Origin of the sequence: Klebsiella sp. 7-CIP_Kleb., assembly GCF_050378655.1 — a bacterium.
GTDB lineage: Bacteria > Pseudomonadota > Gammaproteobacteria > Enterobacterales > Enterobacteriaceae > Klebsiella > Klebsiella quasipneumoniae.
On record NZ_JBNRLJ010000001.1, the window covers coordinates 335,315 to 391,660 of the forward strand.

At 58.7% G+C, this 56,346-nt stretch carries 54 protein-coding genes, 3 pseudogenes and 1 riboswitch (2 of these 58 only partly in view); of the genes and pseudogenes, 31 read left to right on the forward strand and 26 right to left on the reverse strand.

Translation table 11 applies throughout. The annotated features are described in order from the left end of the window. Both ACQUTI_RS01645 and ACQUTI_RS01650 read left to right on the forward strand, forming a co-directional pair. Positions 1-1,287, forward strand: partial view of an FAD-NAD(P)-binding protein gene (locus ACQUTI_RS01645; RefSeq protein ID WP_053810370.1) — the 3' portion only. It extends 321 nt beyond the left edge of the window; only the last 1,287 of its 1,608 coding nucleotides appear in the window; its start codon lies beyond the left edge, outside the window; it ends in the stop codon at positions 1,285-1,287. 107 nt (positions 1,288-1,394) lie between these two features. Beyond that, complete coding sequence (locus ACQUTI_RS01650) at positions 1,395-2,495, forward strand: NADH:flavin oxidoreductase/NADH oxidase (RefSeq protein ID WP_023289748.1); 1,101 nt, start codon at positions 1,395-1,397, stop codon at positions 2,493-2,495. A 229-nt stretch (positions 2,496-2,724) separates the two neighbouring features. Here the strand turns inward: ACQUTI_RS01650 and ACQUTI_RS01655 are convergent, their stop codons facing one another. After that, positions 2,725-3,213, reverse strand: coding sequence for a hypothetical protein (locus tag ACQUTI_RS01655; RefSeq protein WP_004205841.1), 489 nt, complete (start codon positions 3,211-3,213; stop codon positions 2,725-2,727). Between the two features lie 88 nt (positions 3,214-3,301). Beyond that, complete coding sequence (locus ACQUTI_RS01660) at positions 3,302-4,207, reverse strand: LysR family transcriptional regulator (protein ID WP_072206860.1); 906 nt, start codon at positions 4,205-4,207, stop codon at positions 3,302-3,304. A gap of 174 nt (positions 4,208-4,381) precedes the next feature. Between ACQUTI_RS01660 and ACQUTI_RS01665 the strand changes: the two genes are divergently transcribed. Next, positions 4,382-5,359: an NAD(P)H-dependent flavin oxidoreductase gene (locus ACQUTI_RS01665; protein WP_017900276.1), complete on the forward strand. Its 978-nt coding sequence runs from the start codon at positions 4,382-4,384 to the stop codon at positions 5,357-5,359. Between the two features lie 32 nt (positions 5,360-5,391). Here ACQUTI_RS01665 and hpxK read toward each other — a convergent pair whose 3' ends face one another. From hpxK to hpxU, 7 genes are all read right to left on the reverse strand, one after another. Then, positions 5,392-6,651: an allantoate amidohydrolase gene (gene hpxK, locus ACQUTI_RS01670; protein WP_186601979.1), complete on the reverse strand. Its 1,260-nt coding sequence runs from the start codon at positions 6,649-6,651 to the stop codon at positions 5,392-5,394. Then, a complete protein-coding gene (locus ACQUTI_RS01675; protein WP_087833316.1) occupies positions 6,648-7,889 on the reverse strand; it encodes a pyridoxal-phosphate-dependent aminotransferase family protein in 1,242 nt (413 codons plus the stop codon). The genes hpxK and ACQUTI_RS01675 overlap by 4 nt, the downstream gene beginning before the upstream one ends. A 15-nt stretch (positions 7,890-7,904) precedes the next feature. Continuing rightward, positions 7,905-8,642: an amino acid ABC transporter ATP-binding protein gene (locus tag ACQUTI_RS01680; RefSeq protein ID WP_002905293.1), complete on the reverse strand. Its 738-nt coding sequence runs from the start codon at positions 8,640-8,642 to the stop codon at positions 7,905-7,907. Then, the gene (locus ACQUTI_RS01685) at positions 8,623-9,279 is read right to left on the reverse strand and encodes an amino acid ABC transporter permease (protein WP_002905295.1); all 657 of its coding nucleotides are present in this window, start codon (positions 9,277-9,279) and stop codon (positions 8,623-8,625) included. Before ACQUTI_RS01685 ends, ACQUTI_RS01680 begins: the two co-directional genes overlap by 20 nt. After that, a complete protein-coding gene (locus ACQUTI_RS01690) occupies positions 9,279-9,944 on the reverse strand; it encodes an amino acid ABC transporter permease (RefSeq protein ID WP_002905296.1) in 666 nt (221 codons plus the stop codon). The genes ACQUTI_RS01685 and ACQUTI_RS01690 overlap by 1 nt, the downstream gene beginning before the upstream one ends. 9 nt (positions 9,945-9,953) lie before the next feature. Further along, positions 9,954-10,739, reverse strand: a complete 786-nt coding sequence (locus tag ACQUTI_RS01695) for a transporter substrate-binding domain-containing protein (protein WP_002905298.1) — start codon at positions 10,737-10,739, stop codon at positions 9,954-9,956. Positions 10,740-10,953: 214 nt separating this feature from the next. Continuing rightward, a complete protein-coding gene (gene hpxU, locus ACQUTI_RS01700) occupies positions 10,954-11,793 on the reverse strand; it encodes a MurR/RpiR family transcriptional regulator HpxU (RefSeq protein WP_002905300.1) in 840 nt (279 codons plus the stop codon). 179 nt (positions 11,794-11,972) lie between these two features. Here hpxU and hpxW point away from each other — a divergent pair, with 179 nt between their 5' ends. The 5 genes from hpxW (at position 11,973) to ACQUTI_RS01725 (ending at position 16,041) form a co-directional block, all read left to right on the forward strand. After that, a complete protein-coding gene (hpxW, locus tag ACQUTI_RS01705) occupies positions 11,973-13,559 on the forward strand; it encodes an oxamate amidohydrolase (protein ID WP_428923181.1) in 1,587 nt (528 codons plus the stop codon). A 10-nt stretch (positions 13,560-13,569) separates the two neighbouring features. Further along, positions 13,570-13,755, forward strand: a complete 186-nt coding sequence (gene hpxX / locus ACQUTI_RS01710; protein ID WP_002905357.1) for an oxalurate catabolism protein HpxX — start codon at positions 13,570-13,572, stop codon at positions 13,753-13,755. Beyond that, entirely contained in the window at positions 13,752-15,149 is a 1,398-nt protein-coding gene (locus tag ACQUTI_RS01715; RefSeq protein WP_254465530.1) for an AtzE family amidohydrolase, read from the forward strand. The genes hpxX and ACQUTI_RS01715 overlap by 4 nt, the downstream gene beginning before the upstream one ends. Beyond that, positions 15,146-15,532, forward strand: a complete 387-nt coding sequence (hpxZ, locus tag ACQUTI_RS01720; protein ID WP_002905421.1) for an oxalurate catabolism protein HpxZ — start codon at positions 15,146-15,148, stop codon at positions 15,530-15,532. Before ACQUTI_RS01715 ends, hpxZ begins: the two co-directional genes overlap by 4 nt. A gap of 86 nt (positions 15,533-15,618) precedes the next feature. Continuing rightward, positions 15,619-16,041: a GNAT family N-acetyltransferase gene (locus ACQUTI_RS01725; RefSeq protein WP_254465545.1), complete on the forward strand. Its 423-nt coding sequence runs from the start codon at positions 15,619-15,621 to the stop codon at positions 16,039-16,041. A 37-nt stretch (positions 16,042-16,078) separates the two neighbouring features. Here the strand turns inward: ACQUTI_RS01725 and asd are convergent, their stop codons facing one another. Continuing rightward, the gene (asd, locus tag ACQUTI_RS01730; RefSeq protein ID WP_163620201.1) at positions 16,079-17,197 is read right to left on the reverse strand and encodes an aspartate-semialdehyde dehydrogenase; all 1,119 of its coding nucleotides are present in this window, start codon (positions 17,195-17,197) and stop codon (positions 16,079-16,081) included. A 307-nt stretch (positions 17,198-17,504) separates the two neighbouring features. On the opposite strand from asd, the gene ACQUTI_RS01735 reads away from it, so the two are divergent. Genes ACQUTI_RS01735 through fabF form a run of 4 tightly spaced genes read left to right on the forward strand, consistent with a single transcriptional unit; the run spans position 17,505 to position 21,939 of the window. Continuing rightward, positions 17,505-18,062 (forward strand): winged helix-turn-helix transcriptional regulator, encoded by a 558-nt coding sequence (locus ACQUTI_RS01735; RefSeq protein WP_032426151.1) that lies wholly within the window; start codon positions 17,505-17,507, stop codon positions 18,060-18,062. Continuing rightward, a complete protein-coding gene (locus tag ACQUTI_RS01740; RefSeq protein ID WP_254465531.1) occupies positions 18,046-19,086 on the forward strand; it encodes an HlyD family secretion protein in 1,041 nt (346 codons plus the stop codon). Before ACQUTI_RS01735 ends, ACQUTI_RS01740 begins: the two co-directional genes overlap by 17 nt. Then, positions 19,083-20,645 (forward strand): DHA2 family efflux MFS transporter permease subunit, encoded by a 1,563-nt coding sequence (locus tag ACQUTI_RS01745; RefSeq protein ID WP_064150008.1) that lies wholly within the window; start codon positions 19,083-19,085, stop codon positions 20,643-20,645. The genes ACQUTI_RS01740 and ACQUTI_RS01745 overlap by 4 nt, the downstream gene beginning before the upstream one ends. 19 nt (positions 20,646-20,664) lie before the next feature. Further along, entirely contained in the window at positions 20,665-21,939 is a 1,275-nt protein-coding gene (gene fabF / locus ACQUTI_RS01750) for a beta-ketoacyl-ACP synthase II (RefSeq protein ID WP_064150006.1), read from the forward strand. Positions 21,940-21,942: 3 nt separating this feature from the next. On the opposite strand, the gene ACQUTI_RS01755 is transcribed toward fabF, so the two are convergent. Together ACQUTI_RS01755 and ACQUTI_RS01760 are read right to left on the reverse strand one after the other, a co-directional pair. Then, complete coding sequence (locus ACQUTI_RS01755; protein ID WP_002905492.1) at positions 21,943-22,434, reverse strand: DMT family transporter; 492 nt, start codon at positions 22,432-22,434, stop codon at positions 21,943-21,945. A 9-nt stretch (positions 22,435-22,443) separates the two neighbouring features. Next, a complete protein-coding gene (locus ACQUTI_RS01760; protein ID WP_004151877.1) occupies positions 22,444-22,878 on the reverse strand; it encodes a DMT family transporter in 435 nt (144 codons plus the stop codon). Positions 22,879-22,976: 98 nt separating this feature from the next. Between ACQUTI_RS01760 and ACQUTI_RS01765 the strand changes: the two genes are divergently transcribed. The 3 genes from ACQUTI_RS01765 to ACQUTI_RS01775 all read left to right on the forward strand — a co-directional run bounded on the left by ACQUTI_RS01765 (position 22,977) and on the right by ACQUTI_RS01775 (position 25,623). Continuing rightward, complete coding sequence (locus tag ACQUTI_RS01765; protein ID WP_254465532.1) at positions 22,977-23,912, forward strand: LysR family transcriptional regulator; 936 nt, start codon at positions 22,977-22,979, stop codon at positions 23,910-23,912. Positions 23,913-24,163: 251 nt separating this feature from the next. Next, entirely contained in the window at positions 24,164-24,520 is a 357-nt protein-coding gene (locus tag ACQUTI_RS01770) for an ASCH domain-containing protein (protein WP_162994639.1), read from the forward strand. A 203-nt stretch (positions 24,521-24,723) separates the two neighbouring features. Continuing rightward, positions 24,724-25,623, forward strand: coding sequence for a hypothetical protein (locus tag ACQUTI_RS01775; RefSeq protein WP_074186548.1), 900 nt, complete (start codon positions 24,724-24,726; stop codon positions 25,621-25,623). Positions 25,624-26,084: 461 nt separating this feature from the next. Here ACQUTI_RS01775 and ACQUTI_RS01780 read toward each other — a convergent pair whose 3' ends face one another. Then, complete coding sequence (locus ACQUTI_RS01780; RefSeq protein WP_254465533.1) at positions 26,085-26,885, reverse strand: AraC family transcriptional regulator; 801 nt, start codon at positions 26,883-26,885, stop codon at positions 26,085-26,087. A gap of 92 nt (positions 26,886-26,977) precedes the next feature. Between ACQUTI_RS01780 and ACQUTI_RS01785 the strand changes: the two are divergent. Beyond that, a pseudogene (locus ACQUTI_RS01785) lies at positions 26,978-27,711 on the forward strand (type 1 glutamine amidotransferase). Between the two features lie 214 nt (positions 27,712-27,925). On the opposite strand, the gene ACQUTI_RS01790 reads toward ACQUTI_RS01785, so the two are convergent. Continuing rightward, a complete protein-coding gene (locus ACQUTI_RS01790; protein WP_004202518.1) occupies positions 27,926-28,852 on the reverse strand; it encodes a LysR family transcriptional regulator in 927 nt (308 codons plus the stop codon). A 182-nt stretch (positions 28,853-29,034) separates the two neighbouring features. Here ACQUTI_RS01790 and ACQUTI_RS01795 point away from each other — a divergent pair, with 182 nt between their 5' ends. From ACQUTI_RS01795 to ACQUTI_RS01805, 3 genes are all read left to right on the forward strand, one after another. Beyond that, positions 29,035-30,198, forward strand: coding sequence for a mandelate racemase/muconate lactonizing enzyme family protein (locus ACQUTI_RS01795; protein ID WP_004202520.1), 1,164 nt, complete (start codon positions 29,035-29,037; stop codon positions 30,196-30,198). 76 nt (positions 30,199-30,274) lie between these two features. Beyond that, positions 30,275-31,120, forward strand: a complete 846-nt coding sequence (locus ACQUTI_RS01800) for a fumarylacetoacetate hydrolase family protein (protein ID WP_004202524.1) — start codon at positions 30,275-30,277, stop codon at positions 31,118-31,120. Between the two features lie 85 nt (positions 31,121-31,205). After that, positions 31,206-32,549, forward strand: a complete 1,344-nt coding sequence (locus tag ACQUTI_RS01805) for an MFS transporter (protein WP_004202526.1) — start codon at positions 31,206-31,208, stop codon at positions 32,547-32,549. A gap of 342 nt (positions 32,550-32,891) precedes the next feature. Here ACQUTI_RS01805 and ACQUTI_RS01810 read toward each other — a convergent pair. From ACQUTI_RS01810 to ACQUTI_RS01825, 4 genes and pseudogenes are all read right to left on the reverse strand, one after another. Further along, positions 32,892-33,175: pseudogene (locus ACQUTI_RS01810) on the reverse strand (LysE family translocator); the annotation flags it as partial. Further along, positions 33,169-33,789, reverse strand: a complete 621-nt coding sequence (locus ACQUTI_RS01815; protein WP_004151880.1) for a histidine phosphatase family protein — start codon at positions 33,787-33,789, stop codon at positions 33,169-33,171. The gene ACQUTI_RS01815 and the pseudogene ACQUTI_RS01810, both read right to left, overlap by 7 nt. A gap of 143 nt (positions 33,790-33,932) precedes the next feature. Then, entirely contained in the window at positions 33,933-34,157 is a 225-nt protein-coding gene (locus ACQUTI_RS01820; protein WP_004202530.1) for a hypothetical protein, read from the reverse strand. A 193-nt stretch (positions 34,158-34,350) separates the two neighbouring features. Further along, entirely contained in the window at positions 34,351-35,118 is a 768-nt protein-coding gene (locus tag ACQUTI_RS01825) for an AraC family transcriptional regulator (protein ID WP_002905516.1), read from the reverse strand. 109 nt (positions 35,119-35,227) lie between these two features. Between ACQUTI_RS01825 and ACQUTI_RS01830 the strand changes: the two genes are divergently transcribed. Further along, on the forward strand, positions 35,228-36,019 hold the full coding sequence (locus ACQUTI_RS01830) for a sulfite exporter TauE/SafE family protein (RefSeq protein ID WP_048294888.1): 792 nt from the start codon (positions 35,228-35,230) through the stop codon (positions 36,017-36,019). Positions 36,020-36,119: 100 nt separating this feature from the next. On the opposite strand, the gene puuE is transcribed toward ACQUTI_RS01830, so the two are convergent. The 3 genes and pseudogenes from puuE to ACQUTI_RS01845 form a co-directional block, all read right to left on the reverse strand. After that, positions 36,120-37,019 (reverse strand): allantoinase PuuE, encoded by a 900-nt coding sequence (gene puuE / locus ACQUTI_RS01835; RefSeq protein ID WP_223171644.1) that lies wholly within the window; start codon positions 37,017-37,019, stop codon positions 36,120-36,122. Next, positions 36,937-37,808, reverse strand: a pseudogene (gene hpxA, locus ACQUTI_RS01840) (allantoin racemase). Before hpxA ends, puuE begins: the two are co-directional and overlap by 83 nt. Then, on the reverse strand, positions 37,808-38,524 hold the full coding sequence (locus ACQUTI_RS01845) for a GntR family transcriptional regulator (protein WP_002905523.1): 717 nt from the start codon (positions 38,522-38,524) through the stop codon (positions 37,808-37,810). Before ACQUTI_RS01845 ends, hpxA begins: the two are co-directional and overlap by 1 nt. Positions 38,525-38,668: 144 nt before the next feature. On the opposite strand from ACQUTI_RS01845, the gene ACQUTI_RS01850 reads away from it, so the two are divergent. Continuing rightward, positions 38,669-40,165, forward strand: a complete 1,497-nt coding sequence (locus ACQUTI_RS01850; RefSeq protein ID WP_002905524.1) for an NCS1 family nucleobase:cation symporter-1 — start codon at positions 38,669-38,671, stop codon at positions 40,163-40,165. A 101-nt stretch (positions 40,166-40,266) separates the two neighbouring features. Further along, positions 40,267-41,577, forward strand: coding sequence for a guanine deaminase (gene guaD / locus ACQUTI_RS01855; RefSeq protein WP_428923182.1), 1,311 nt, complete (start codon positions 40,267-40,269; stop codon positions 41,575-41,577). Between the two features lie 63 nt (positions 41,578-41,640). On the opposite strand, the gene ACQUTI_RS01860 is transcribed toward guaD, so the two are convergent. Further along, positions 41,641-42,582 carry a hypothetical protein gene (locus ACQUTI_RS01860; protein ID WP_048294892.1) on the reverse strand — a complete coding sequence of 314 codons (942 nt, stop codon included), beginning with the start codon at positions 42,580-42,582 and terminating at the stop codon, positions 41,641-41,643. Positions 42,583-42,703: 121 nt separating this feature from the next. Continuing rightward, the gene (locus ACQUTI_RS01865; RefSeq protein ID WP_004202549.1) at positions 42,704-43,954 is read right to left on the reverse strand and encodes a sensor domain-containing diguanylate cyclase; all 1,251 of its coding nucleotides are present in this window, start codon (positions 43,952-43,954) and stop codon (positions 42,704-42,706) included. 397 nt (positions 43,955-44,351) lie between these two features. On the opposite strand from ACQUTI_RS01865, the gene ACQUTI_RS01870 reads away from it, so the two are divergent. The 3 genes from ACQUTI_RS01870 (at position 44,352) to ACQUTI_RS01880 (ending at position 47,692) form a co-directional block, all read left to right on the forward strand. Next, positions 44,352-45,392 carry a LacI family DNA-binding transcriptional regulator gene (locus tag ACQUTI_RS01870; RefSeq protein WP_043519606.1) on the forward strand — a complete coding sequence of 347 codons (1,041 nt, stop codon included), beginning with the start codon at positions 44,352-44,354 and terminating at the stop codon, positions 45,390-45,392. A gap of 190 nt (positions 45,393-45,582) precedes the next feature. Beyond that, complete coding sequence (locus ACQUTI_RS01875; RefSeq protein WP_428923183.1) at positions 45,583-46,506, forward strand: TIM barrel protein; 924 nt, start codon at positions 45,583-45,585, stop codon at positions 46,504-46,506. A gap of 13 nt (positions 46,507-46,519) precedes the next feature. Then, the gene (locus ACQUTI_RS01880) at positions 46,520-47,692 is read left to right on the forward strand and encodes a Gfo/Idh/MocA family protein (RefSeq protein ID WP_017900244.1); all 1,173 of its coding nucleotides are present in this window, start codon (positions 46,520-46,522) and stop codon (positions 47,690-47,692) included. A gap of 36 nt (positions 47,693-47,728) precedes the next feature. Here the strand turns inward: ACQUTI_RS01880 and ACQUTI_RS01885 are convergent, their stop codons facing one another. The 3 genes from ACQUTI_RS01885 to ACQUTI_RS01895 form a co-directional block, all read right to left on the reverse strand. Beyond that, entirely contained in the window at positions 47,729-48,835 is a 1,107-nt protein-coding gene (locus tag ACQUTI_RS01885) for a DUF4056 domain-containing protein (RefSeq protein WP_057215398.1), read from the reverse strand. A gap of 65 nt (positions 48,836-48,900) precedes the next feature. Further along, a complete protein-coding gene (locus ACQUTI_RS01890) occupies positions 48,901-49,845 on the reverse strand; it encodes a porin family protein (protein ID WP_226549809.1) in 945 nt (314 codons plus the stop codon). 18 nt (positions 49,846-49,863) lie between these two features. After that, a complete protein-coding gene (locus ACQUTI_RS01895; RefSeq protein ID WP_048294896.1) occupies positions 49,864-50,985 on the reverse strand; it encodes a BamA/TamA family outer membrane protein in 1,122 nt (373 codons plus the stop codon). Between the two features lie 220 nt (positions 50,986-51,205). Next, positions 51,206-51,307, forward strand: a riboswitch (TPP riboswitch). 68 nt (positions 51,308-51,375) lie between these two features. Between ACQUTI_RS01895 and tenA the strand changes: the two genes are divergently transcribed. From tenA to ACQUTI_RS01925, 6 genes are all read left to right on the forward strand, one after another. Further along, on the forward strand, positions 51,376-52,071 hold the full coding sequence (gene tenA, locus ACQUTI_RS01900) for a thiaminase II (RefSeq protein WP_032456106.1): 696 nt from the start codon (positions 51,376-51,378) through the stop codon (positions 52,069-52,071). Then, positions 52,068-52,796 carry an ABC transporter ATP-binding protein gene (locus tag ACQUTI_RS01905; protein WP_043519611.1) on the forward strand — a complete coding sequence of 243 codons (729 nt, stop codon included), beginning with the start codon at positions 52,068-52,070 and terminating at the stop codon, positions 52,794-52,796. The genes tenA and ACQUTI_RS01905 overlap by 4 nt, the downstream gene beginning before the upstream one ends. Then, positions 52,793-53,533, forward strand: a complete 741-nt coding sequence (locus ACQUTI_RS01910) for an ABC transporter permease (RefSeq protein WP_117263153.1) — start codon at positions 52,793-52,795, stop codon at positions 53,531-53,533. Before ACQUTI_RS01905 ends, ACQUTI_RS01910 begins: the two co-directional genes overlap by 4 nt. 24 nt (positions 53,534-53,557) lie before the next feature. Beyond that, positions 53,558-54,493, forward strand: a complete 936-nt coding sequence (locus ACQUTI_RS01915) for an ABC transporter substrate-binding protein (protein WP_094334508.1) — start codon at positions 53,558-53,560, stop codon at positions 54,491-54,493. Between the two features lie 306 nt (positions 54,494-54,799). Beyond that, positions 54,800-56,185 (forward strand): diaminobutyrate--2-oxoglutarate transaminase, encoded by a 1,386-nt coding sequence (locus ACQUTI_RS01920; RefSeq protein WP_004202575.1) that lies wholly within the window; start codon positions 54,800-54,802, stop codon positions 56,183-56,185. A gap of 9 nt (positions 56,186-56,194) precedes the next feature. Further along, positions 56,195-56,346: the 5' end (the start) of a pyridoxal phosphate-dependent decarboxylase family protein gene (locus ACQUTI_RS01925; protein ID WP_025999270.1), read on the forward strand. 1,330 nt of this gene lie beyond the right edge of the window; only the first 152 of its 1,482 coding nucleotides appear in the window; it begins with the start codon at positions 56,195-56,197; its stop codon lies beyond the right edge, outside the window.

Below are 56,346 nucleotides of genomic sequence, written 5' to 3' on the forward strand. Positions count from 1 at the left end.
GACCGCTTTCTATATCTTGTGCAACGGGCCAGAGACGCCGGCTTCGTGGTGAGCGTCTGCGAGTCCTGTGAGGTCACAGATATTGCGGTGCAGCCCGTCGGGATCGCCATCCACACCGACGGCGCGGCACAGCCGGTAATGGTCGATCTGGTGGTGATTGCCACCGGCCATTTGTGGCCTGAAGAAGAACGCGCCAGCCGGCAGTACTTCCCCAGTCCGTGGACCGGCCTGATGGAGGCCCGCATCGCCCCCTGTCGGGTCGGGATCCTCGGGACCTCCTTAAGCGCGATTGATGCCGCCGTGGCGGTAGTGGCCCGCCACGGCGTTTTCCATACTGAGCACGACAAAACCACCCATTTTTCCCTGCATCCCGGCAGCGACGCGCTGGAGATCACGCTGATGTCACGTAACGGCGTGCTGCCGGAGGCCGATTTTTACTGCCCGATCCCGTGGGAGCCGCTGGAGATAGCCACCCCCGCCGCCCTTGAGGCGGCCGTCGCTGAGGGCTGCGACGGCCTGCTGGATCGGGTGTTCCAGCTGATCGTCCATGAGCTGGAATATGCCGCCCCGGCCTGGTGCGAGGCGACGGGGCTGCGCCAGCTGACGCCTGACAGCATCGCCGACGCCTGGTTTGCCGACCGTCTCACCCATGACCCCTTCCAGTGGGCGCAGCACAATCTGCAGGAGGTGGAGCGCAATAAGCGCGAGCGCCACACGGTGCCCTGGCGCTATGCCATTCTCCGCCTGCACGAGGCGATTGAAACCGTGGTGCCGCAGCTCAACGACGAGGACAGCCGTCGCTTCCGCCAGGGGCTCGCCCGCGTGTTTATTGATAACTACGCTGCGATCCCGCCGGAGTCCATTCGCCGGTTGCTGGCCCTGCATCAGGCGGGCATTCTGCGAATTGTGGCGCTCGGCGAGGATTACGAGCTGCAGCGCGAGTCTGACCGGACGCTGATTGTCCATCATCAGCAGCGCTGTGAATTCGATGTCTTTATCGATGCCCGCGGACAGAAAGCATTGAAAACCCGGGATCTGCCCTTTCCTTCACTGCGCCAGCAGCTGCTGGCCTGCGGCGACGCTATTCCTGACGTTGGCGATGACTACACGCTGCAGGCGCCGGAGGCCGTGCGCGGCCGGGTCGCCTTCGGCGCTCTTCCCTGGCTGATGCACGATCGCCCCTTTGTCCAGGGGCTGACGGCCAGCGCCGAGATTGGCAGCGCAATGGCCCGCGCGGTCTCCCAGCAGGCAACTGGCCGGCGGCGTCGTCTCTGGTTTATCGAATAGCAGGACGTTTAAACGCAATATCCGAATAAAGGGGGGCCAGCAGGCGTGCTATAAACAGTGGCTGTTCGCCCCCGTGCAAGACCACGTCTAACATTTACGAGGTACTCATGAGTCATCTTTTTAGCGCGACGCGTATTGGTCAGTTGACGCTGGATAACCGTATCGTTATCGCCCCCATGTGTCAGTATTCTGCCGACGAGGGGAAGGCAACCTCCTGGCACCGGATCCACCTCGGGCAGCTGGCGTTCTCCGGCGCCGGCCTGTTAATTCTGGAAGCCACGGCAGTAGAGCCGGCGGGACGTATCTCGCCTGGGGATCTGGGGCTGTGGGATGATGAAACCGAAAACGCCCTGCGTGCCGTGGTGGAGGATATCCGGGCCTGGTCACCGATCCCTCTGGGGATCCAGCTGGGGCATGCCGGGCGCAAGGCCTCCTGCGCGGCCCCCTGGCAGGGTGGCCATCAGCTGGCGCTCAACCAGGGCGGCTGGCAGACCGTCGCCCCCTCCGCGGTGGCGTTTCACGACGGCGACCGCGCCCCGGCCGAGCTGAGCCATGCCGATCTGGCACGCATCAAAGCGGCCTTTGTCGCCAGCGCGTTGCGCGCCCAACGCCTGGGCTTTGAGCTGATTGAGCTGCACGCCGCTCACGGCTATCTGCTGCACCAGTTTCTTTCACCGCTCAGCAATCAGCGCCGTGACGAGTATGGCGGTTCGCTGGAAAACCGAATGCGCTATCCGCTGGAAGTGTTTAAGGCAATCCGCGAGGCGGTGGGCAACGCCATGGCGGTGGGCGTCAGGTTGTCGGCGACCGACTGGGTTGAAGGCGGCTGGGACGGCGAGCAGTCCATTCAGTTCAGCCAGCAGCTGGAAGCGCTGGGCAGCGACTATATCCATGTCTCCAGCGGCGGTTTGTCGCCGCAGCAGGCCATCACCGTCGGTCCGGGCTACCAGTTGCCTTTCGCCCGCGACATTCGCGAGCAGGTAGCCATCCCGGTGATTGGCGTAGGGCTGATCACCGACCCGCAGCAGGCGGAAGCGGCGCTGGAGAATGGCGATGCCGACCTGATCGCCCTCGCCCGCGCGGTGCTCTACGATCCGCACTGGCCATGGCACGCTGCCGCCAGCCTCGGCGCCCAGGTTCGCGTTCCTTCGCAATATCTGCGCTCCGAGCCACACGGCCTGAAAGGCACCCTGCTGCCAAACCGTTGAACCCGCGGCGGGCATAAAAAAGGGGTATCGTAAGATACCCCTCAGCAGGATGTTATTGCGGTCCATATGCCGGGCGGCGTCGTCTTGCCCGGCCTACAAAAGGGTGATGCCCGGTCATTGCGCAGCCAACCCGCCCCCTGCGTAGGCCCGCGCAAGCGCAGCGCCGCCGGGCAATCTATCAGGCTCCGCTCCCTATATTTCCGGGCGACGGCCCGGCAAACACCGCGAGTTACTGCTGGGCGGGCGGTGGCGTGGTGTTCTGTTTATCCTTCGCGATACTGTCCTGAATGGCTTTGGTTTTGCTCGCCGCTTCCGCCGAAAGCTGATTGGCGTCACCGATGGCGTTGTCTTTAATCTGACCCGCCTCTTTGACTATGCGGTCACTTTCCTGCTTTGCGTTCTGCTTCACCGCATCGGCCTGGGCTTTCGCCTGCTGGGCGATGGCATCCGCTTTCTTGTCCGCCTCCGCCTTGATGGCGCTGGCCTGATCCTTCAGACGATCGGCCTCGGCGTCGGCCTGGCTTTTCAGCGTATCAATTTGCTTATCCGCATCCTGCTTAATCGCCTGGGCTTTGTCCGCCGCGGCATCCTTCATCTGCTCCGCATTATCTTTGGCCTTATCCAGTTTGTTATCCACTTTCGACGCATCGTCGCAGCCAAACAGGGTCAGGCACAGGGCGGAAGCAAGCAGTGTTTTATTCCAGAGTTTCATCAGCATTCCCTTACAGGTTGAGTCATTATCCAGCCTTGTGATTTATTGCCTTAATAGCATTCACATTTTATATATAAACGCTCAGCCACCAGAGTCAAGGCGACACCGGTCGATCCAGCGTCGCCACCAGCCCCTGCAGCCACTCGGCAAACACCCGCACCTTATGCGAGAGATGCCGGTGCGGATAGAGCAGCGACAGTGGCCGACGCGGCGCCGGGAAGTCCGGCAGAATTTCTACCAGCTCCCCACTGTCGATATAGGGTTGTAGAAAGAATCGCATTCCCTGCAGCATGCCCAGCCCTGCCAGCCCGGCGGCGGTAAAAACTTCTGAGTTGTCCAGCACCAGTTTACCGGGGATGGCGATCTGCCTGATGCCCTCCGGGGTCTGGAATCGCCAGGGCATAATCTGTCGGCTGCTGCTGTTTACCCAGTTCACCGCCAGGTGCGACTGCAGTTCCTCCAGCGTGGCGGGCGCTCCATAGCGAGCCAGATACGCAGGACTCGCGCAGGTGGTTAACGCCACCTCCCCCAGCGAGCGCGCCACATAGTCGCCATCCTCCAGATCCCCCACCCGCAGCAGACAATCCAGGCCATCGCGCAGCATATCCCGGCGCACATCGGAGCTACTGAGGACAATTTCCACTTCCGGATGGGCCTGATAAAAATCCGCCAGATGCGGGATCACCAGCAGCCGCGCAAAAGCGATTGGCATATCGACGCGTAGCTGGCCGCGGATCGGCCGGTCCGGCGCGAACGACTCCAGCAGATCGTCGGCCTGGGAGAGCAGCGGTTTACTGCGCCGATAAAACTCTTCTCCTTCCGGCGTGAGATACAGGCGGCGGGTAGTGCGCTGCAGCAACCTGACACCGCTCTCCCGCTCCAGCTGCTGCAGCGCTTTGGTCACCGCCGGCCGGTGGATCTGCAAATTTTCCGCCGCCTGGGCAAAGCTACCGGCGTCGACGATTTCAATAAAGATTTTAATATTTTCAAACAGATTCATCTGCATAACGGCTCGCTCCCCGTCTCTTCGCCTGCCTCAATTATTACCAATTTAATAACAGTGATGAAAGTTTTTGCTCATTTTTTAAAACAATAAAGGCGCCTACACTGCCCTCATTGCCGCATCGCTGGGGCGAAGAAATTGATAACTCATTAACGTACAAGGAAAAATATCATGCAAACTAACCGTGTGGCCCGCATTTTGGGTATTGAAAAACCGGTAGTCCAGGGCCCGCTCTCCTGGCTGACCGATGCTCGTCTGGTGGCGGCCGTCGGCAACGCCGGTGGTCTCGGGGTGCTGGGCCCGAACGCCGGCCTGACGGCGGCAACCGCCGTCTCCACGCCGGAGGCGACGGCAGAGAAAATGCGCGAAGAGATCCGCAAAACCAAACAGCTGACTGAGAAACCCTTTGGCGTCAACCTGATCCCGACGGCGGAAAACGACATCTGGACGCCGGCGATCCTGCCGGTGATCAAAGAGGAAGGCGTTAAGGTGGTGGTCTACACCGGCTACGGAGACGGTTCGTTAAAACCGGCGCTGTTCGATGAGCTGAAAACCGCCGGGATCACCATTATCTACCGCGATATTAACCCGACGCCGGAGAACAGCCGTCGCGCGGAGCAGGCCGGAGCGGACATCATCGTCGCCACCGGCTTTGACGAAGGCGGCACGCTGCCGGCTACCGCAATGGGGACCTTCACTATCGTCCCGCTGATCGTTGACGCTGTTCAGCGGGTTCCGGTGATGGCCGCGGGGGGCATCACCGACGCCCGGGGAGCGCGCGCTGCTCACGCCCTCGGCGCGGAAGGCGTCTTCGCCGGTTCGGTATTCATCAGCACCGTCGAAAGTCGCGTTCCCGACTCGGTGAAAGCGAAAATTCTCGCCGCCAACGGCCTGGATCTGCGGCTGTTTCGCACGCTGCCGGACTACTACCGCGCCCTGCCTGGCAAACTGAGCGACAAGCTGGTGGCCATGGACCGGGCCGGAGCCTCAAAGGCCGAGCTGGCCCAGGCGATGGGCGGTCTGCGCGGAATGCGGCTGGGCATGCTGGAGGGGAATACCGATGAGGGGTATATCTCGCTGGGGGCGGGGATCGGCAACATCCATGCCATCGCCTCCGTCGCCGAGGTAGTCAACCAGCTGGCGGTGTGAAGCCGCCAGCCGGGGCACGGCAACGGGCGCGATCAGGCGTCAGCTACCTTCTCTACCGCCCGGAAGAACGCGTCGATAGCCAGCCCGACGTCGGCGGCGGTGACCGACTCCGCCGGGTGATGGCTGACGCCCCCCAGGCAGCGCACAAACAGCATGGCCGATGGCCAGCGCTCGGCGATGGCGATGGCGTCATGCCCTGCGCCGCTCGGCAGCGTCAGTGAACGCCCCTGCACCGCCGTCACCGCCTCGCTCAGCACCGCCTGCAGTTGACTGTCGCAGGCGGTGGCGGCGATACGGTAATACTCCTCGGCGGTGAAGCTCAGCTGGCGGCGCCCGGCAATGGCCTGCGCCTGCGCCAGCAGCTCTTCCAGCAGCGCCGCCAGCGGTGCATCCTGCGGGCCGCGAATATCCAGCGTCAGCTGCACCTCGCCCGGAATCACGTTCACCGCGCCCGGCGCACAGCGCAGGGTGCCGACCGTCGCCACCAGGTTGCCGCCGCGCTGCCGGGTCAGGCTTTCCACCTGCACCATCCATTCCGCCGCCGCGGCGAGCGCGTCCTTACGATGGAGCATCGGCACCGTGCCGGCATGGCCGGCTTCGCCGGTAAAGCGGCAGGTCAGGCGGCGGGCGCCGTTAATCGCCTCCACCACGCCGAGCGCCAGACCCGCCTGCTCCAGGCACGGCCCCTGCTCGATATGCAGTTCGAGATAGGCGGCGATATCCTGCGGGTTGCGGGCGGCATGGGCGATCCGCGCCGGATCGAGTCCGGCATTCACCAGCGCCTGGGCGACGCTCACCCCGTCGGCATCGCACTGTGACAGCCAGCTTTCGGGCCAGGTGCCGGTAACGCCGCGGCTACCCAGCAGGGTGATGCCGAAGCGGGTGCCCTCTTCATCGCCAAAGCCGACGATCTCGATAGCCTTCGCCAGCCGTCGCCCCTGCTGGTGCAGACGCTGGACCACCTCAATCGCCGCCAGCACGCCGAGCATGCCGTCGTAGCGCCCGGCGTTTCGAACGGTGTCGAGATGAGAGCCCAGCAGCACCGCCGGCGCGCCCTCCTGCACGCCTTCATAGCGACCGCAGATATTACCGACGCTGTCCTGCCATACCATCATGCCGGCGGCCTGCATCCACTGGCCCACCAGCTGGTTGGCCTGCAGATGCTCCGGCGACAGATAGACCCGGGTCAGGGCGTCGGCGGTTTCGCTGAGGGCGGCCAGCTGGTCGGCGCGCGCCATCACCCGGCTGGCGGCCGCCTCTCTCTCCGCCTGCTGGCGGACGGTATCACTCATAGGGTGGCCTCGGTGCGGTAGTGATCCCAGGCCGCCTGCATCGCCGCGCCCTGGGTGGTGGTGAACTTGAGGTAGTTCAGGACCGCCTCCAGCGCGCTGAGGGTCTGCATCACACAGTCTTTACGCGCGTTATAGCCCATGGTGCCAATGCGCCAGACTTTACCGTGCAGCGGGCCGAACGAGGTGCCAATCTCAATGCCGAAATCTTCCAGCATCAGCTTACGCACCTGATCGCCGTTGATCCCGTTGGGGATCACCACCCCCAGCACGTTATTCATTTTGTGCCGCAGGTCGCCAAAGGTCTCGAGCCCCATCGCCTGGATCCCTTTCAGCAGCGCATCGCCGTGCAGCTTGTGACGGGCGATGCCGTTGTCGAGTCCCTCCTGGAGGATCAGGCGCGCGCACTCCCGGGCGGCGAACAGCGCCGAGGTCGCTTCGGTATGGTGGTTCAGGCGCTCCGGCCCCCAGTAATCCATCACCATGCCGAGATCGAAATAGTTGGAGTAGATCATCTCGTCGACGCCATCGTGGTGGGCATCGGTGCGGATCCCCTGCTCAATGCAGCGGCGGCGGCGGATGACCTCTTCCATCTGTGGGCTGAGGGTGATGGGCGAGGTGCCGGAGGGGCCGCCCAGGCACTTCTGCATCCCGGCGGACACCGCGTCCAGCTGCCAGGCGTCGGTTTCCAGCGGGTTGCCGCCGAGCGACGCGGTGGCGTCGGTATAGAACAGCACATCGTGGCGACGACAAATCTCTCCCAGCTCCGCCAGCGGCTGCAGCATGGTGGTCGAGGTATCGCCCTGCACGGTGAGCAGCAGGCGCGGGCGCACGCGCTTGATCGCGTCTTCAACCTGGTCCGGGGTAAAGACTTCCCCCCACGGCACCTCGATGGTGTGTACTTCTGCCCGGCAGCGGCGCGCAATCTCGCACAGCAGATGACCAAACCGGCCGAACACCGGCACCAGCACCTTGTCGCCCGGCCGGATCGCCGACACCAGAATCGCTTCGATACCGGCGCGGGAGGTGCCGTCCACCAGCATCGTCCAGCGGTTTTCGGTGCGAAATACGCCGCGGTAGAGCGCCATGACTTCATTCATGTAGTGGGTCATCGCCGGATCGTACTGACCCACCAGCTGGCTCGCCATGGCGCGCAGCACGCGCGGGTCGGCGTTGATCGGCCCCGGTCCCATCAGCAGGCGCTGCGGCGGGTTAATTTGCGAAAACTGAGTGATATCCATCTGCCATTCCTTACGTTAGTTAAGACCGCGCACCGAGGAGATAAACTGTTTCAGTTCGGTTGTCTGCGGACTGGCGAACAGCGTTTTGCTGTCGCCCTGCTCCCAGACGCGCCCCTGATGCATAAACACCACGCGGTCGCCCACTTCGCGGGCAAAATTCATTTCATGGGTGACGAGGATCAGCGTCATGCCTTCCGCCGCCAGCTGCTCCAGTACTTTCAGCACTTCGCCCACCAGTTCCGGGTCAAGCGCCGAAGTGATTTCGTCACAGAGTAAAACTTTTGGCGACATCGCCAGCGCCCGGGCGATGGCCACGCGCTGCTGCTGGCCGCCGGAGAGGTTGGCCGGATAGTAATCCAGACGATCGCCAAGACCGACCTTCTCCAGCATCCGCTGCGCCAGCTCGCGACATTCGGCCTGAGACTTCTTCAGCACCCGCCGCGGGGCCAGCATGACGTTCTCCAGCGCCGTCATGTGCGGAAAGAGATTGAAGTTCTGAAACACCATGCCGATGGAGCGGCTGATCTCCCGGGCCTGGGAATCGCGGTCGGTGATGGTCATGCCCCCGAGCTTGATGCTCCCCTCCTGGTACCCCTCCAGACCATTGATGCAGCGCAGCAGGGTGCTTTTGCCCGAGCCGCTGCGGCCGATGATCGAGATGACTTCCCCCATGTCGATATCCAGATCGACGCCCTTCAGCACATGGTTGTCGCCGTAGTACTTCTGCATCTGATTAATGGTGATGAGAGGCATTGAATTTGTTCTCCAGATAACGGCTGTAGCGGGACAGCGGATAGCACAGAATGAAATAGCCCAGCGCCACCAGGGCAAACACTTTAAACGGCTGGTAAGTGACGTTGGTCAGCATGGTTCCTGCCTTGGTCAGCTCCACAAAGCCGATAATCGATGCCAGCGCCGTGCCTTTGATCACCTGCACGGCGAACCCCACCGTCGGCGCGATGGCGATGCGCAGCGCCTGCGGCGCTACCACCCGGTACAGGGTCTGGCCGAAGCTCAGCCCGAGACAGCGCGAGGCTTCCCACTGGCCTTTCGGCAGCGCGCGAATGCTGCCGAACCAGATATCCAGCAGAAAGGCGCTGGTATAAAGCGTCAGAGCCACCGACGCCGCGGTCCATGCCGAGACGTCGATGCCGAACAGCGCTACGCCGAAAAATGCCAGAAACAGCTGCATCAGCAGCGGCGTCCCCTGAAATAGTTCGACGTAGCCGCGGATCAGCCGTTTCACCTGCCGTCCGCCGGTCAGGCGCAGCAGCAGCAGCGGTAAGGTCACCAGCGCCCCGCCGGTGAACGCGACCAGCGACAGCAGCACCGTCCAGCGACCGGCCAGCAGCAGGTTGCGGATAATGTCCCAGTCGGTAAAGGTGGTCATCATGCCTGCACCCCCAGCCATTTACGCCCCGCCGCCATCAGCAGCTGGCGCATCGCTATCGATAACGCTAAGTAGATCCCGGTGGTCACCAGATAGACCTCAAAGCTCAAAAACGTCCGCGACTGGATCAGGTTGGCGGCGAAGGTCAGCTCCTCATAGGAGACCTGCGACACCACCGACGAGCCGAGCATCACGATGATGCACTGGCTGACCAGCGCCGGATAAATCCGCTGCAGCGCCGGGGGCAGCACCACGCGAACGAAAGTTTGCGTCCGGCTGAGCCCGAGCACGCGTCCGGCCTCCCACTGGCCTTTCGGCGTCACCTGGATGCCGGCGCGCACGATCTCGGTGCTGTAAGCCCCAAGGTTAACCACCATCGCCAGCAGCGCCGCTTCGCCGGCGGTCATCTTCAGTCCCAGGTTCGGTAAACCAAAAACGATAAAAAAGAGCTGCACCACGAACGGCGTGTTACGGATGATTTCCACATATCCGCCCCAGATCCGGCTGAGGACGCCCGGGCGGCCGCTGCGGATCGCCGCCCCGAGGATCCCAATCGCCAGTCCGCCGATCGTCGCCAGCACCGTCAGCTGCACCGTCACCCACAGACCGGCCAGCAGCTCCGGCCAGTGCGGCCAGAGTTCAGAAAAATGAAGTTGCTCCGTCATCCACAGACCTTACGCGCCGAGGCTGGCAGGCAGCGGCGCTTTCAGCCACTTCTCAGACAAACCGTTGAGGGTGCCGTCCTTAATGCCCTGCTCGATCAGGGTATCCACTTTCGCCTTCAGCGCCGGTTCGTTCTTTTTCAGCCCGATAAAGCACGGCGAGTCCTTCAGCATAAAGCTCGGCACCGGCGCTTTGTCAGCGTTCTGCCGGGAGATGGCCGCCACCACCAGGTTACCGGTGGCGACATACTGCACCTGGCCCGACAGATAGGCCGACAGCGTGGTGTTATTGTCCTCGTAGCGCTTAATCTGCGCCGCCTGCGGCGCCACGCTGGTCAGCACCATATCTTCCACCGCCCCACGGGTCACGCCGACGCTTTTACCGCTCAGCGCGGCCGCGTCCTTCAGCTCCGCCCCTTTCGGGCCAAACACCCCGAGGAAGAACGGGGCGTAGGCGCGGCTGAAATCGATCACTTTCTCTCGCTCGGCGTTTTTGCCGAGGCTGGAGATCACCAGGTCCACCTTATCGGTCTGCAGATACGGCACGCGGTTGGCGCTGGTCACCGGGACCAGCTGCAGCTTGAGCTTCATCGACTTCGCCAGATAGCGCGCCATATCGATGTCATACCCCTGCGGCTGCAGGTCAGTCCCCACCGAGCCGAACGGCGGAAAATCCTGGGGCACGGCAATGCGGATGACGCCGCGTTTTTCAATATCCTGGAGCTGGTCAGCCTGCGCGGCAGAAACAGACGAAAGGAGACAAGCGGCCCCGGCCAGTGCGATCAACAGTTTCTTCATGATGTTTACCCGTTACGTTAGCATGAAACAAAAGATTCTTTGAATCTGTTTTTGCAACTAATGTGCCAGATACGGTCGATGCGCGGGTTGGCGAGGAATTTAAGCTAAAAGTGAGAAAGGACAGGCAGTAAGGAACCGAAGAACAAAAAACGACGGCGCCAGAACGCGGAACAATATGCACCATATTGATGCACAGCACCACGCTGGCGCCCCATCACCGTTGTTCCAGCTCGTCCAGTTGCTGGTAAAGCGTAGCGATATCGTGGATGCGCGGACGACCGCTATCGAGCGTTTCGTGCAGAAAGGCATTGGCCAGCAGATTGATCAGGCTGTTGACCGAGGCATAGCTGTCGTAAGCCGAGACGCTGTCCAGCGGCGCGCAGAGCTGCCAGCGGGAGAGCGGGAACAGACTGTGGGCCTGCGGCTCGCACATTAACAGGACCGGCACACCATCGCGCTGCAGCTGCTGCAGGAGCGGGCGGACGATCCGCGGCCGCCGGCGAAATGCCATCACCACCACCAGGTCATCGGCGGTCAGATCGACCAGCTCTTCGCTGAGGCTCTGCCCAGGCTGGGGCAGCACCAGCACCTGACCGCGAGCCTGCAGCAGCTGCTGGCGCAGGTGCAGCGCCGCCGGATAGGCATTGCGCATGCCAATCACCACAATACGGCGCGCGGCCACCATCGCCGTCAGCGCCTCGGCGAACTGGCGCGCGTCAAGGGCATTGACCCATTGGGTGAGGTTCGCCATCTCCTGCTTATAATGACGCGCCAGCAGCGTGTTACCCTGCACCGCGTCGCGCTGATCAGTCAGCGGCATCCCGCTCTGGCGCAGGGTGCGCAGTTCATCACGCATGTCCTTATATTTGTCATAGCCCAGGCGCTTGAACAGCCGGCTGACGGTGGCTTTCGATACACCGCTCAGCTGCGCCAGCTCGGCGCTGTTGTAGCTTATCAGGTCATTAAAGTGGTCAAAGATGAAATCCGCCACCCGCTGTTCCTGCGGCGACAGCGAGGCGTATTGCCCTTTCAGTCGTTCATCGAGTTGTTGCATAGCGCCCCTGTAACTTTCGTTTCATCATCCATCCCTCATCATACTGTATCTGCTATGCCTTACACATAGCGTGCCAGCGGGAAAATTCCGGTCATTGTTTTTATCAATGAAACGAAACGTTCAGAGCTGGAACAGCTTTTGCAGTGTTCTGCGGGTGATTCGTTCAGAAAGGATAATTTATGCACAGTAGCAACGTTTCGACCCACGGCATGGCGGTCGCTCCCCACCACCTCGCCAGCCAGAGCGCGCTGGCCATCCTGCGCGAGGGCGGCAGCGCCATTGAAGCGATGGTGGCTGCCGCGGCGGCCATCGCCGTCGTCTACCCCCACATGAACGGCCTGGGTGGGGATGGTTTCTGGCTGATCGTGCCGCCTGAGGGAGACCCCATCGCCATTGACGCCAGCGGTGCGGCCGGGTCGCTGGCCACCCTCGCGGCCTATGCCGGGCAGCGGCATATCCCCCACCGGGGGCCGCAGGCCGCGCTGACCGTCGCCGGCACCGTCAGCGGCTGGGACGAGGCGCTGCGGATTTCACGGGACTTAACCGGCCGCGCGCTGCCGGTGGCGCGCCTGCTGGCCGATGCGATCGGTTATGCCGAAGACGGCATTCCGGTCACCGCCTCGCAGGCCCACGCCACCGCCAGCAAACTGGAAGAGCTGCGCCATCAGCCGGGCTTCAGCGAAACCTGGCTGGTCGCGGGCGAGGCCCCGCGGCCCGGCAGCCGCTTCCGCCAGCCCGCCCTCGCCGGTACCCTGCGCATGCTGGCCAGCGACGGTCTCGACAGTTTCTATCGCGGTCCGCTGGCTGAACGTCTCGCCCAGGGGATGGCCGCGCTGGGGATGCCTGTCACACTCGGCGACCTGCAGGCCCACCGCGCCCGGCGTCCGGCGCCGCTGACGCTCCAGCACCAGCAGGGAACGCTGTGGAACCTCGCCCCACCCACGCAGGGGCTGGTGTCGCTGGCGATCCTTGGCATTACCGACCGTCTGAAGATGGCGGATGCCGACGAGGCGCAAACGGTGCACCGTATCGTCGAAGCCACCAAGCGGGCGTTTGCCCTGCGCGATGCGCATATCACCGATCCGCGCCATCTGGATGTGGATGTACAGCAGTTGCTCACCCCGGAAGCCCTGCAGCCGCTGGCCGACAGCATCGACGACGCCAGCGCTTCCCCCTGGGGCGGCGGTAAAGGCCCGGGCGATACCGTCTGGATGGGCGTCGTGGATAACAGCGGACTGGCAGTGTCGTTTATTCAGAGTATCTATCACGAGTTCGGCAGCGGCGTGGTGATCCCGGACACCGGGATCGTCTGGCAAAACCGCGGGGCGGCCTTCAGCCTCGATCCGCAGCATCTCCTGGCGCTGGCCCCTGGCAAACAGCCATTCCACACCCTCAACCCTGCCGCCGCGCGCCTGAACGATGGCCGGGTGATGGTCTATGGCTCGATGGGCGGCGACGGTCAGCCACAGACCCAGGCGGCGCTGTTTACCCGCTATATCCTGCAGGGGGCGCCGCTGCAGGAGAGCATCTCACGGCCACGCTGGCTGCTGGGCCGCACCTGGGGGCAGTCCTCGGAGTCACTGAAGCTGGAGGGACGCTTTGCCCCCGCCTGCATCGCGCGTCTGCGCGAGCTGGGGCACGAGGTGGAAGTGCTGGCCGATTTCAGCGAGGCGATGGGCCACGCCGGGGCCATTGTCCGCCATCCCAATGGCCTGCTTGAAGGGGCTACCGATCCACGCAGCAACGGCGCCGCCGCCGCATACTAAGGAGCAGACCATGACCACACAGCCAGACTGGAGCGAGTATCTGACGCAGATGACCCACCTGTTACGCCTGGAGCTGGAGGCGCCGCGCCGTGAGGAGCTGGAGCGCCAGTTTTCCCGCATCGCCGCCATGGCGCAGCCGCTGATGGACTATCCCCTCGGGCCGCGCGACGACATTGCGGGGGTGTATAAAGCATGACACTTCACCATTTCACCATCGCCGAGATCCAGCGTGCGCTGCACGATGGCGAACTGAGCGCCCGGGAGATCGCCTGCCAGACGCTGGACGATATCGCCCGCGTTAATCCGCAGATCAACGCCTGGACCGAGGTCACCGCCCAGCGCATGCTGGCGGAGGCCGACAGCATCGATGCCCTGCGCCGGGAAAAACGCCCCTTGCCGCCGCTGGCGGGCATTCCCTACGCGGTGAAAAATCTGTTTGATGTCGCCGGGCACACCACCCTCGCCGGGGCGGAGCTGCTGAGCGGCCGGCCGCCGGCCGCCAGCGACAGCTGGGCGGTGCGCCAGCTGCACAGCGCCGGCGCCCTGCTCAGCGGGATGCTCAATATGGATGCCTACGCCTATGGCTTCACCACCGAAAACAGCCACTATGGCGCGACGCGCAACCCGCACGATCTGTCGCGGATCGCCGGCGGATCCTCCGGCGGTTCGGCCGCAGCGGTGGCCGCCGGGCTGGTCCATTTCAGCCTCGGCAGCGACACCAACGGCTCGATCCGCGTCCCCGCGTCGCTGTGCGGGATCTTTGGCCTGAAACCCACCTTCGGCCGCCTCTCCCGTTCCGGCAGCCATCCGTTTGTCGCCAGTCTGGATCATATTGGTCCCTTTGCCCGCCGGGTGGCCGACCTCGCCGCGGTGTATGACGCCCTGCAGGGGCGCGACCCGGCCGATGACTTTCAGGCCGATAAAGCCAGCGAGCGCACCGGCAACCTGCTGGATCGGGAGCTGGAGGGTCTGCGCTGCGCGCGGCTGGGGGGCTATTTCACCACCTGGTGCGATGATGACGCCCGGGCGGCCGTGGATCGAGTCGCCCACGCGCTGGGCGCCGACAGCGAGCTGCAGTTTGCGGATGCCGCCCTGGCTCGCTCGGCGGCCTTTATCATCAGCGCCAGCGAAGGCGGCAATCAGTATCTGCCGGATCTTCGCCATTCGCCCGAGCGCTTTGAACCCCACTCCCGCGAGCGGCTGCTGGCCGGGGCGATGATCCCCTCGGCGTGGTATCTGCAGGCCCAGCGCTTCCGCCGTCATGCCCGTCAGGCGATGAAATCCCTGTTCAGTCAGGCCGACGTGCTGATCGCCCCGGCCACCCCATGCAGCGCTACGCCGATTGGCGCCGAGGAGATGGTGATTAACGGCCAGCCGCTGCCGGTGCGCGCCAGCATGGGTATGCTGACCCAGCCGATCTCCTTCCTCGGGCTGCCGGTGGTGACCGTGCCCCTGCGTACCGCCAGCGGCAAGCCGATTGGCCTGCAGCTGATAGCCGCGCCGTTTAACGAACAAGCCTGTCTTCGCGCCGCGCGAGCGCTGGAAGCGATGGGCGTTACCGATGCCCGAGTGGCGGAGAGTGCAGCATGATCAATCTGGATAATGTAGACCGCCCGGCGATCCTCGCCGAGGTGACGGCGGCGTTTTACCAGTATGAAGAGGCGCTGGTCAGCAATAACATCGAGGCGCTGGACGCGTTGTTCTGGCACGATCCGCGCACCGTGCGGCTGGGGGCCGGCGAAAATCTGTATGGCATTGAGGCGATCCGCGCCTTTCGCGCCGCCCGCCCCGCCGCCGGTCTGGCCCGCGACCTGCGCCATACCACCATCACCACCTTTGGCGCGGACATGGCGGTATGCAGCACCGAGTTTACCCGCGAAGGCAGCGCGCGCCTTGGGCGTCAGCAGCAAACGTGGGTGCGCTTTCCCTACGGCTGGCGGATTGTCGCCGCCCAGGTCAGTCTGATGGACTGAGAGGCATACACTGACGCGGGCCGGGGGAATGTGGCTATCCACCGGCCCGCACTCGCCCGGTATCAATACGTGAGGAGACGATGGTCATGGTGTTAATCAGGGCTGCTGAATCAAAAGATATCCCCGCGCTGAAAACGCTATTTCTGCAGCTGGGCTATCAGACGGAGACGGCGATCTTAGAACAACGCGTCACTGAACCCCAAAGTATGATGCATACGCTGGTGGCTGAAGCAGAAAACACCGTGTGTGGCGTGGTCGTTATCAATTTTATCTTACCGGTACATGAAAACCGATTGTGGGCATTAATTTCCGCGCTGGTGATAGAGGAATCGTCACGGGGTTCAGGGATAGGCCAGCAGCTTCTCCATGCCGCAGAGCGCCTCGCCCGCGATAAACAATGCGCTCATATTGAGCTTTCAAGCAGTGAAAAAAGAATCAGAGCGCATCAATTTTATGAAAATAACGGCTATAAGGAAGTCCGCAAACGCTTCGTTAAACGTTTGTCTTAGCCGCCAGCGAACGAGTGCTTTCCCCGAATAATCTTAACTATATTTTGCCCAGCAGGATATTTAACATGCGGCGCAGGGGTTCCGCCGCGCCCCACAATAGCTGATCGCCAACCGTTAACACCGAGTAGACGGGTTCATTATTTAGCGACATTTTCTTGTAGCGGCCAATTCCTACCTGCAACGAACCGCTAATCGCAGCCGGGGTCAAATTACTGACACTCTCTTGCTTATTATTGGGGATATAGTTTACCCACGGATGGGAATGGGTGACTAACTCAGCAAATTCCGCTTCGCTGACCTCACGTTTCAGTTTAAGGGTAATGGCAGCGCTGTGGCAGCGGATTACACCGACCCGAATGCATAAGCCATTGACCGGGATGGTGCCGGGTGCAAGGCCAAGAATTTTATTGGTTTCCGCCTCGCCCTTCCATTCTTCGCGGCTATTTCCATCGCCAAGATCGCTGTCGATCCACGGAATGATGCTGCCCATCAGCGGGACGCCAAAATTCTCCACCGGCATGCCGGCGCTATTAATCAACTCACTCACTTTATTGACTAAAGGCAGCACGGAACCTGATGCCGTCAGTTCATCCGCAGATAAATGCTGACTGATATACGCGCTTTGCGCGATGAATTCCCGCACCTGTTTGGCGCCCGCCCCGGAGGCAGACTGATAGGTCATCACGCTCATCCATTCAATCAGGTCAGCCTTGATCAGCCCGGCCAGCCCCATCAGGCTCAGCGTGATGGAGCAGTTGCCGCCGACAAACAGTTTCATTCCCGCTTTCACCGCGCGATCGATATTATCGCGGTTGACCGGGTCGAGAATAATGCAGGCGTTGTCATCCATCCGCAGCGCCGAAGCGGCGTCAATCCAGTAGCCTTGCCAGCCAGAGTTAGTTAACGCAGGATAGATGGCTTTGGTATAATCCCCGCCCTGACAGGTTATAATAATATCCATTTCGGCGAGAGCGCTAAGGGAATTCGCATCTTTCAGTTTGTCGCTTTTACCTTTAATAACCGGACCAGCGGCACCCGCACTGGAGGTACTAAAAAAATGCGCTGAAATATCGTCGAAATCATTTTCTTCGATCATGCGCTGCAACAATACTGAGCCAACCATGCCCCGCCAGCCAACAATACCCACCTGCTTCATTTATTTAACCTTAAAAAGTTATGAGAATGTTAATTTGAGTGTCGCCATACCTTATATCGTATCCCCCAATAAAGGTCATTACCCAGCACATCGATTTTTATCATTATTAAAATGTTTCATCTGCCATCAGCGATAGTTATCTCTTATTACGGTCAGGCAGATATAAGGCGGCGGAGACTGTTCAAAGGGAGAAACGACGTAGCGGAACGGCAGTGGCTTCTCCCCTGGCTGCCATAAATAGTCACTTGCATTTTGATAGTGACTATGTCAATTTGCTGGCAAAAGCCACCTTGTTACTGGACAGCCCATGAAAAATGAACCGCTTTGCCACGCTCCCTGCCCCATCGCCCGTAGCCTGGGACGCATCGGTGACAGCTGGAGCATCATGATCCTGCGCGACGCGTTCGCGGGCTTTACCCGTTTTGACGAGTTCCAGAAGAGCAGCAACGTCGCGCCCAATATTCTGTCGCGCCGCCTGAAGGCGCTGGTCGACGACGGGCTGCTGGAGAAGGTTTGCTACAGCAGCACCCCGCCGCGCTACGAATACCACCTCACCCCGCGGGGCCGCGATTTTCGCATGGTATTGCTGGCGCTGGCGGAATGGGGTAACCGCCACTTCGCTCCCGAAGGCCGTCAGATGCAGCTGGTGGAAACCGCCACCCAGCGCCGCGTGGAGCCAGTCATGGTGGATAAAGCGACCGGGGAAGAGATTATCCCTGGTAAATACGCCATGGTGCCGGGCCCCGCAGCCTCGCCGCTGATGCAATATCGTCATGAATATCTGCTGCGCAAACGCGAAGGCGATAGCGGGCAAAAATTCCAGCCTGAACCCTACAGAGATGCCAACCATGAAGCTGGCCAGTAAGAAAAGCGTCCTCGTCCTGGCGGCCCTCTCCGCCGTTCTGGCGGCAGCGAGCTACGGCGCGTACTGGTGGCAAACCGGACGTTTTCTGCAGACCACCGATGACGCCTATGTTGGCGGCGACATTAGCGCCATCTCCAGCAAAGTCTCCGGCTATATCCAGCAGCTGGCGGTGCAGGACAATATGGCGGTGAAAAAAGGTGACCTGTTGATCCGCATTGACGACCGCGATTACCGCGCCGCCCTCGCGAAAGCCGCCGGAGAAGTGGCGGCGCAGCAGGCCGCGCTGGCCGATATTCAGGCTACCCGCCAGCTACAGCAGGCGACCATTGCCGGCTCTACGGCCTCGTTACTGGCCGCCACGGCGGCAACCGAAAAACTGGCTAACGACAAACGACGCTATAACGCCCTGGCCGCGTCGAGCGCGATTTCCGCACAGATCCGCGATAACGCCTCCGCCGATTATCGCCGGGCGCATGCCGAGCAGGAGAAAGCCAAAGCGGATAAAACCGTGGCCGAACGTCAGCTGACGGTGCTGGATGCTCGCCAGCAGCAAACCCTGGCTGCCCTGGCGCAGGCCCAGGCTAACCTCGAGATGGCCAGGCTGAACCTCAGCTATACCGACATTCGCGCGCCGTTCGATGGGGTGATTGGCAACCGCCGCGCGTGGTCCGGCTCCTTCGTCAGCAGCGGCACGCAGCTGCTCTCCCTGGTGCCCGCGCACGGCCTGTGGATTGACGCCAACTTCAAGGAAAACCAGCTGGCGCATATGCGCGCCGGCCAGGCGGTGACCATCGTCGCCGATGTGCTGCCGAACCATACCTTTAAGGGCCATGTCGCCAGCCTGGCGCCGGCGACCGGCTCACGCTTCAGCATTCTGCCGGCGGAGAACGCGACCGGGAATTTCACTAAAATCGTGCAGCGGGTGCCGGTTCGCATTGCGCTGGAAGGTGACGGGGCAAAGCTTGACGTCCTGCGCCCGGGACTGTCGGTGATCGTTACCGTGAATGAAAAGAGCCCTCGATGAGCACCGCTCAGGCGCTGTCCGCCCCGCAAAGTCTGTCGATGCCGACGGCGAAGAAAATCTTTGCCTTCGCCAGCATGTGCGTGGGGATGTTTATCGCCCTTATCGACATCCAGATCGTCTCCGCCTCGCTGCGGGATATCGGCGGTGGCCTGTCGGCAGGCGACGATGAGACCGTCTGGGTACAAACCAGCTACCTGATCGCCGAGATCATTATTATCCCGCTTTCCGGCTGGCTGGCCCGGGTCATGTCGACCCGCTGGCTGTTTGCCGCCTCTGCGGCGGGCTTCACACTGATGAGCCTGCTGTGCGGCTGGGCGTGGAACATCCAGAGTATGATCGCCTTCCGCGCCCTGCAGGGGCTGGCGGGCGGGTCGATGATCCCCCTGGTGTTCACCACCGCTTTCGCCTTTTTTCAGGGCAAACAGCGGGTCATTGCCGCGGCGACAATCGGCGGCCTGGCCTCCCTCGCCCCGACGCTGGGCCCGACGGTGGGCGGCTGGATCACCGAAAACTACAACTGGCACTGGCTGTTCTTTATCAACGTTGTTCCGGGGATTTACATCGCGGTGGCAGTGCCGCTGCTGGTGAAAGTAGACAGCGCCGACCCCACTCTGCTGCGCGGCGCCGACTATCTCAGTATTCTGCTGCTGGCCGTGTCCCTCGGCTGCCTGGAATATACCCTCGAAGAAGGTCCTCGCTGGGGCTGGTTTGATGACGCGACCCTGACGACCACCGCCTGGGTCGCCCTGCTCTGCGGCGTGGCTTTTGTTATCCGCACCCTCCGCCATCCGCAGCCGGTGATGGATCTGCGGGCCCTGCAGGACCGAACTTTCAGCCTCGGCTGCTATTTCTCGTTTATGGCCGGCGTCGGCATCTTCGCCACCATCTATTTAACTCCGCTGTATCTCGGTAGCGTGCGCGGTTTCAGCGCGCTGGAGATCGGCCTGGCGGTATTTTCCACCGGCTTGTTCCAGGTCATGTCTATTCCGTTTTATTCGTGGCTCGCCAACCGCGTTGACCTGCGCTGGCTGCTGATGGCCGGGCTGATCGGTTTTGCGGTGTCGATGTACAGCTTCGTCCCGATAACCCATGACTGGGGGGCGGACCAGTTGCTGCTCCCGCAGGCGTTTCGCGGACTGGCGCAGCAGTTTGCCGTCGCGCCAACGGTGACCCTGACGCTGGGCAGCCTGCCGCCCGCGCGCCTGAAGTTGGCCTCCGGGCTGTTTAATCTGATGCGCAACCTCGGGGGCGCCATCGGCATCGCCCTGTGCGGCACAGTGCTTAACGACAGAACCAATTTGCACTACAACCGCCTGGCGGACCATCTGAATAACGCCAACCTGGCAATGAGCGATTTTGTTCAGCGCAGCGCAGCAAACTTCGCCACGCAGGGGATCTCGCCGGATGCCGCGCAGACGGCGGCGCTGAAAAATCTTTCCGCGCTGGCGCTGCGGGAGGCGCGAACCCAGGCCTTTTCCGATGCTTTCTACCTCATCATGATGGGTTTTTTGCTTGCCGCGCTGCTGGTTCCCTTGATGAAAAAGCCGCCGGCACACTGATACTACAGGAGAGTAAACTATGGGCGTTTCCGTTAAACGCATTGTCGTCACCGGGATGGGGATTGTCAGCCCGCTGGGCTGCGGCGTACAGCACGTCTGGCAGTCGCTGCTGGCAGGAAAGTCAGGGATCACCAGAATCAGCGAGCAGCTGGTCGCGGATATTCCCTGCAAAGTGGCCGGCCAGGTGCCGTCCATTGAAAGCGATCCGCTGCACGGCTTCGACCCGCTGGCGACCATCCCGGCGAAAGAGCGCAAAAAGATGGATCGCTTTATCGAGTTTGCGCTGGTCGCCGCCCGTGAAGCGCTGACCCAGGCCGGCTGGTCGCCAGCATCTGCGGCCGAACAGGAACGTACCGCCACGGTGATCGCCACCGGGATCGGCGGCTTCAGCGAGATCGCCAATGCGGTACATACCACCGATGAACGCGGGCCGCGTCGCCTCTCGCCGTTCACTATCCCCTCTTTTCTGGCCAACCTGGCCGCCGGGCATGTGTCTATCGCTCACGGCTTCCGGGGCCCCATCGGCGCGCCGGTCACCGCCTGCGCAGCGGGTGCACAGGCCATTGGCGATGCGGCGCGGATGATCCGCAGCGGCGAGGCGGATATTGCCCTCTGCGGCGGCGCGGAAGCGGCAATTCATCGCGTTAGCCTGGCCGGGTTTGCCGCGGCAAGGGCGCTCTCCAGCGCCTCCAACGACCAGCCGGAAGCCGCTTCCCGCCCCTTTGACCGCGACCGCGATGGATTTGTGATGGGAGAAGGCGCGGGGCTTATCGTGATCGAGTCACTGGAGCACGCGCTGGCGCGCGGCGCCACGCCGCTGGCCGAGCTGGTCGGCTACGGCACCAGCGCAGATGCTTATCACCTGACCGCTGGCCCGGAAGACGGGAACGGCGCACGTCGGGCCATGGAGACCGCTATTCGCCAGGCCGGGGTGACCGTCGACGAGATTGACCATATCAACGCCCACGCCACCTCAACGCAGGTAGGTGATAAAGGTGAGCTGGCGGCGATTAAAACGCTGTTTGGCGCGCATCCGGTCGCCATTACCTCGACGAAATCCGCCACCGGCCATCTGTTAGGCGCGGCCGGCGGGATCGAGGCCATCTTCACCATTCAGGCCCTGCGCGATCAGGTGGTGCCGCCGACGCTGAACCTGCATCACCCCGATGAAGAGGCGGCAGGTCTCAATCTGGTGGCGCTGCAGGCCCGCCCGCAGAAAATGCGTTATGCGCTGTCGAACGGTTTTGGCTTTGGCGGCGTTAACGCCAGCCTGCTGCTGAAACGCTGGGAATAATCGTCAGCTCCCCCCCGGCGATGGCTGGCGGGGGATTTTCGCCGTGGCAGCTTTTGCCCTGCTGCTGGAGTAAATGAAGAACAGCGCGATACCCAGGCAGACAATGGCGCCGATTCGGCTCAGCGAGAATGGAATCGACGCATTGCCCAGCCAGCCGAAGTTATCGATCAGCATGCTCATGGTTAACTGACCAAAAATGACAGCGACCGTAGCAACTGCCGCGCCAATACGCTGGACGGCCAGTACCATAATAACGATATAAGGCACACCAAACATTGCGCCCAGCAGTTGCCATTTAGGCACGTCCATCAGCGTCAGGGTGTGTTTGGGTTCGAAGAAAAAGATCAGCAGCCCCGTCACCAGGGCGCCGACAGAAAATGTCAGGAATGCGCTTTTGAATACGCCAACCTTGCTGCCCAGCTGGCCATTGATAGCCGCCTGGATACTCAGCATGGCGCCACCGGCAACGGCGAGCAGAATCATGATAATAGTCATAATGTTACTTTACCCCTGTGCAACCATAACCAGCGCTGCAATGATGAAAATCAGCGCAATGATACGTTTACTGTCAATTTTCCTGCGTGACGTACCGAGCAGACCGAAGTGATCAATAATCAGGCTCTTGAACACCTGGCCTGCCAGGATGCCGATCATAGTCATGGCGATGCCGATTGCCGGCGTTACTACGGTCAGGATGATGACGTAAATCGGCCCAAGCACGCCGCCAAGCAGCTGCCACGCTGGTTGCGCAAAGAACGACGGACTGTTGCGCGGGCTGAAAAAAAGCATCAGCAGAAAGGTCAGCGCCGCGCCCACGCCGAATATGCTGAAGGTCGCCCAGAGGTCACCGACCTCCCCACCCAATGGTCCGAGCAATCCTGCCTCTATGGACAGTCCCATGCCTCCGGCAATGACGATAAAAATCAATATTAGCTGCATAGCAATCATCTCCAGTAGTCCAGGCGGAGGAGATTACGGCTTAATATGGATGAGAAAAATGCCATAATGAGATAAACACCTGTGCAGGATATGCATTAATGAATGAGCTTGGGAACATCAGTATTCGCGCCCTGCTGATTTTTATAGACGTCTATGAGACGCAGAATTTCTCTGTGGTGGCCCGGCGGGAAGGGATATCGGCCTCTCAGGTATCGCGGCTCATCCATCAGATGGAGGATGTGCTCGGCCAGCAGCTTTTTTACCGCAATACCCGGGCGATAATCCCGACGGAAAGCGGCCATCTTTTTATCCGCTATGCGCGAGCGATGACTGGCAGCATGGAGGAGGCGCGGCGGGAACTCAACGAGAGAACGCTTGAGCCTTCCGGAATGGTCCGCATAAACGCACCCGTATTCTTTGGACAGCGCCATGTCGCACCCGCGTTACCGGGCCTGACGGAGCGATATCCGAAGCTCAGCATTGAGCTTACGCTGACTGATGATTACATCGATCCGCACCGTGAGCCGGCTGACGTGATTTTCCGGATTGGCGTACTGACGGATTCCGCATTTCATGCGCGCGTGTTTGGCCAGCAGTGCTATCATCTTGCCGCGTCACCGGATTATATCCGCCGGCACGGCATGCTGGGATCGCCCGAAGAGCTCGCCCGGCATAAATGCCTGGTCTACCGCGGTTCGTCAGGACCAAACCAATGGCTGCTGCGCCGGCACGGTGAGGAATGGGTGCACTACCCTGTCTCACCCCTGATGTCATCGAATAATGCTGAAACCCTGCTGATTGCCGCACTCGGAGGGATGGGGATTGTGCTGTTTCCTGACTGGCTGATTGGAGACCGGCTAAAGAGCGGCGAACTTATCGAACTGCTGCCGGAGCTGGATAGGTCCATAAAAACGGAGCCACAGCATATCGCGGCAATCTATCCGAATGCCCGCCACCCTCCGCTGAACGTGCGGGCGATTATCGATTACTACATCGACGCGTTCGGTTCACCGCTTTACTGGCAGTCTGAATAAGACAGGCGACTTTATGGTTCGTCTTGAAGTTAACTGCCGTTTCTGGCGCAGAGCAAACGCGTTCAATGCCCTTAAGGTCCGTTTTGAGCGAAAAACGGACCACACTATCTAAAGAAAGATATCGCTGATAATGTTGGGACCGCTCATGTTAAAAAGGTATGCCATTTCTTTTCATTGACGATAACGAAGGGATTTTCATGGTTGAGGTTGAGGAAATAAAAAAGAAGTATCCCGGCGCAGATGCCTGGCAAATGGGTGACAGTCCTGAACTGGCTAACGAGCTTGCTGACCTGATCAAAAAAGGGATCAAAACGGCCTCTTGCGGATCTTTTGCCTCTTACCAGCAGGAAAAAACTGCCCCGAGGATAGGGAGTTATCACATTATTCTTGATGGCAAGAATGTTCCAGTTTGCGTGATCAGACTGATTTCGATGCAGCTGGTTCGTTTTTGTGATGTGACTGAAGCATTCGCCCGCAAAGAAGGTGAAGGCGATTTAAGCCTTGAATACTGGAAGAAAGAGCATCAGAGATTTTTCAGCTCCGAAGGTCATTTTTCTGAGGATATGGAGTTGATCGCAGAAGAATTTGAAGTGGTTGAGGTGCTGTGAGACAAGGTCTACGGGCTGACGTTTTATCAATCGCCACTGATAACACTGTTCGCTTCTGGCGCGGAGCGGACAAGCTATCGAGCTAAAGGTCCGCATTGAGCAAGGAGCGGACGTGCCAGCTATAATTGGTAATAAAATGAGAGTAGAGCTATTCTAATTTGTTTATAAAGAACATTTTTACATCCAAGGGCGAAATATTTTTTATGCTATCTTACATGCTATCTCAATATGCCAGGCTACCTGTGCCTCAATTTACCCTACGTTCATGGCTAAAACAATGGTTGTCAGAGCAGGAATCGAGGTGTACAGACAGAGGTTTCTCGGCGCGATTTCCCTGGAGAGAAACTGGATTATGTCAGGAATATTTTTTACAACGAAAACTCAAAATTGATGGAAAGCAATTTCTTACTGGCCCCCGTTATCAGGGCGGAAATATTAACAAACCTTTTATTGATATTGTAGGTATGGATTCTGACCTAAATCATACTGCATTAGAACTCATTAGTAAGGAATGGTCACAACTCAGAGCTCAGTATGTCCGCATTCTTGTACCCGGCCAGTCCTTCCCGCAGGGTATTCCCGACCAGTATATATACGCCACCTCTTTTTCTGAACCCCCTGAATTCAATGATAAATCTCTTACTTTGCAAGTGGCGACATACGAAGATTTTGACTGGTGTTGTCAGGCTCTGGGCGATGCCTATAAGCATACATGGCAGACAGTTCGCGAACTGTCTGCAAACAATTTGGTAGCAGTTGATGACGAAGAGTTGTGTGACCATATTTCTGAGAGAGAAGTATATATTATCTATGAAAACGACGTTCGCGCCGGGTTGCTAATATGCCAGAAAGGAAACATCGCTTTTCTGCGAGGATATCGTATTACTGACAAAGTAATACTTCCTGTTTTTCGTGGTCGATCATTGTCAGCCCGAGCGCAACGCCTGCTGTACCGATTATTAACTCATTCCGATTCTGAACTATCTTTGTATATGGGCACAATTATTCCGGAGAATATCCCCTCGATGAAAACTGCAGAAAGAGCGGGACGAACTTGCATCCTAAGTTATCAATTTCTACCCATCTGCAGAACCCACGACTAACAGCAATGCTAATTTATCTTCAGCCTACTTCCGCTTTTGGCACACAGGGGACGTCAAGGGCCCGGGTGTACTCCCCTGGACGCACTAATGGGCGGTATGTGATTGTTGTGCAGGCTATCATATGGCCTGAGGTACAGCAGAATCAGGCTTCGTAGCAATGAGTCGGTTCACAGCGTCCGGAATCCACCCGGTGCCGTAAATCACCGCAAGGTCTGTCATAAGGTAATTTCATAACGTATCGCGACACCTTTTTTCTTGACGCAGGCCTTCTCTTTCACGGTTTGTCAGAACTGTGGACCGCAGTAATCTCCACTCCGTGCTTTAATCAATGAGAGTGTGTCGGGTGCAAATTAAACTACCTTTCTCAACAGCAAAGGCGGGATACGCCTACCCTCGCAGGGTTTCTGCGTCTGGTAATATGCCCATGACAGTCTCAAAGACCGCTTTGAGGGTTTCCCGGTTTAAGGCACATAATCGCGCGGCGTTGCCCCCAAAATGCAGCGAAAAGCAGCGGTAAAGGCCGCCGGGCATGAGAAACCAAGCTGGTAAGCGACCTGTTTGATTGGAACGCCGTACGCAAGAAGATCCAACGAAGCGCAAATTCTGGCTCTCTGCTTCCATGTTCTAAAACTAAAGCCTGTATCCTTCATAAACAAGCGGGAAAAGGTCCGTTCCGACATGGCCGACATAAAAGCCAGCTCGCTCAGCGATGCTTCCCAGCGCTGAGTGACCAGTAGCGATCTGGCCGCGCTAAATAATCGCTCATCATTCGGCATGGGAAGCGCCATCGTTAAAGGTGGAGCCTCGCTGAGAATTTCCAGAAGCAACAAAGCTATCTTCCGTTGAATCGGTCTGGCGTAGTCCTCACTGAACAGCCCTGCGATAAGTTCTTTGACTAACGGCGTAGCCGTTATCACATGCACCTGCTGACTCTTTGTAAAGCTCGTACATTCTGCGATAAGGCTACTGCTGAAATAGATCGCTCTGAGATCGGTTTGTGAAAGCAGATGGTAACTATGGATATGAAGAGGCGGTAACCATAATGCCCGCTGAGGAGGGATCACCCAACGGTCGCTCTCTGTTTGCACCAGCATAACCCCTCTGGTGGCGAAGAGTAGCTGCCCCTCAACATGATGATGGGGAGGATCTGCCTCGCCGCGTTGATAGCTTATCGCAGTACTGGACCAGCCTGTGGCCTCATCATGTCTTGGCGCTTTATCTATACTACCTGGCATTTCAGATTTAGCCCCTGCCATTATCATATCGAAACTGGAACCACCCGGAGAAGAGCCTTAGGCAATGGGTGCGTGACTTATCATTCTGATCATCAAAGATATTACAGGAGCTTAACCTCATGCGCGTACACTTTATCGTACATGAAAGTTTTGAAGCCCCGGGCGCATATGCAACCTGGGCAATAAACCAGGGTCATGATGTAACTTACTCACACGTCTATGCAGGCGATCGGCTACCTGCTGACGCCGAAGGCATCGATTTTCTTATCGTTATGGGCGGTCCACAAGATCCGGACACAACGCTTGAAGCGTGCCCGCACTTTAATGCTAAAGCGGAACAGACGCTGATTGCTTCCGCGGTTAAAACCGGTAAGGCGGTGATCGGTATTTGCCTGGGTTCACAGCTAATCGGTGAAGCGCTGGGCGCACCCTTCTCTCATAGCCCGGAAAAAGAGATTGGTAAATTCCCGATCACATTGACCGAAGACGGCAGGAAGGATGAGATGTTCTCTCACTTTGGGAAAACACTGGCAGTGGGTCATTGGCATAACGATATGCCGGGTTTGACGCCAGAGGCCAAAATTATTGCTTACAGCGAAGGCTGTCCGCGGCAGATCGTTGCCTATTCTGACCGCGTCTTTGGTTTCCAGTGCCACATGGAGCTCACATTGGACGTTGTAGAGCGGCTGATCGCTCATTCTGAGAAAGACCTGAGCCGTGCAGCAGAATATCGTTTCGTTGACACGCCTGAAGCGCTCCGGGCGCACGATTATAGCGAAATGAACCAAGTACTTTTTGGCTTTTTGGCTTTTTGGATAAGCTGGAGGCACGTTACAAAGCAGCGCAAGCATAATGTCATGCTCGGTAAGTTTGTCATCGGTTTTGATTTTAGTCTCCGCTCCTGGCACAGAGCAGACAAGCTACCTGAGTTGAAGGTCCGCTATGAGCGAAAAGCGGCCATCGGATAGTGCTAGCTCTGCATGCAATGCCACGTCTTATGGGCTTCATGTTCTCTCACTTTTTTCTTATGATGGTGCAGTAAGAAATGCGTGAATATTTTCCGATTGTCAGATCTGGTCCTCTACGAAAATTTCCCACAACTCTTCTACAGCGCGGGACATCTTTGCTGCTGGGCGGAAAAGCCTGATGTCTATGGGTACCCAGAGCGCGCTCTCTTTCTTCGCCGCAACGGCAATGGAACCGGCATCAACATCCGGCGCTGCCAGCGTTTCCGGCAACCATGCGATGCCGTCACCGGCCCTGACCATGGCCAGTAATGTTGCAGCCAGATCGGCAGTGAATGCGATTTCCATTCCGCGTCTGGCACGGTTGACCTGCGAGGTGTTGGAAAGGATCCGGCCAAGGCCGGATTCAGCCGAATAGGACAGAAAAGGAAACTTTTTGCCGCCCGATGCATACCACATTGGCTCGCGGGTTGCCGGATCGCATCTGGAATAAGGCAATAATGTTTCCCGCCCGAGCCGAACACTGAAGTATTTCGACTGTTCAAGATTGATGCGCATATGAGGGTGGTAGTAACAAAGCAAAAACTGCGCGTCACCTTTGTCGATCATGCGTTCACAGGCACTCAGTGTGTCAGATAACAGGCGAAAAGAACCGAAGCGGGCGATTTTTTCGTTATTACGCATCAGTGCCGGGAAAAAAGAAAATGACAGAGAGTGCGTGGCGGAAAAAATAACATCCGGTCTGGTTTCTCCTGCGGCCTCTATAGATTCACTTCTCAAGGTATAAAGTGCGCGAATAAGTTCAGGGATCTGCGTAACGAATACTTCCCCGGCGCGCGTCAGGCTGACGCCCCGACGATTTCTTTCAAAAAGCGGCGTTCCAAGCCACTCTTCCAGCGAGACAATCCTCCGGCTGAATGCTGGCTGCGTCACATATCGTGAAGCTGCCGCACGGGAGAAATTCAGGGACTGTGCCAGCGCAACACAGTCCTCAAGCCAAGTTAACTCCAAGTGATGCCGATTTTGCATTACAGCCTGCCTCTTTGGCATTAGAACGAAATTTGTTAACTGCTTAGGATGGTATCAGACAGGACAACAAGGTCCCTGAACACTACGTTAGTGCATTATGCCGATAAATATACGGCATGACATAAAATATAGCGTAGGTAATTTAGTTAGATCGTATTTGACTGGAAACTGCCGGAGAGAACATGCGTATCCTTGACGTTGTAGAAATTACCAAGCCTATTGCTTCCCCTATCCGTAATGCTTACATCGATTTCAGCAAGATGACGGCCAGCCTGGTTGCCGTTGTGACAGACGTTGAGGTAGACGGACGTCGCGTAGTGGGATACGGCTTCAACTCTAACGGCCGTTACGGTCAGGGCGGCCTGATCCGTGAACGCTTCCGCAACCGTATCCTCGAAGCCGAACCAGAAAGCCTGCTGAATGCCAAAGGCGACAATCTGGATCCGCATAAGATCTGGGACGTCATGATGAGCAACGAAAAACCGGGCGGTCACGGCGAACGTTCAGTTGCGGTAGGTACGCTGGACATGGCCATCTGGGATGCAACCGCAAAAATTGCTAACAAGCCGCTGTTCCGCCTGCTGGCAGAAATGAAGGGCGTTGAGGCTAACCCGCGTGTTTTTGTCTACGCGGCGGGCGGTTACTATTACCCGGGTAAAGATCTGAGCGCGCTGCGTCAGGAGATGCGCGGTTATCTTAATCGCGGCTATAACGTTGTGAAGATGAAAATCGGTGGAGCGTCTCTGGAAGAGGACCGTCGCCGTATTGAGGCCGTCCTGGAGGAAATTGGCAGCGAAGCGCGTCTCGCCGTTGACGCCAATGGCCGCTTCGATCTGGAAACCGGTATTGCCTATGCGAAAATGCTGCGTGACTACCCGCTGTTCTGGTACGAAGAGGTCGGTGACCCACTGGATTACTCCCTGCAGGCCGCGCTGTCAGAGTTCTATCCCGGCTCAATGGCCACGGGTGAAAACCTTTTCTCCCATCAGGATGCGCGAAATCTGCTGCGCTATGGCGGCATGCGCCCGGATCGAGACTATCTGCAGTTTGACTGCGCACTCTCTTATGGTCTGGTTGAATATCTGCGCACGCTTGATGTGCTTGAGCAATTTGGCTGGTCACCGTCACGCTGCGTCCCTCATGGGGGTCACCAGATGTCCCTGAACATTGCCGCAGGCCTTGGCCTTGGTGGCAATGAAAGCTATCCCGATCTGTTCCAGCCTTACGGCGGTTTCCCTGACTCGGTGAAGGTGGAAGATGGCCATATCATCATGCCGGAACTGCCGGGTATCGGTTTTGAGGGTAAATCAGACCTTATCAAAGAAATGCGCGCGCTGGCTGTATAAGTCTCTGCTGACATCTCGTCTTGCTTAATTTAATAACGCCCTTCTGCGATGCGGAAGGGCGTAGCGGGAAAAATGTATGAAGCTTTTAAGTTATCTGACGCCTGATGGATATAAAAGTTACGGTATTTTACAGGGTGAGGGAGTTATTGACCTGAGAAGCCGGACAGATATTGATACTCCCGATTTGAAAAGTTTTATCAGAGAAAAAGGGATCGCAGCAGCTGACGGATATATCAGCTATGAGCCGGATTATCAGCTTTCTGATATTACCTTCCTTCCTGTTATTGATAATCCGGGCAAAATACTTTGCGTCGGCATGAATTATCAGGCCAAACGCACTGAGTTTAGTATTACTTCGGATGCGCCTACCATATTCATCCGGTTCTCAGATTCTCAGACCGCTCATCTGGGCAACATCGTGAAGCCTGCGCTGAGCGATCAGCTCGATTATGAGGGTGAGCTTGTAATCATAATCGGAAAATCCGGCATAAACATCGCTGAGCAGGACGCTGCAGAATACATAGCGGGCTATTCCTGCTATATGGATGGCTCCGTGCGTGACTGGCAGCATACCTGGTTCACTGCCGGCAAAAATTGGAGCAAAACAGGTGGGTTCGGTCCCTGGCTGGTTACGTGTGATGAGGTCCCCGATCCGCAAAAGCTTCAGCTAAAAACCTGGCTTAATGGTGAAATTGTTCAGCAGGACAGTACAGCTAATATGGTTCATCCAATAAGCAAAATTATCAGTTATATGAGTACCTTTACACAGCTATCCCCGGGTGATGTTATTTTGACGGGCTCACCAGGCGGTGTTGGTCGTTCACGTAATCCGCAGGTATTTCTTAATGACGGCGATGTTATTGAAGTCGAAATTGAGTCAGTTGGTCGCCTGACTAATTACGTCGTTGCTGCTTCAAAATAATAAAAATATTTTATCTGACTGATATTTAAAAGGACCTGAAATCAGCATTTCCTCCCCTACATCTGCTCTAAATGAGGAAGTTATCATGAGTGATAATGCTCTTAAAGGTAATGCGCTTATCGGGAAAAAACGCTGGACAATAATACTCCCTGCAGTGTTTATCATGTATACCATTTCTTTCTTCGACCGAGTGAATATAGGCATGGCGCTGCCCCATATTACGGCCGAGATGGGGCTCAGCCCGGTAGAAGCTGGCTGGCTTGGCGGTGCATTTGCATGGGGCTACGTGGCGACGCAGTTTACCGCTGGCTGGCTGGCGCTTCGCTTTGGATCGCGAAGAATAATTGGCGTCAGCCTGTTTCTTTTTGGTGCCTGCGCCATGCTCACGGGTCTGACGCGTAACTTTGGTGAACTGGTTGCCATCCGTTTCTTCTTGGGACTTGCTGAAGGGCCGATTCAGGCAGCAACGGCGATGTTTCTGGCACAATGGTTTATGAAGCCAGAAAGGGGACGCGCATTTGGTATCTGGAACCTCAGCCTGGGGGCCGGTGCGTTTCTGGCCGGTCCAATATCGGGCTGGATCCTGGCACATCATGACTGGCGCATGATGATGGTCATTGAGGGGGCACCCGCGTGGCTGTTCTGCATCATCTGGTTTTATCTGGTACCTAAAAGTATTCAGGCTGCGAGCTGGCTCAGCGCCGAGGACCGGGATCATATCCAGAAAGACCTTGCGGCTGAGCAGTCAAACTATGTGAAGGAGAAATCTGACCCCTGGTGGACCATTATCAAAATACCGGCACTCTGGCTGATGTTAATCGGCTATTCCCTGCACAGCATGCTGGCATACGGCTTTACGCTCTGGCTGCCGACGGCACTTAAGGGGTATGGAACGCTCAGTGAATTCATAGTCGGTCTAATCAGCGGAATGCCTTTCCTGATGACCATGGTGGGCATCTGGTATATCACCCGGCGGTCAGATAAATACAACCAGGAACGGCGGCTGCATGCCGCTATTCCCACCGTGTTGTGCGGTATCGCGTTGTCAGCCGCGGCTTTTGTTCCGCTGTCTTACTACTGGGTGCAGATAGCCCTGTTCATGTTTGTCGGCCTGACAATGAAGATGCTTGTGCCGTTGGTTTACGTCCGGTTGACGGAAATCCTCCCGACAAAGAAAGCGGTCCCTGCGGTGGCATTTGTAGGTGCATGCAGCAACTTTATTGGTCAGTTTGGCGGACCGCTTGTTGCCGGCTACCTGAAGCACCTGGGGGGCGGTACTGACATGACGCTCGCATGGAGCGTACTGGGTCTGTTCTCAATCGTGGGGGGAGTACTGTTTGCCCTGGCCGTGGGACGTGAGGAAAGCGTCTGGGACATCAGGCAGGCATTCCGGGTTACTTCCCGCAGGACGATTTCCGCGCGGGAATAGAATGCAGAACCTGCCCCTGCCTATGGGGCAGGCAGACATTTTTATAATCACTGACGTTTATTAATCAGGAGTGCGATGTGAGGTTATATATCAGAGAATCTCTGGCGGCATATACAGGCGCCGGGCTCGTACTCAGTCGGGAAGAGCAGATCAGAATCAATTACGCATAATGAATGAACTTTACGCAAGATTGAATCCATTCCGGTAATAGAGTGTGCCTGATACCCTGGGTATAACTGATGTTATGCAACGTCCGCTTCTGGCACAGAGCGGACGAACCAACTGAGGTTAAGTTCCAGTCTGAACGAGAAGCGGACAGCGGGTTTACAGGTTGTGTATACCTTAACGGGCTGATGTCGATACTATGCCGGCCCGCTAAACATCATGCGGATGACAACGCCTGTACACCGTTCCTGCCATTTGATATCGCCCGGGTGTTAAGAGCCGTTTCCAAACGTCCTTGATGCCATCGCGACTGAACCCAGGGAAACCATTCCAGCCCGCTTTTGAATACTCCCCAGAACAAGCAATTGCAACCAGACAGGACCCGCGACGGGAACGACAAGCTGAGGAAGAACAGCAAACATGAACAGCAGGAATCTGGGGTAAGTCAGACTGTTTAATCCAGGTGACGTAAATGCGTCGCGATCCCCCATTTTAGGGCGGTACATCTTCCATTAATCAGTTCGAACACGGAGTAACTCGCGTTGGGTTGTGCATACCGGTGAAAATCATCCACAGCACCACTTTTTAGCATCGCAAGCACACCCTGAATGACCTGTCCGTGAGACACAATACATATTGTTCGATGATGACGTTTTTTTTCCAGATTGGTTAAAAAATGCATAATTCGCTGCGAAGCATGTGAGAGAGACTCACCCTCTGGCGGACAATACTCTGCATCAAGGTTGAATAACGCTTCTGCGGCGTCTGGATTATTCTGCAGGAGCTCTATGGTTGTCATACCTTCAAACTGACCAAAAGCCTGTTCTTTCAGCGCTGGTTCAGCTATCAGTGAACAATGAAAACTCTCCGCCAGGCGCTGTCCCATTTGCCAGGCCCGGCCAAGCGGAGAAGCGTAAACACATTCTACCCGGTAATCACTCGCTACAAACGCTGCCAGCAAGGCTGCTGTTTGACGCTCCCCACGAAGCGTCAAGGCGCTATCACTGTGTCCCTGAATAATACCTTTTACATTCCACTCTGTTTCCGCGTGTCGAACCAGTATTACTTGCATCATTGAAGGGTCACATATGCTGTTGTTTAAAATGTTACAAACTAAAAACACCCCGTTTATATGCTGGCAAGTTCTCAGCTCTCAACGAAAAACAGGAACACGTGTCGCTTACACGGATTATGTTCAGTAGCCCCTGCCGGCGGCCTCTATCTCAGTAAAACCTGAATCAGCTGTACGAAGATATACACTCCCGCTACCACTTGTATGATCCGAAAACCCCATCTGAAATAACGCCATTGATAACGTTCTCTGGCATCAGCCGCTTCAATGGCAGGATCAAAACGTTTTCTTTTCCTGGTTCTGAATGTATCGAATACCCACAGGACGAGAATGAAGATGATGATGACTTTTTCAAAGATTAGATGGTTCACAAAGAGAGATTCCGGTCTTCTCATGGTTACAGGCAGAATAGATAAACCGCATCGAGGTAGCCACCACTAAATGTTGGGGTACCTGAAGACGCAAGCCAGGTGTCTGTCTTATGGCTGCGTTAATGCATAGCAACGCCATGAAAGTGACATTCATTGCCGACACATGCTGCCGGGAGCCCCCTTCCCCTGAGCATCAGGCTGGATGATAAAACGACGGCGGTTGCCCGGTCACGCGGCGGAACATGGTGGCGAAAGAGGACGCATTGTCGTATCCAAGGGATAAGGCCACTTCGTTCACCGGTTTCCCTGCTATCAACCATGCCAGGGCGCTCACCACGCAGGCTCGCTGTCGCCAGGCGGAAAATGACAGGCCCAGCTGCTTCAGGAAATGGCGACGAAAGGTACTAGGACTCATAAACAGCGCCCCGGCCCAGCGCGCCGCAGGATCATGGATAGTGGGGTTAAGCAAAAAAGCCTGACAAAGCGCCAGTAGCGCCGGATGCTGCGGCAACGGAATATCAAATTCGCGGACCGGCATGGCGGCCAGTTCCAGCAACATCAACTGTATCAGCATGCGATCGCGTGGGCTGTCGTACAACGGTGGTAAATCTACAGCCTCCAGCAGTAGCTGGCGCAACAGCGGCGAGACGCTGATCACTTCGCAACGCCGGTGTTTAATGCAAGCGGCCACACAATCTGGCTCAATATACAAGCTGCGCGTGGTCACCCCCGCAAATCTGACGGCGTGCACGGTTTCAGGGGGGATCCAGACAGCGTGTTGCGGAGGAACCACCCATTCTCCGTCCTGCGTAGTGACATACATCAGTCCGGTCGCGCCATACAGCAGCTGTGCGCGGCGATGCTGGTGCGGGGGCAGGATAAACCCTTGCGCATAGTCATTACCTAACGCCACCACTTCGCGATCGAGCCGATCGACCTCGTCAATTTTTACGTTGCGCACATCTGTCTCCCTTTGACCGATTTACAAAGGTAATTGAGCGCTGTGCAAATGGGAAGTTGTACGCGACCGGTATAAGCTGCTCGCTCATTTTCAGGGCGGGGATATTCTGTTGAATGATATCGTTATTATTGCAATGGCAGGCTTTACTACCGGTATTACCACGGTGCTGTTCGGCTTCGGGGGCGGCTTTGTGGTGGTGCCCTTTGTCTATCAACTGATGCTCCGCCAGCCGGAACTCACGGAAAACGCTATGCACGTCGCGGTGGCTACCTCAACGGCGGTGATGATATTTAACGCCGGCTGGATCAGCTATCGTAACTGGCGGGCGGGCAAGCTTGCCGCACAGACGCTGTTTCCGTTGATATGGTTTATTGCCATTGGGGCAGTAGCAGGCTCCTGTCTGGCGGGGATATTTAGCGAGAATATCGTTCGCGCGCTGTTTATTCTCTATATGCTGGCAACCATCAGCGATTGTTTGTTGCGCAAGGGATTTTTCACGGGCAGCGCTCGGCGTCGGCTGTCACTGCCAATGGTCACCGGCGGCGGTGTGGTTATCGGTACGATTGCCGCATTGCTGGGCGTGGGCGGCAGCGTCATGACGGTGCCCCTGCTACGGCGACACGGGTATGCGATGCAGGAGTGCGTTAGCGCATCCAACCCGCTTTCTTTGCCCGTGGCGCTATGCGGCGCTGTGACCTATGCCATCATTGGCTGGCACACCATTCCGTTGAGCGGATTTCTGGGTTTTATCAGCCTGAAAATTCTAGGCCTGCTCGTCCTGACCGGCTGGGCCGGGATAGCGTTTAGCCGCCGGGCTATCCCTGCGGTACCGGATGTATGGTATGCACGCATCTATGTCCTGCTACTGTTCCTGGTACTCCTCGCCATGCTGATTCAATAATCACGATTCATCACGGCGTCTTTCAGGGTTTATCGGTGCAAGAGTCGCGATCGGGTGATGCCCTCTCCCCGGGGAGAGGGCCAGGAAAAGGGGCAGCAGGCTACCCGCGATACGGATGAACCTCGCGCCAGTGGTCGGCGATCTGCTGCCGGGTGCAGACCCACACCTTGTCGTGCTGCTGGATATAGTCGAGGAATCGCTGCAGCGCGCGGAAACGCCCCGGACGCCCAAGCAGCCGGCAGTGCATCCCCACGGACATCATCTTCGGCGCGGTTTCTCCCTCGGCGTACAGTACGTCAAAGCTGTCTTTCAGATAGGTATAAAACTGCTCCGCGGTGTTGAACCCCTGGGCGGTGGCAAAGCGCATGTCGTTGGCGTCGAGGGTATAAGGCACGATCAGGTGCGGTCGGCGGCTGCCGTCGCTGCAGGCCACTTCGCTCCAGAAGGGTAAATCATCACCGTAATAATCACTGTCATAGTCAAAGCCGCCGTGCTCCACCACCAGCTGGCGGGTGTTGGGACTGTCGCGGCCGGTATACCAGCCGGTGGGCGGCTTGCCGAACAGGTCGGTCAGCACCTGCACCGCTTTGTGCAGATGCTCGCGCTCCTCGGCGATATCCATGTGCTGATAGTGGATCCAGCGCCAGCCGTGGCTGACCACATCGTAATCCGCCGCCTTGATCGCCGCCACAATCTCCGGATGACGCGCTAGCGCCATCGCCACGCCGAAAACCGTCAGCGGCAGCCCTCGCTGGCTGAATTCGCGATGGATGCGCCAGAACCCGGCCCGACTGCCGTACTCATAGAGCGAGTCCATCGACATATGACGCGCCGGATAGCTGGCGGCGCCGATGATATCTGACAGGAACTGTTCCGAACCCGCATCGCCATGCAGGACGTGATTCTCCGCGCCTTCCTCATAGTTGAGGACGAACTGCACCGCGATCCGCGCCCCGCCCGGCCAGCGCGCGTGCGGCGGCTGCCCTGCATAACCTCGCAGATCGCGAGGATAGTGTTCCTGGTTCTCAACCATCTTCTGCCCCTTTTAAAATGGATTTAACGACTGAAATTGCCCGCTTAACGCCTTTTTCTCCGGGAACGCTAAGTCCCCGTGCTTGCTGGTCGCCAGGCCCAGCGCGACCAGCGACTCCACCATCTTCACCGCCGCGCTGACGCCATCGATCACCGGCACCCGCAGCTCGCGGGTCAGCTCCTGCGCCAGGGTCGCCATCCCGCCGCAGCCAAGGACTATCGCCCCGCTGCCATCCTCTTTCAGCGCGCGAATGCAGCGCTCGCGCACTTTCTCCTGCGCCAGGCCACTGCCGTCTTCCAGCGCCAGTACCGGCAAATCAATGGCGTGCAGCGCCGCGCAGTGTTGATGAAATCCGTACTGGTGCAGTAAATGACGGGCGATGATCAGCGTGCGCGGCAGCGTGGTCACAATGGAGAAACGGGTGGCGACCATCGTCGCCATATGCATCGCCGCTTCCGCAATGCCGATCACCGGCCCCTGGGCCAGTTCGCGCGCTGCCAGCAGCCCCGGGTCGCCGAAGCAGGCGATCACATGTCCATCCACCCCCTGCTCGCGTCCGGCCTTGATCTGCTCCAGCACACCGACCGCTGCGATGGCTTCGTCAAAATGGCCCTCAATTGACGGCACGCCGGCGCGGGGAGAGACCGCAAGGATCTCGGTGCCCGGCGCGGCGACCGCGCGCGCGGCGGCGCCTATCGTTTCGGTCATCGCCAGGCTGGTGTTGGGGTTGATCACTTGTATACAAACAGAAGACATCACGACTCCTTGTGACCGGCGAACAGCCGGGAAAAATCGGGCAGGCTGACGCCATCGCGCTCGAAGCACAGGCTGGCGACAATATGATCAAAATGGTGCATCAGCGCCTCGCTGAGCGGCTGCAGGGCTTTATCCCGCAGCAAACCGACCAGCTGCTGGTGATCGTCGCAGCGACAGCCCTGGCGCCAGGGTGCGCCCCAGGCGGCAATCACTAACGAGGAGCGCTGGCTGAGGCGGGTCACCATCTCAGTGAGCACCGGGTTGCCGGAGATAGCCTGCAGCTGAATGTGAAAGTCAGCGGAGTGGCGGATGGCCGCCGGGCCGTCGTGCGCCTCATGAGCCTGCTGCTCACGCTGAATAATGTTCTCCAGCGCCGCCAGATGCGGCGGCTGACAGCGCGCGATCACATCGGGCAGATTCGCGACCTCAAGCAGCGCCCGGGTGCGAAAGATCGCCTGGGACTCTTCCACGCTCGGGCTGGTGACGTGTGCACCACGTTTGGGCGTTAATGTGACCAGTTGCACAGCGGCGAGTCGTTGCAGCACTTTTCTGATGCCGGTGCGGCTCACGGCGAACACTTCCGCCAGCGCCTCTTCCGGCAGTTTGCTGCCCGGCGGCAGCTGATGTTCGACGATAGCCGTCATCAGCGCCTGGTAAATGCTTTCGTCCTTATCCTGCAGCGCTGGCGCGGCCTGGAGACGATGTTCATTATTCATTAACCCACTCCGGTTTCACTTATCGATAGCAGATCGTATACATAAAATTTATTTTTTGTATACAAGATTCATCATTCTGGCCTGGATCCTGCAATAGCCTCAGCAATCCATATCAAAGGGTTTTCATTCAGAGGAGCAGGTTTCATGCCACATTCATCCCACACGCAGCAGACGAAGACTCACGAGGCGGCCGCCGGCTACAGTCCGCGGCTTTGTAATGACGATCTGGCGCCCACCCGCGACCAGAACTGGAGCTGGTACAATATCTTTTCGTTCTGGATGTCGGACGTGCACAGCATGGGCGGCTACGTGGTGGCGGCAAGCTTTTTTACGCTTGGGCTGGCCAGCTGGCAGGTTTTGCTCTGCCTGCTGGTGGGCATCTGTATTGTGCAGCTGTGCGCTAACCTGGTGGCGAAGCCCAGCCAGATGGCCGGGGTGCCTTACGCGGTGATCTGTCGTCAGGCGTTCGGTGTCTTCGGCGCCAATATCCCCGCGGTGATCCGCGGGCTAATCGCCTTCGCCTGGTACGGTATTCAAACCTATCTGGCGGCGAACGCCCTGATGCTGGTCCTGCTCAAGTTCTGGCCCTCCCTTTCCTCGCTGACCAGCAGCAGTTTCCTCGGGCTGTCGACCCTTGGCTGGCTGTGCTTCGCCACCATGTGGCTGCTGCAGGCGATGGTGTTCTGGCACGGCATGAACGCCATCAAGCGTTTTATCGATATCGCCGGTCCGGCGGTGTATGTGGTGATGTTGGCCCTGGCCGGCTGGATTGTATACAAGACCGGTCTGGATGGGATCTCCTTTACCCTCGCCAGCAAATCCCTCAGCGCTGGCGAGCAGACCTGGCAGATGATCACCGCCACGGCGCTGGTCGTCTCTTACTTCTCCGGGCCGCTGCTCAACTTCGGCGACTTTTCCCGCTACGGCAAAAGCATGGGCGAGATCCGCCGCGGCAACCGCTGGGGGCTGCCGTTCAACTTCCTGCTGTTCTCGGTGGTCACCGTGGTGATAGTCTCCGGCACCCAGTCGCTGTTCGGCAAAATGATCACCGACCCGATTGAAACCGTCAGCCGCGTTGGGAACGATCTGGCGGTGGCCATCGGCCTGCTGACCATGATCACCGCCACTATCGGCATCAATATCGTGGCTAACTTTGTCTCGCCGGCCTTCGATTTTTCCAACTGCGCGCCGCAGAAAATCAGCTTCCGCGCCGGCGGGATGATCGCTGCGGTGGGCTCGATACTCCTGACGCCGTGGAACCTGTTTAACTCACCGGAGCTGATCCACTATACCCTCGACGTGCTGGGCGCCTTTATTGGCCCGCTGTTTGGCATCCTGATCGCCGACTTCTATCTGATCAAACGCGGCCGGGTGTCGGTGGACGACCTGTTTGACGATACGCCGAAGGGTAAATACTGGTACCGCAACGGCTTTAACCCGAAAGCCATTGCCGCCCTGCTGCCGTCGGTGGGCCTGGGACTGATTATCAGCTTTATTCCGGCCCTGCATGAAGTGGCGAACTTCAGCTGGTTTATCGGCGTCTTCCTCGGCGCGACCACCTACCGCTGGCTGGCTCGCGACGAGCGCGAAGTGCAGGCGAAAGCCGCCTTCCGCTCCGGCGCGGTGGCGCAAAAAGAGTAACCTTCCCCTTCTGCCGCGGCGTCTGGCCGCGGCAGGCTGCAAACTGGCACCAATCTTGCTGTTTATCACTATTCCCAGAGTGTTAAGAGAAGGAAGGTTCGATGATGGATTACCAGACCGCGGTGCGCGGTGCATTTTTTGATATCGCCGGCGTGGCGGAGACCCCGGATGAGGTGGCCGCCCAGGCCCGCTATCTCGATGATGGCCTGTTGTTCTTGCAGGACGGAAAAATTGTCGCGCTGCTGCCATGGCAGGAGGGTGAAGCCTTTCTGCATCCGCTGAAGGGCTATGTCGACCTGCGGGGTAAACTGCTGTTGCCGGGGTTCGTCGATGCCCACGTCCACTATCCGCAGACCGAGATGATCGGCGCCTTTGGCGAACAGCTGCTGGAGTGGCTTACCACTTACACCTTCCCGGTGGAGAGCCAGTTTGCCGATGCGGAGTATGCCCAGGAGATAGCGCAGTTTTTTGTAAATCAATTGATAAGCCATGGAACCACCACCGCGCTGGTGTTTTGTACCCTGCATCCGGCCTCGGTGGAGGCGTTATTCAGCGAAGCGCTGCGCCTCAATATGCGCCTGATCGCCGGGAAAGTGATGATGGATCGCCATGTGCCCGACTACCTGTGCGAAACCGCCGGGGAGAGCTACGAGCAGACCCGGGGGCTGATCCGCCGCTGGCATCAGCGCGGCAGGCTGGGGTATGCCATTACCCCGCGCTTTGCTCCCACCTCGACGCCGGCGTTGCTGGAGGCGGTGCAGCGTCTGCGGGCCGAGTTTCCCGATACCTGGCTGCAGACGCATCTCAGTGAAAACCGCGAGGAGATCGCCTGGGTTAAACAGCTGTGGCCGGAGCATGCGCACTATCTGGATGTCTATCATCACTATCAGCTCACTGGCGAGCGCAGTGTATTTGCTCACGGGATCCATCTTGATGATGCCGAGTGGCAGTGCCTGCATGACACCGGTTCCGCAGTCGCCTTCTGTCCGACCTCGAATCTGTTTCTCGGCAGCGGGTTGTTTCGCCTGCCCGCCTGCTGGCAGCACCAGGTGCGGATGGGTATCGGCAGCGATGTCGGGGCCGGGACCACCTTCAGCATGCTGCGGACGCTGGGCGAGGCCTACAAGGTAGGACAACTGCTGAGCTATCGCCTGCGCGCCAGCGAGGCCTTCTATCACGCCACCCTCGGCGGCGCGCGCGCCCTGCGGCTGGAAGAGAAGATTGGCAATTTTCAGCCGGGCAAAGAGGCCGACTTTGTGGTGATTGACCCGGCGGTCACTCCGCTGCAGCGTCTGCGGATGGGCCGCTGCCATGATATTTATGAGCAGCTGTTCGTACTGATGACCCTGGGTGATGAGCGCAATATCAGCGAGACGTGGGTGAACGGCGAGCGGGTGTGGTGTCAGGATTAACCCTCACCCTGGCCTCTCCCGGAGGAAGAAGGCGCTGGCCGGCGGCAGCTGGGTTAATGGCCTTCAAAAACTCATCGCCAGTCCAACGCCATAGCCCGTGGTGTTATTGCCGAACATATAGCGCGCCACCAGCCGGGTGCGGGTGATAAAGACCGGGTATTTACTGCTGTCCAGCTCGAGGCCAATCCCCAGCGACGTTAAACCGGAGAAGCCCAGCGCCCCTCGCTGTTCGCCCAGATATGCAGTATGCGCCCCCTCCAGCACGTAGCGCAGCGGGTTGCCCAGCAGCGTCCAGTCAGCGATCGGCGCGCGGCGGCGCAGATACAGACCGAGATTCTCCGCGCTGGCCTCCCCCTGCACCACCTCAGCGCTGCTGCCGAAACTTTGCAGATGCATATAGGAGTAACGCAGCTCGGCATCAATATCCTGGGTGGCGGAGAAGCGTTCATAATCCAGCATCAGCGCCCCGCCGAGCCCCCATGCATTGAACCGACCGCCGTCGAGGAACTGCAGATCGGCGTTGGTTTTTCGCTCAATTACCCAGCTGCCGAGGCGCGCATCGCTGGCCAGGGTGCCAAGCATCACATTGACGATCGGCCGCAGCACCAGGTTGCCGCCAAAGCGATCCCGGTGCAGCGAAAAATCCCAGCCGACGCCGCCGGTGGTGGTCAGGCTGTTCCACTTGGTGGGCACATTCCGCGTCTGTTCGCCATTGCTGACCACAAAACGCGGGTCGTAACGGCTGTAGCCCATCGTTCCTTCGAGATAGAGAGGAAACGACTCGCTCAGGGTCGCCCCGCCGCCAAACTGAGTAATGGCCAGGTTGTGTTTGTCGTTGCTCCCGGAGCCGATATTGAGATCGCTGGCGGTCACGTCGGGGACCACGGTATAGCTCATCAGGGTCAGAACAGCATCGGCACGCTGCTTAATGGCGTGACCGTTCGCCGCCAGCGTCGCCGGCGCAGAAAGAGAAACTACCGACAGGACAACGAGAAAACGCACCATGAGTCGCATGCCACCTCAGCCGCAGGCTAACAAGATTACCGCCCGAATCAGCAGGCAGGACTCCCCTGAGTATAGCCGGCGAGTCTGCCTGCGCATCAGACGGCGATAAATAGCGCCACCTCTATTCTGACCGCCCGGAATGGGCCGCTACGTTTTCCGACGGCAAGCGCGTTACCCGGTTGCGTCCGTCATTTTTCGCCGCATACAGCGCTTTATCGACGCGGTAAAACAGCTGATCAATCGCTTCGCCATCATGATGCTCGGCAACGCCAATGCTGACGGTGACCGACAGCGTCTGATATTCGCTGATCGCCTGACGGATCGCCTCCGCCACCATCAGCGCGCGGGCGATCGGCGAATGAGGCAAAAAGAGCAGAAACTCCTCGCCTCCCCAGCGATATATCTTATCTTCGCGGTCCACCGAGGTTTCCAGAATGCGGGAGATCACCAACAGGACTTCATCGCCTTTTTGATGACCGTGAATATCATTAATACTTTTGAAATGATCGATATCGATTAGCAGCAGACAAAAACCATGGCCGATAAACGACGGCGCATCGACGAGCCGGTAAAATTCGCGGCGATTGAGCAGTCCGGTTAAGGGATCGTGGGCGGCGGAAAATTCCAGCTCTTTTTTCAGAAGCACTTCTTCGGTGATATCGTGAATGATGCATAACATCAGCCGAATATTATATAACACCACCGGCCCGGCATAGGTTTGAACATGGCGCAGCGAGCCGTCAGCCAGAATATGAGTAAAATTAAGCGGCTTATGCCCGCCGGGCATATTGGCAATGTTATTCATAATAGGGATCACATCCCGGCCCAGGGTATTAATTTGCCAGGTATGTTTATTGCGCATTTCCTCATCGGAATAATGATAAAAGCGCAGTGCGGCAATATTGGCATCGACAATCAGGCCCTCTTTCTGAGGATCGATCAACAGCATTGGCGCGGTATTGGTCATAAAAAAACGGGCAAAAAAACCATTGTTACGCCGCTGGTAGCGGCGGGAGCCGGTATGAATCGACTGATTTTGCGCGAGCAGCTTCACCGCTTCAAATAACAGTAAGGGGCCGCAGTCCTCGGTCTCGACCAGGGTGGTTTTACAATATACCGACTGCAACCCTTTGGCGGTCTGCAGCGTCCAGACTTCAAATATCTCAGTCATCGCGTCGAGATAGCGCAGATAATGCTGCAGCTGCGTTTCCGGGCAGGTGGAATAGATACCGTTGCGCATCTCATTCAGCGACATATCGCCGCTCAGCGTCCGGGAAGCCTGATTGGCATAGACCACACACTCTGTAAAAGGATGGACTACCCAGATCGGCGTGCTTAATACATCAAAAACAGCCAGCTCTTTTAATAACATACAGGCCCCAAACCGACCCACTCCCGGCGCGGAACGGCACATTATTCAGTGCAGCCCTGACGCTGGCATAAAGTGATAGCAAAAAGTCATCGAGTAAACGTCATTACGCGCGTGCGCGGCAAGTATAGTCGGTTACAGGCCCAGCGACGCCCATCCGGAGCGACTTTGCGCACGGTTTAACCGACAAAGACGACACTGCCTTTATTATTAATTTTATTTCAATAGCATAGCAGCAATGCCAGAACAGGTAGTCGCTTTTGATCACAGACTGTGTATACCCGTCACACTTTACGCGGCAGGAGCGCAGGCTTGTCCTGTGGCACGCAGATTGTCGCTGTTCTGCGCAGGGTTACCGTGATAGTTTCTATCATAACGCTCATTTTTAATGGTCATCACAGTGAAAAAATCCACCAGCAAAATCACGCTTTCCGACATTGCGCGTGAAGCTAACGTCGGCGTGGCCACCGTCGACCGGGTACTCAACAAGCGCGCGGCGGTGAAGGAATCGACCGCGTACCGCGTGCTGGAGGCCGCCCGGCGGCTGGGGTTTACGCTCGAACAGCCGCACTATCGCCTGGCCGCCGGCAAAGCGCCGGTTACCGTCAGAATGGGCTTTATTCTGCTGCAGGAGACCCACTCCTTCTACCTGCCGCTGGCAAGGGCGCTGGCAAGAGAGGCCGCGCCGTGGCTACCGGCAGGCGAGACACCGGCGATCCTGCATTTTGCCATTGATGCGGTGGAAGCAATGGCCCAGGCCATTCACCGGCTCAGCGATGAGGTGGAGGTGCTCGGCCTGGTGGCGCTGGATCACCCGCTGATTCGCCATGCGGTGGGCCGGGCCGCCGCCCGCGGCGTTCGCGTATTCACCCTACTTTCAGATCTGTCGGTTCCCCAGCGCAGCGGCTATATCGGCCTCGATAACCAAAAAGCCGGGCGCACCGCCGCCTGGTTTATCGACCGCCTATGCCGTGGCGAAGGCGAAATAGCCATTATCATTGGCGATAATCGTTTTACCTGTCAGGAAAGCTGTGAGATCAGCTTCCGCTCCTGCCTGCGCGAGCAGGGTAAAGGGCAGCAGATCCTCGAGCCGGTTCGCAGCCACGAACGGGCGGATGTCGCCAGAAGCGTAACGGAAAAGCTGCTCAGCCAGTACCCGGCCCTGCAGGCGATCTATGCTCCCTGCGGCGGCGTCGAAGGAATTGTCGGGGCGCTGCGCGACAGCGGCCGCCAGCAGGCCGTCACCCTGGTCTGCCATGGCCCGCTAAGCGGCAGTGAACTGGCGCTGATCGACGGCACCATCGATGTCATTCTCAACCACCGGCTGGATGACCTGGCCGCCGCCACCCTGCGCGCCATGACGGAAGCCGTTTCGCGGCCGCCCAGCGACGTGATTTCGCACCCTCAGCCTTTCGATATCATCACCAAAGAAAATATGTAAACGCTCGCCCCGTCGCCAACGGGGCTGCCTCACGCCTGAACCACGCCTCGCCTCATTTTGATAAATAACTATCAAAAACAACCTCAATATAAATCATGATGGCCATCATAAAATCATCATTCCAATATTGTTGGCTATGAAATTTTCATTCAATACTCTGCGGCATCCCCTGTGAAAAAAGGAAGCCGACATGACACATCCTATCGCCAACGCCCCCTGCAGCTGGGGTGTGGATGACCCGAAAAACCCTGACCTTCCCGCCTGGGCTACCGTGCTGAAGGAGGCGGCGCAGGCCGGGTATCGCAGCATCGAGCTCGGCCCGTGGGGCTACCTGCCCACCGACCCGTCCAGCCTGCGCGCGGCGCTGGACCAGCATCAGCTGTCGCTGGTCGCCGGGACGATCTTTGACGATCTGGTGATCGAGGCCCATTACCCCACTCTGGAGGCGCTGACCCATCAAATATGCCGCAATCTGTCTCAGGTTCCGGCCGCCGAACCTATCCCGGGGCACCCTTTCCAGCCGCCCTATCTGGTGATTATCGACTTCGGCAACCCCGAGCGGGCGCGATTTGCCGGACGCAGCGCGCTGGCTCCGCGCCTCAATGACCAGGACTGGCAGCGGATGATGGCGCACATTACCGCCCTCAGCACCCTCGCCTGGCGGGAGTACGGTGTGCGGGCGGTTATTCATCCCCACGCCGGGGGCTGCATCGAATTTGCCGATGAAATCGAGCGGCTGGCCAACGATATCCCGCACGACGTGGCGGGGTTGTGTCTGGACACCGGGCATCTCTACTACGCCGGAATGGATTCGCTCACCTGGCTGGATCGCTATTACGCGCGACTCGACTATCTGCACTTCAAGGATGTGGACCCGCAGGTTTACCAGCGCGCCATCGCCGAAGGCATCGACTTTTTCACCGCCTGCGCCGAAGGGGTGATGTGCCCGCTCGGCAGCGGCGCCATTGACTACCCGGCCATTAACGATTTCCTTGCCCGTCGCGGCTATCAGGGCTGGATAACCATTGAACAAGAGCGTGATCCGCGCCATGCCGCAGGCAGCCTGCAGGCGGTCACGGAGAGCCTGCGCTATCTGCGCGACGTTGGATTCTGACAGGAGACACCCCATGATTAACGGTTTAAGACCTCTCGATCGCACCCTGCGCTGGGGCATGGTCGGCGGCGGCGGCGGCAGCCAGATCGGCTATATTCACCGCTCTGCCGCCCTGCGCGATAACACCTTTGCGCTGCTGGCAGGCGCCTTTGATATTGATGCCGAACGCGGGCGCCAGTTCGGCCAACAGCTGGGGGTGGATCCCGATCGCTGTTACGCCGACTACCAGAGTCTGTTTCGCGGCGAGGCTGCCCGCCCGGACGGTATTCAGGCCGTGTCGATTGCCACGCCGAATAACACCCATTATGCCATCTGCCGGGCGGCGCTGGAGGCCGGGCTGCACGTGGTGTGCGAAAAGCCGCTGTGCTTCAGCAGCGAAGAGGCGGACGACCTGGTGGCCCTCAGCCAGCGGCAGCACAAAATCATCGGCGTGACCTACGGCTATGCCGGTCATCAGCTTATCCTCCAGGCCCGGCAGATGATCGCCGACGGACTGCTGGGCAACATCCGTATCGTCAATATGCAGTTTGCTCATGGCTTCCACGCCCAGCCGGTGGAGCAGGAAAACGCCAGTACTCGCTGGCGGGTCGATCCCCGCTTCGTCGGCCCCAGCTATGTGCTGGGGGATTTAGCCACCCACCCGCTGTTTCTGGTCGAAACCATGGCCCCGCAGCTGAAGATCGCCCGGCTGATGTGCGCCAGACAAAGCTTCGTTAAAAGCCGCGCTCCGCTGGAGGATAACGCGCAGGTGCTGATGGAGTATGACAACGGCGCCATCGGCTCGCTGTGGAGCTCCGCCGTTAACTGCGGCTCCATGCACGGGCAAAAGGTGCGCATCGTGGGAGAAAAGGCCAGTCTCGAATGGTGGGATGAACAGCCCAACCAGCTGCGTTACGAGGTGCAGGGCGAGCCAGCGCGCATTCTGGAGCGCGGCATGGACTATCTTGATCCGCTGGCGCGTCAGGATGATCGCATCGGCGGTGGTCACCCGGAGGGGCTGTTCGAGGCCTGGTCGAATCTCTATCGCCGCTTCGCCATCGCTATGGACGCTGCGGACCGGCGCGACGAAGCGCTGCTGGCCGACTTCTGGTATCCGGACGCCCGCGCCGGGGCGTTCGGCGTCCGCTGGGTGGAAAACTGCGTGCGCTCGGCCGACAACGGCGCCTGCTGGGTCGACTTCCGCTAACTCGCCGGCTCAGGGCCTCGCCCTGAGCCTTCCACGCTACTTTTCAATGCGCGCCAGCTGGGTTTTATCGGCCTCGCGGGCGCGCTCGGCCAGCCCCTGAAACGCTGCGGCGCCATAGTATTGCTCGGGCGCCGGTAGAGCCTGCATATCGTGCCCCGGGTAGATCTGCAGCTCGCCGAGGTCGCGCAAGCGGAATCCCGCCACCTGCGACGGCATGGTCAGGCGATATGGCGGCATGGTTTCGAAAGGGACCGGCGTCGGCAGCCGGTTTTCCTGCAGGTCGTAATTACGCTTCAGCACCAGAAACTTATCCGGCACCCGTCGGCGACTGTTCCACCAGTCGCCATCTATCCGCTGGAACATCGCTTCCGTCTCCCCTCGCGTGGCCACCATCAGCCGGGTCAGCGCCTTTTTCAGCGCCGCCTCCATGGCCTGATTATACGCTTCCACTGACCCGCCATGGCCGCTAAGGATGACGTTAATCGCCAGCCTGGCGCCCAGTAAATTGGAATAGAGATCTTCCGGCGAAAACGCGGAGATCTCCTCAGAAAACCCCGGCACCGACTGGAAGCCATACCACTGGGCGATCTCATGCCACTGGGCGATTTCGAAGGCCAGATGCCCGGCGAGCCAGGCCGCCAGCTGATAGCGCTGCCTGACGCCCGGCGGCGGCGTAAAGGCATTCAGCTGAACGCGGCGCACCCCCAGCTCTTCGCTGTAGAATATGCGCCCCGCCTGGCCCAGCGTCGGCGAAATGCGATTGAACAGATAAAAGGTGTAATCCGCCGTGTCGCGCACATGGGCAATATCGATAAACCCGCCGCGACGGGTATAAATAAGCCCGTTTTGCTCCTCGCTCAGTCCCAGCAGATTTTTCACCGCCCCGAGCGCGCTGTCGTTGTAATGGTGCTTGCCCAGAGAATCCAGAGTCAGCACGTTACCAATCTGGTACACCGGGATGGGGATGCCCACCGCCCGCACGTGCAGGTCGTAACCAAAGGCGCAGCATGGCCGCAGCGATTCCGGCGGCGACAGCTCGCCCAGGGTGGGCACCGGATGGATCGCCGTCACCGCGGGCAATACCGGGTCCTGCGCCAGCGCCGGCAGCGCCAGCGCGAATAACAGCCATAAGGCTTTACGCATCAACAGCCTCTCCACAGCAACAAAAGAACGCGCATCTTACCGGCAGACGGCGCCTGCAGGTTTAGTTAAAAGCGGTATTCACCGGAGACAAAGAAGCTATTGCGGTCGTTAAAACCGAATTCAGTCAGCACGTTAAAGTTTTTGGTGACTTCATACTGGGCGCCAATCAGCATATTCCACGGCGAGGTCAGCTTTTGCTTAACGTCGAATTTGCCCTCGCCGTCTTTATTGACCGCGGCAATTAGGGGCTGCAGCTCTGGCGGCATGTGCAGGTCGGCGAGATCGCCCTTAAACTCCTGCTGCACGTCCTGATACATGCTGCCGACCCACAGGCTGAGATGGGACGGCCCGTCGATCCCCTGAAAACTGAAGCGGTAGCCGACGCGCGGCGAGACGGTGACCGCCGAAATGCTGCCGTCGAGGATATCGAAGTCGGTGCGGGTGTAGTTAGTATCCACCAACCCAAACCAGTTGCCGTAGCCGCCGGCGAGCGTAAAGCCGGTCCCCCAGGTGGTGCCTTTAAAATCAAGTGTAAAATCAATATTCTGCAGCTTTCCGCTTTGATAAAGCTGATGAACCGCGCCGGCGATGACCCGGTCCAGACCGCGAAACTGCGACGGTTCTGAATCCACTGAGACCTGCGAGACGGACGACCCGCGGGTATGCCCCACCAGTCCGTATACGTTGAGGAACGGAAAGACCCACATATCAAGGCGCAGGTTTTCGGTTTTGCTCTTCTCGCGGGTGTGCCCGGCATCGATGGCAAACATATCGCTGGGAATGGGATGGTTGCCGAGCTTAAGCCCGGAAAAGGTAATACTGTCGACCATGATATCCTGTCGGATATTCATATAGCTCAGGTTGACGCCGTAAGGTAACGGAATGGAATATCCCCTGGCGCGAGCCTCCTCGCCCCAGATCGGAAAATAGCTGTCGCTCTCGTCCGGCTCCGCAGCCGACGTGCCCCAGGCCGCTAACAGCAGCGTTAACACCGCGCCGGATGATCTCATTTTTGTTCTCATGTGTAGTTATAAACCCGAACCGACATTGAAATAGACCGCCTGTTCATGCTCGCTGAACGCCACGTCAATCCCGGTACGTAAACCGTACTGTCGCGCGATCAGGTATCGAAAACCGGCCCCCCATGCCACCTCTGACTCTTCCCATAGCGTATCCGCCGCGTCAGCGGCGCTCCCGGCGCCAACGAATCCCTGCAGGATCCAGCGCGGAGTAACCGCCCAGGCCAGCTGGGTTTGCGCCGTGGCCACGTAGTCGCCCTGATAGCGGTAGCGCGAAATCCCGCGCAACGCGATATAAGGACGCGCCATCGGCATCAGATGCTTATCATGGTGGGTTAAGGACTGATAATTGCCCGCGACCGCCAGGGTCAGCGTCTGGCTGAGCGGAATAAACACCTTTCCGTCCAGCGAAAAAGTGTTGTAGTGATAATCGCCCCCGAGCAGCGAACGGAAAAACCGATATTCCCCCTTCAGCGCTAACCCACTCTGAGGATAGAAAATATTATCGGTAGTGTCATATTCCGCCACCACCCCCAGCGCCGAAGAGGTGCTGTTTTGCCCGAGCACCTGCTGCCACACCCGGTTGAGCCGTGGATTATCGGTAGAGACATCCGCCCGGGCATACACCTGGGAGGCTCCGAGGAACACCGGCGTGTCGCCCAGGCGAAACAGCAGCTTTTGCAGCGCGGCGACGCCTTTGGTCTGCGTCTGCACCGGTTTAGCATGGCTGAAGTCGCCAGTATCGCCGGAATAGATATCCAGATTGACGTTAGCGTAGCCGGCGCCCGCCAGGTAACGAATGCGATCATGCTGCCAGGTGTGACGATGACCGCCGCCAATAAACCAGGTGCCATTCTGCGTGGCGGCCCCGCCAAAAGCGGTGAGCGGCGGAGGAATAAACTGCCCGCCCTCCCGGCTACCTTTGCCGTGTAAAAACAGGCCAAACAGTCCGCCACCATAGCCGATGGCCGGCTCGGTTATCGCCAGCGGCACCGGCAGAAAACCGTAACGGTTTTCTGCCAGATACTGACTCATGTCGAGCATGCCATCTTCCGCATCGAACAGATCGGCGGCATCGCCAGGCGGGCACAACAGGAACAGAAGCGCCAGCGTGGACAGCGGGAATTTCATGCTCACTCCAGGGCGTTGGGGCGCGCACGACACGCGTGGCGAACAGGATTATTACAACGGAATAAGGAAAATATAACGTAACCGGAGAACCCTCACCAACGCGCAGTGGCCTGTTTTTTGGGTATTTTTGGACAAAAAAGAGCTGGCCGTCACAGAAAGCCGCCTTCGCTCCGCCGGACGGCGCGATGATTGTATTCATAAGGTGAATGTCGTATAACATAGCGCTACCGAGGGGTGTCCCGTGAGGGCTGAGATGGCGCAAGCCGAACCCTTTGAACCTGATCTGGGTCATGCCAGCGAAGGGACGGGTCGGCAATTTTGCCAGCATTACCGCCATTGCCTGTTCACACCCCTGCACGCCCGGATCTCCCCTGCACAACTGGAGGTCCTGTGATTGTTCCCGCGTTTAGCCAAGGTCTTTATGGCCGTTTACGCCAGCTGGCCGCCGCTGACTGGCAGCACTATGTGGCGCACCCTTTCGTCCGGCAGCTCGCCGAAGGCACCCTTGCTGAAAGCGCATTTCGTCGCTATCTGACCCAGGATTATCTGTTTCTGATCCATTTCGCCCGCAGCTACGCGCTGCTGGTGAGTAAACTGCGCACGCTGCCGGAGATGCGCGCCGCGGCCGCCTCCATGAACGCCATTCTTAACGAAGTGCCGCTGCACGTCGGCTACTGTGCCCAGTGGGGCATTAGCGAACCGGAGATGGCCGCCCAGCCCGAAGCGCCGGAAACCATCAATTATACCCGCTACGTGCTGGATATCGGCCATTCAGGCGACGCGCTGGATCTGCTGGTCGCTCTGATGCCCTGCGTAGCGGGTTACGCCGAAATCGGTCTGGGCCTGCTGCATCACCCCACCACCCGACTGGACGACAATCCTTACGCCTCGTGGATCCGCAACTACGGCGATGAAGGCTATCTGCAGGGCGTCAGCGCCGCGCTGGCGCTGCTGGAGACCGTGTGGCAACAGCGTGGAAGCGAGTCCCGAATCACTGAACTGAGCGACATCTTCACCACCGCCACCCGCCTTGAGGCGCAGTTCTGGCAGATGGGGCTCAACGCCGCGGCGGAGTCCCGAGCGTGACGGCGCCAGGTATCGAGGTCCGCAATCTGAGCCTCCATTTCGGCGACCGCCGCCTGTTCGACAATCTGTCGCTGACGGTCCCCGGCGGCCAGTGGGTGTCGCTGCTCGGCGCCAGCGGGGCCGGAAAAACCAGCCTGCTGCGGGTCATGGCCGGCCTGGCCCCCGCCACCTGCGGGGAAGTGGTCGCCAGCGACGGCAAGCCGATACCCGGCCGCCTGGCGTGGATGGGGCAGAAAGATCTGCTTTACCCCTGGCTGAGCGTTCGGGAGAACGTCGCCCTCGGCGCGCGGCTGCGCGGTGAGAAAGTGGATCACGCCCGGGTCGCCACCCTGCTGGAACAGGTGGAGCTCGCCTCGTGCGCCGACGCCCGGCCGGCGACGCTCTCCGGCGGGATGCGTCAGCGCGCCGCGCTGGCCCGCACCCTGTATGAGGACCGGCCCATCGTGCTAATGGATGAGCCTTTCTCGGCGCTGGACACCCTCACCCGCACGCGCATTCAGACCCTCGCGGCCACTCTGCTGGCGGGGCGGACGGTGGTGCTGATCACCCACGATCCGCTGGAAGCCTGCCGGCTGAGCCACCGTCTGCTGGTCCTCTCGGCCGCCGACGGGGAGATCGACGACAGCCATCACCTCACCGGCGCGCCGCCGCGCGCGCCGGACGCGCCCGAGCTGTTGAACGCCCAGGCGGCGCTGCTGCAGCAGTTGATGAGGGCCCACTCATGAGCGGACGTCTCTGGCGCGGCGCCATGGTGTTCTGCGGACTGATGCTTCTCTGGGGGCTGGCCAGCCGCAGCGGCATTCCGCGCTTTCTTTTACCCTCCCCGGCGGCGGTCGCCGAGGCGCTGTGGGTCAATCGCGCCTATCTCGGCTGGCACACGCTGATTACCCTCAGCGAGATCCTCAGCGGCCTGGCGCTGGGGGTGGCGCTCGGCGTCACGCTGGCGCTGGGCATGATCCTCTCCCCGCGCCTGCAGCGCTGGCTGATGCCGCTGGTGCTCACCAGCCAGGCGATCCCGGTCTTTGCCCTCGCCCCGCTGCTGGTGCTGTGGCTGGGGTTTGGCATGAGCGCCAAAGTGGCGATGGCGGTGCTGGTGATTTTCTTTCCCGTCACTTCCGCCTTCTTTGACGGCTTGCGACGGGTCAACCACGACTATCTCGATCTGGCGCGCAGCATGAACGCCTCCTTTGGCGCTCAGCTACGGCATGTCCGCCTGATGGCCGCCCTGCCGGCGCTGGGCTCGGGCCTGCGCATGGCGGCGGCGGTGGCCCCCATCGGCGCCATTATCGGCGAATGGGTCGGCTCCGCCGAGGGACTGGGCTACGTCATGCTCAATGCCAACGCGCGGCTGCAAACCGATATCTGCTTCGCCGCGCTGTTTATTTTAGTGCTGCTGACCCTCTTCCTGTGGCTGGCGGTAGACACCCTGCTGCACCGGCTGATCGACTGGTCGCCGGAATAATCATGAAGTAATAAAGGAAAACAGATGAAAACGTCGCTTTTCGCCGGGGCAACCCTGACGACGCTGCTCAGCGGTCACGCGCTGGCCAATGAACCGCTCACCCTGGTGCTGGACTGGTATATTAACCCCGACCATGCGCCGATTATGGTGGCCGAGCAGATCGGCGCCTTTAAGGCCCAGGGTCTGGACGTCAAGATTGTCCCTCCGTCGGATCCGGCGCTGCCGCCCCGTATGGTGGCCGCCCGTCAGGCAGACCTGGCCATCACCTACCAGCCGCAGGTGCACTTCTTCGCTGACGAAGGGTTACCGCTGGTGCGCGTGGGCACCCTGATCAACTCGCCGCTGAATACGGTGATCGCCCTCGATAAGCAGATCAAAACCCCGGCGGATCTGCAAGGCAGGAAGGTGGGTTACTCGGTCAGCGGCATTGAGCAGGCCACCCTGGCGACCATGGCGCAGCATTCGGGGATCGATCCGGCCAGTATCAAGCTGGTCAACGTCAATTTTCAGCTGACCAGCGCTCTGCTGGCGGGCCAGGTGGACGCGGTCATCGGCGGCTATCGTAATATAGAAGCGCAGGAGCTGAAGCTGCAGGGCAAAACGCCGGTAGTGATGAACGTCGAAGATTACGGCGTGCCGGCCTATGACGAGCTGGTGATTGTCGCCCACCGCGACGCGATTCATGAGGCGAAAATCCGTAAATTCCTCACCGCCCTGCAGGCCGGGGTCAGCTACCTGCGCGCCCATCCGCAGGAGAGCTGGGAGGCGTTCGCCGCCGCCCACCCGGAGCTGAAGACCGAGCTTAACCATCAGGCGTGGCTGCAAACCGTGCCGCTGTTCGCCACCGATCCGGCGGCGCTGGATAAAGCGCGCTATGACACTTACGAACAGTTTTTATATAACAATAAGTTGGTGAAAAAAGTTACACCTTTAACAAATTATGCGGTTGAGCTGCATTGACTCTTGCTATCGCTGACGGAAGGCTTTCCGTCAGCGCTTTAACGCAGCGGCAATAAAAATATAGAGACTTTCTCACTAATAATTACACTTTAAAGGGTTATCGTTACCTTGGGTTGTTTTATTATAATTCAGCAGGTTATGTTAATTTTTACCCCGGTAAGAATAGCGTCAAAATAACGCAATCAATAAAACGTTGAATGCGGATTTAAAAAGCCATATATTGTGCGCGCTTTATGAATGCCAATTCAATTCCTTACACCAATTATTCAACCAGCGTTCAACCGCAATGCTGGTTGTGGGAGTGATATGATGACGGATAAAGTCCGTATTGATACTTTACGTGCTGATTTATTAGACGCAAACAACGAAACCTTTTTGGCCCGTCAGGCCGAATTTGAATCGAATGTCAGGAGTTACCCGCGTAAGTTACCGCTGGCTATCACTAAAGCTGAAGGCGTGTGGCTGACGGATGCGGATAACAAACAGTACCTGGACTGCCTCGCCGGCGCCGGTACTCTCGCTCTGGGCCACAACCACCCTGATGTATTGCAGAGCATCCAAAGTGTCATTACCAGCGGCTTGCCGTTACATACTCTCGATCTGACTACCCCGTTAAAAGATCGTTTCTCCGAATACCTGCTCTCTTGCCTGCCGGGCGAAGGGAAAGAGTATTGCCTGCAGTTCACCGGTCCTTCCGGCGCTGACGCCGTGGAAGCGGCGCTGAAGCTGGCGAAAAAATACACCGGCCGTTCCGCGGTGATCAGCTTCTCCGGCGGCTATCACGGGATGACCCACGGCGCGCTGTCGGTCACCGGCAACCTGTCGCCGAAAGCGGCGGTCAACGGCATGATGCCGGAAGTCCAGTTTATGCCTTACCCGCACCTGTATCGTTGCCCGCTGGGCATCGGCGGCGAAGCCGGCGTGAAAGCCCTGACCTACTACTTCGAAAACCTGATCAACGACGTGGAGAGCGGCGTCCGTAAACCGGCGGCGGTTATCCTCGAAGCCGTTCAGGGCGAAGGCGGCGTGAACCCGGCGCCGGTCGAGTGGCTGCAGCGCATCCGCAAAGTGACCGAAGAGCACGGCATTCTGCTGATCGTCGATGAAGTGCAGGCTGGCTTTGCCCGTACCGGTAAATTCTTCGCCTTCGAACACGCCGGTATTCAGCCGGACATCATCGTGATGTCGAAAGCGGTTGGCGGCGGTCTGCCGCTGGCGGTGCTGGGCATTAAAAAGCAGTTCGACGCCTGGGAACCAGGTCACCACACCGGCACCTTCCGCGGCAACCAGCTGGCGATGGCTACCGGCCTGACCACCCTGCGTCATCTGCGCGACAACAAGATTGCCGACAAAGTCGCCGCCCAGGGCGAGTGGCTGAAAGGCAAACTGGCCGAGCTGCAGAAACGCTACCCGGTAATCGGCCACGTTCGCGGTCTCGGTCTGATGATCGGTATCGAAATCGTCAAGCCGAACGAAGCGCAGGATCACATGGGTTGCTACCCGGCTGACGGCGAACTCTCCGCCCTGCTGCAGAAGAAATGCTTTGAAGCGGGCCTGATTCTGGAGCGCGGTGGCCGTCACGGCTGCGTGCTGCGCCTGCTGCCGTCCCTGCTGATCAGCAACGCGGAACTGGATGTGTTCCTCGACAAATTTGAACAGGCCCTGCTGGCCGCCGGCGTAAAACCGGTCTGAGTGGAGTAAGTGACCACCATGTCCACATTGAATCCGATTCTTGCTGGTTCGGCGCAGAGCGTTGAGGCCTATCAGCAGGTTATCGAGCAGACCAGTCAGGCCGTTGTGCAGTGGCTGAAGCAACCTGAGATGTATCAGGGGAAAAGCGTTGACGAACTGCG

Bases quoted from the DNA above. Each gene is read 5' to 3' on its own strand.
- ACQUTI_RS01650 (WP_023289748.1), top strand. From the start codon at position 1,395: ATGAGTCATCTTTTTAGCGCGACGCGTATTGGTCAGTTGACGCTGGAT.
- ACQUTI_RS01655 (WP_004205841.1), bottom strand. From the start codon at position 3,213: ATGCTGATGAAACTCTGGAATAAAACACTGCTTGCTTCCGCCCTGTGC.
- ACQUTI_RS01660 (WP_072206860.1), bottom strand. From the start codon at position 4,207: ATGAATCTGTTTGAAAATATTAAAATCTTTATTGAAATCGTCGACGCC.
- ACQUTI_RS01665 (WP_017900276.1), top strand. From the start codon at position 4,382: ATGCAAACTAACCGTGTGGCCCGCATTTTGGGTATTGAAAAACCGGTA.
- hpxK (WP_186601979.1), bottom strand. From the start codon at position 6,651: ATGAGTGATACCGTCCGCCAGCAGGCGGAGAGAGAGGCGGCCGCCAGC.
- ACQUTI_RS01675 (WP_087833316.1), bottom strand. From the start codon at position 7,889: ATGGATATCACTCAGTTTTCGCAAATTAACCCGCCGCAGCGCCTGCTG.
- ACQUTI_RS01680 (WP_002905293.1), bottom strand. From the start codon at position 8,642: ATGCCTCTCATCACCATTAATCAGATGCAGAAGTACTACGGCGACAAC.
- ACQUTI_RS01685 (WP_002905295.1), bottom strand. From the start codon at position 9,279: ATGACCACCTTTACCGACTGGGACATTATCCGCAACCTGCTGCTGGCC.
- ACQUTI_RS01690 (WP_002905296.1), bottom strand. From the start codon at position 9,944: ATGACGGAGCAACTTCATTTTTCTGAACTCTGGCCGCACTGGCCGGAG.
- ACQUTI_RS01695 (WP_002905298.1), bottom strand. From the start codon at position 10,739: ATGAAGAAACTGTTGATCGCACTGGCCGGGGCCGCTTGTCTCCTTTCG.
- hpxU (WP_002905300.1), bottom strand. From the start codon at position 11,793: ATGCAACAACTCGATGAACGACTGAAAGGGCAATACGCCTCGCTGTCG.
- hpxW (WP_428923181.1), top strand. From the start codon at position 11,973: ATGCACAGTAGCAACGTTTCGACCCACGGCATGGCGGTCGCTCCCCAC.
- hpxX (WP_002905357.1), top strand. From the start codon at position 13,570: ATGACCACACAGCCAGACTGGAGCGAGTATCTGACGCAGATGACCCAC.
- ACQUTI_RS01715 (WP_254465530.1), top strand. From the start codon at position 13,752: ATGACACTTCACCATTTCACCATCGCCGAGATCCAGCGTGCGCTGCAC.
- hpxZ (WP_002905421.1), top strand. From the start codon at position 15,146: ATGATCAATCTGGATAATGTAGACCGCCCGGCGATCCTCGCCGAGGTG.
- ACQUTI_RS01725 (WP_254465545.1), top strand. From the start codon at position 15,619: ATGGTGTTAATCAGGGCTGCTGAATCAAAAGATATCCCCGCGCTGAAA.
- asd (WP_163620201.1), bottom strand. From the start codon at position 17,197: ATGAAGCAGGTGGGTATTGTTGGCTGGCGGGGCATGGTTGGCTCAGTA.
- ACQUTI_RS01735 (WP_032426151.1), top strand. From the start codon at position 17,505: ATGAAAAATGAACCGCTTTGCCACGCTCCCTGCCCCATCGCCCGTAGC.
- ACQUTI_RS01740 (WP_254465531.1), top strand. From the start codon at position 18,046: ATGAAGCTGGCCAGTAAGAAAAGCGTCCTCGTCCTGGCGGCCCTCTCC.
- ACQUTI_RS01745 (WP_064150008.1), top strand. From the start codon at position 19,083: ATGAGCACCGCTCAGGCGCTGTCCGCCCCGCAAAGTCTGTCGATGCCG.
- fabF (WP_064150006.1), top strand. From the start codon at position 20,665: ATGGGCGTTTCCGTTAAACGCATTGTCGTCACCGGGATGGGGATTGTC.
- ACQUTI_RS01755 (WP_002905492.1), bottom strand. From the start codon at position 22,434: ATGACTATTATCATGATTCTGCTCGCCGTTGCCGGTGGCGCCATGCTG.
- ACQUTI_RS01760 (WP_004151877.1), bottom strand. From the start codon at position 22,878: ATGCAGCTAATATTGATTTTTATCGTCATTGCCGGAGGCATGGGACTG.
- ACQUTI_RS01765 (WP_254465532.1), top strand. From the start codon at position 22,977: ATGAATGAGCTTGGGAACATCAGTATTCGCGCCCTGCTGATTTTTATA.
- ACQUTI_RS01770 (WP_162994639.1), top strand. From the start codon at position 24,164: ATGGGTGACAGTCCTGAACTGGCTAACGAGCTTGCTGACCTGATCAAA.
- ACQUTI_RS01775 (WP_074186548.1), top strand. From the start codon at position 24,724: ATGCTATCTTACATGCTATCTCAATATGCCAGGCTACCTGTGCCTCAA.
- ACQUTI_RS01780 (WP_254465533.1), bottom strand. From the start codon at position 26,885: ATGATAATGGCAGGGGCTAAATCTGAAATGCCAGGTAGTATAGATAAA.
- ACQUTI_RS01790 (WP_004202518.1), bottom strand. From the start codon at position 28,852: ATGCAAAATCGGCATCACTTGGAGTTAACTTGGCTTGAGGACTGTGTT.
- ACQUTI_RS01795 (WP_004202520.1), top strand. From the start codon at position 29,035: ATGCGTATCCTTGACGTTGTAGAAATTACCAAGCCTATTGCTTCCCCT.
- ACQUTI_RS01800 (WP_004202524.1), top strand. From the start codon at position 30,275: ATGAAGCTTTTAAGTTATCTGACGCCTGATGGATATAAAAGTTACGGT.
- ACQUTI_RS01805 (WP_004202526.1), top strand. From the start codon at position 31,206: ATGAGTGATAATGCTCTTAAAGGTAATGCGCTTATCGGGAAAAAACGC.
- ACQUTI_RS01815 (WP_004151880.1), bottom strand. From the start codon at position 33,789: ATGATGCAAGTAATACTGGTTCGACACGCGGAAACAGAGTGGAATGTA.
- ACQUTI_RS01845 (WP_002905523.1), bottom strand. From the start codon at position 38,524: ATGAATAATGAACATCGTCTCCAGGCCGCGCCAGCGCTGCAGGATAAG.
- ACQUTI_RS01850 (WP_002905524.1), top strand. From the start codon at position 38,669: ATGCCACATTCATCCCACACGCAGCAGACGAAGACTCACGAGGCGGCC.
- guaD (WP_428923182.1), top strand. From the start codon at position 40,267: ATGATGGATTACCAGACCGCGGTGCGCGGTGCATTTTTTGATATCGCC.
- ACQUTI_RS01860 (WP_048294892.1), bottom strand. From the start codon at position 42,582: ATGGTGCGTTTTCTCGTTGTCCTGTCGGTAGTTTCTCTTTCTGCGCCG.
- ACQUTI_RS01865 (WP_004202549.1), bottom strand. From the start codon at position 43,954: ATGTTATTAAAAGAGCTGGCTGTTTTTGATGTATTAAGCACGCCGATC.
- ACQUTI_RS01875 (WP_428923183.1), top strand. From the start codon at position 45,583: ATGACACATCCTATCGCCAACGCCCCCTGCAGCTGGGGTGTGGATGAC.
- ACQUTI_RS01880 (WP_017900244.1), top strand. From the start codon at position 46,520: ATGATTAACGGTTTAAGACCTCTCGATCGCACCCTGCGCTGGGGCATG.
- ACQUTI_RS01885 (WP_057215398.1), bottom strand. From the start codon at position 48,835: ATGCGTAAAGCCTTATGGCTGTTATTCGCGCTGGCGCTGCCGGCGCTG.
- ACQUTI_RS01890 (WP_226549809.1), bottom strand. From the start codon at position 49,845: ATGAGATCATCCGGCGCGGTGTTAACGCTGCTGTTAGCGGCCTGGGGC.
- ACQUTI_RS01895 (WP_048294896.1), bottom strand. From the start codon at position 50,985: ATGAAATTCCCGCTGTCCACGCTGGCGCTTCTGTTCCTGTTGTGCCCG.
- ACQUTI_RS01910 (WP_117263153.1), top strand. From the start codon at position 52,793: ATGAGCGGACGTCTCTGGCGCGGCGCCATGGTGTTCTGCGGACTGATG.
- ACQUTI_RS01915 (WP_094334508.1), top strand. From the start codon at position 53,558: ATGAAAACGTCGCTTTTCGCCGGGGCAACCCTGACGACGCTGCTCAGC.
- ACQUTI_RS01920 (WP_004202575.1), top strand. From the start codon at position 54,800: ATGATGACGGATAAAGTCCGTATTGATACTTTACGTGCTGATTTATTA.